We start from the raw sequence: 57671 nt of genomic DNA, 5'->3' as shown, positions 1-57671 counted from the left end.
GCCCGGACCGCCGACGTGCGAGAAGGGCTGCGTGCGCCAGTCGAGGCCCTGGGGGAGCGTCAGGAGCAGCGCGGTGTCCTGCTCCTGGACGCCCAGGACGTCGTCGGCGGGGCGGGCCGCGGAGGCCGGGAGGCCCGTGCCCGGGCAGACCGTCAGGACGAAGGGGTTCCACTTCGTCGGGCAGAGGGCGTGCTCCGGCAGCGCGTCCTCGTCCGCGAGCAGCCCGATGGGCTGCACGCACTCCGGGCAGACGACCCGGAACATCTCAAAGGTGTCGTACGCGTCGAGCTCGTCGGACGTGTCGACCGAATCAACAGGCTCCTGCATTGGGAATCTCCCCCTCGGCTTGGTCGGCCGGATCTGTGCGGCCTCGACCACAGCAAGCACTTCCCATGCGGAACTCCGCATAACCGTGAGGCGAGACTTCGGGCACGGCGCAAACCTGTGGCGTTCGTCACATGCCTGTCGCAGGTGCCCCGTGACAGCCCATAGCGCCCTATATGGGCCGCCCCCGGCCGTGCCCGATTCCCTCCGGGGTCATAGGGTCACCGCATGGAGGAGCTGGATCGTCAGATCGTGGAGTTGCTCGTCAAGGACGGGCGCATGAGCTACACCGACCTGGGCAAGGCCACCGGCCTGTCCACGTCGGCGGTGCATCAGCGCGTCCGCCGCCTGGAGCAGCGCGGTGTCATCCGCGGCTATGCCGCCGTCGTCGACCCGGAGGCCGTGGGTCTGCCGCTCACCGCGTTCATCTCGGTCAAACCCTTCGATCCCAGCGCCCCGGACGACACCCCCGACCGGCTCGCCGACATCCCGGAGATCGAGGCCTGCCACAGCGTCGCGGGCGAAGAGAACTACATCCTCAAGGTCCGCGTCGCCACCCCGCTGGAACTGGAGCACCTGCTCACCCGCATCCGCTCCCAGGCGGGCGTCTCCAGCCGCACGACCGTCGTCCTGTCGACACCGTACGAGGCCAGGCCACCGCGCATCTGAGTGCGGGTCGGAACCGCCGAGGGGGACCTGCCGGACAAACCGGGTCCCGGCAGGTCCTAGGGGGTGTTTCGGGAGTCCCGCACAGCACCCCCTAGCCTGGTGGGCATGAGTGAGACCATGTCCTCCGGCGAACACCGCACCGTGCTGCTGCGCGGTGGAGAAGTCCACAGCCCCGCCGATCCCTTCGCCACCGCCATGGTGGTGGAGCGCGGGCACGTCGCCTGGGTGGGTTCGGAGGGCGCGGCCGACGCCTTCGCGTCCGGCGTGGACGAGGTCGTCGACCTGGAGGGCGCGCTCGTCACCCCGGCGTTCGTCGACGCGCACGTGCACACCACCGCGACCGGCTTCGCCCTCACCGGGCTCGACCTGTCCTCCGCCGCCTCGCTCGCGGAGGCCGCGGAGCTGATCCGGGCCCACGCCGCCGCCCGCCCCGAGGACCGCATCCTCATCGGCCACGGCTGGGACGCCTCCCGCTGGCCCGAGCGCCGCCCGCTCACCCGCGCCGAGCTCGACGAGCTCACCGGCGGCCGCCCGCTCTACCTGACCCGGATCGACGTCCACTCGGCCGTCGTCACCACCGCCCTCCTCGACCTCGTGCCCGGCGTCCGCGACCTCGACGGCTTCCACGACGGGCAGCGGCCGCTCACCGGCGACGCCCACCACGCCGTGCGCGCGGCCGCCTTCGCCGCCGTGTCGCCGCAGCAGCGCACCGAGGCCCAGCGCGCCGCCCGGCTCAAGGCCGCCTCCCTCGGCATCGGCACCCTCCACGAGTGCGGCGGACCGCAGATCTCCTCCGAGGAGGACTTCACCGGCCTCCTGGACCTCGCGCGCGAGGAGGCCGGACCCCGGGTCGTCGGCTACTGGGCCGACCTCGACGTCGAGCGGGCGCGGGCCCTGGGCGCCCTCGGCGCGGCCGGCGACCTCTTCGCCGACGGCTCGCTCGGCTCCCACACCGCCTGCCTCCACGAGCCGTACGCCGACCACACCGGGCACCGCGGCTCGGCCCACCTGGACGCGGCCACCATCGCCCTGCACGTCGTCGCCTGCACCGAGGCGGGCCTCCAGGCCGGTTTCCACGCCATCGGCGACGCCGCCGTGACCGCCGTCGTCGAGGGCGTCAGGGCCGCCGCCGACAAGCTGGGCCTGGCCCGCGTCCGGGCCGCCCGGCACCGTGTCGAGCACGTCGAGATGCTCACCCCCGAGACGATCGCCGCCTTCGCCGAGCTGGGCCTCACCGCCTCCGTCCAGCCCGCCTTCGACGCCCTCTGGGGCGGCGAGGTGGGCATGTACGCCGACCGGCTCGGCGCCGAGCGGGCCCGCACCCTCAACCCGTACGCGGCGCTCCTGCGCGCCGGTGTGCCGCTGGCCTTCGGCTCCGACAGCCCGGTCACCCCGCTCGACCCCTGGGGCACCGTCCGGGCCGCCGCCTTCCACCGGACCCCCGAGCACCGGATCTCCGCCCGCGCCGCCTTCACCGCCCACACCCGGGGCGGCTGGCGGGCCGTGGGCCGGGACGGCGCGGGGACGCTGGTCCCCGGCGCCCCCGCCGACTACGCGGTCTGGCGCACCGAGGAGCTCGTCGTCCAGGCGCCCGACGACCGGGTCGCCCGCTGGTCCACCGACCCCCGGTCCGGAACGCCCGGTCTACCCGATCTGTCGCCCGGCGTCGAACTCCCCGTCTGTCTGCGCACGGTGGTGTACGGGCAGACGGTGTTCGTGCGGCCGAACGAGTGATGTGGGGACTTTCCGTCCCCCGGACCGCGGTCCCGCACGTTTGTCCCCGACCTGCGGATCTTCCCCTCCGGCCTGGGCTTTTGGGAAGTCTTTCCAGGTCAAGCGGGTGTTGACAGTCGCCCGTCGGGGACGGGTAGGTTCACGGCGTCCACCACAGGACGTCCGACCGGACCGCACCCCCACGCCGTAGCCGAACGCCGCCCGCGCCCCGGCCGCGAGGGAAGGTTTCTCCGGCGGAAGGTGCGACCCGGGTGGGGCCCGGACGTTCAGTAGACAACGGCTCTCGGTCGACCCGCAGCCAGCGGATCCCAGGTCGGACCGAAGGACGCCGGGCCCCGCACCGCACGTCACCCGTGGAGCGCGCCCCGCGGGACCCGCCACCGCACCCGTCCCACCCGACCCGCCGCGCCGGAGCACTCCGGGGACCTCGCTATGGTGGGGGCCTGCGTATGTATCCGAAGGGGCAGTAGTGAACGACGGTGGCCAGAGGCGTTACGGCCCGCTCGGCAAGGCCTTGGTGATCATTCCGACCTACAACGAGGCGGAGAACATCAAGCCGATCGTCGCGCGGGTGCGGGAAGCCGTACCCGAGGCGCACATTCTCGTCGCCGACGACAACAGCCCTGACGGCACGGGCAAGTTCGCGGACGAGATCGCGTCCGAGGACGACCATGTGCACGTCCTGCACCGCAAGGGCAAGGAGGGGCTCGGCGCCGCCTACCTCGCCGGCTTCCAGTGGGGCATCGAGCAGGGCTACGGCGTCCTCGTCGAGATGGACGCCGACGGCTCCCACCAGCCCGAGGAGCTCCCGCGGCTGCTCACCGCCCTCAAGGGCGCGGACCTGGTCCTCGGCTCCCGCTGGGTGCCGGGCGGCCGGATCGTGAACTGGCCGAAGTCCCGCGAGTTCATCTCCCGGGGCGGCAGCCTCTACTCGCGCGTGATGCTCGACGTGCCGATCCGTGACGTCACCGGCGGCTACCGGGCCTTCCGCAAGGAGACCCTGGAGGGCCTGGGCCTGGAGGACGTGGCCTCGGCCGGCTACTGCTTCCAGGTCGACCTGGCGCGCCGCGCGGTCGCCGCCGGCTTCCACGTCGTCGAGGTCCCGATCACCTTCGTCGAGCGCGAGATCGGCGACTCGAAGATGAGCCGCAACATCGTCGTCGAGGCGCTGTGGCGGGTCACCGGCTGGGGCCTGACGGCGCGCGCGGAGAAGGTCGGCAAGCTGCTCGGCCGCAAGTCCTCCTGACCTCGCGTACTGATCCTTCCTTTACGACGTTCCGGCGGGGCGCCAGGCACACTGGGGACCATGACGACCGGCGCACCGCCTCCCCTCGCCCCGAAGCGCTCACGCGCGCGTACGTACCTTCCGCTCGGCGTCGCCGCCTGGCTGGTCCTGGAGATCTGGCTGCTCACGGTGGTGGCGAACGCGGCGGGTGGACTGACCGTCCTCGCCCTGCTCGTCGGCGGCGCCGTGCTCGGCGCCGCTGTCGTCAAGCGGGCGGGCCGCCGTGCCTTCCGCAACCTCACCTCGACCTTCCAGCAGGCCCAGGCGGCCGCGCAGAGCGGCGTGGCGCCCTCGCCCGCCGACCGGGCCGGCGCGGACGACCGCAACGGCTTCCTGATGCTCGGCGGCCTGCTCCTGATGATCCCCGGCCTCCTCTCGGACGCGGCCGGCCTGCTCCTGCTGATCCCGCAGGTCCGCTCGTTCCTCGGGCGGTACGCGGAGAAGGCCGTCGAGCGCCGGATGAGCGCCGCGCCTGCCGGCAGCCTCCAGGACGCCTTCCAGCAGGCCCGTATCCACCGGCCGGACGGAAAGGTGGTCCAGGGTGAGGTCATCCGCGAGGACACGCCCCAGGGCCCGCGCCGGGCCGACGAGCCGCGGCCGCCCCTGATGCCCTGACCTCACACGTGCCCCGGAGCTTTCCCAGGAAGGCTCCGGGGCAGCTGTGTCCCGCTTCGCGGGAAAAGCTCCGGGCGCGCGGGGCACGGAAACGCCGCGGGGCCCGGTACACGATGTGTGTACCGGGCCCCGCGGCGTTGTGCTCGTGCGGCGGACCGCTAGGCCGACTTGCGGCTGTCGCGCGGATGCACGGCGATGTTCATGGCGCCGGAGCGCAGGACGGCCAGCCTCTCGGCGAGGACCTCCTCCAGCTCCTCGCGGGTGCGCCGCTCCATGAGCATGTCCCAGTGCGTACGCGCAGGCTTGCCCTTCTTCTCCTCAGGTCCGTCCCCGTCCACCAGGAGTGCCTGGATTCCGCAGACCTTGCACTCCCACTCCGGCGGAATCTCCGCCTCGACCGAGAAGGGCATCTCAAATCGATGTCCCTTCTCGCATGCGTACTCCACCGCCTGGCGCGGGGCCAGATCGATGCCGCGGTCGGTCTCGTAGCTCGTCACCACGAGGCGCGTGCCGCGAAGAGCTCGCTCACTCATGAATCGTGCCTCCCGGGCTTGTCGCCCACAGGACAGGTGTCGCTGTCGTCGTTATCCGGTCAACGTCCGGTCGGCGGTAAAGATTCCCGTGCCGGGTCATGCGTCGCCCGTCGTGCCGCCCCTTGTTGTACCCACCAGTGCCCGTTTTGTCACATCTGACGGCAGATGTGACCCAGTGTCTTCACCAAAGCAGCACGCAGTAACGGTCCGCCTGGCAGGCCAAACGCGTACACTACCGCCCTTTCACCGCCACGTCTAAATACGGTCGGGTATCGGGTTCCCCGCGGCCTCCACCGCACGCCGGACCGGGACCCGGGCGAGCAGCGCGAAACCGACGGCGAAGAAGATCACCAGGGAGATGATGGCATCCCGATAGCTTCCGGTCAGCTGATACGCGAGACCGAACACGAGCGGACCCAGCCAGCTGAGCCCCCGGTCGCTCATCTCGTACGCCGAGAAGTACTCCGCCTCCTTGCCGCGCGGCACCAGATGCGAGAACAGCGAGCGCGACAGGGCCTGGCTGCCGCCCAGGACGAGGCCGATCGCGGCCGCCAGGCAGAAGAAGAACACCGGCGAGCCGGCCGGCAGGAAGTAGCCCGCCGCCAGGATCAGCGTCCAGACCGCCAGCGAGGCCAGAATCGTCTGCTTGGCGCCGTACACCCGGGCGAGTCGCCCCATCCCGAGGGCCCCCGCCACCGCGAGCACCTGGACGAGGAGGACGGCTGTGATCAGCGTCGTCTGGTCCAGGCCCAGCTCCTCGGAGCCGTACACGGAGGCCTGGGAGATCACCGTCTGCACGCCGTCGTTGTAGATCAGGTAGGCGAGGAGGAAGGAGAGCGTCAGCGGGTGCCGGCGCATGTCCTTCAGCGTCGCCCGCAGCTGGCGCCAGCCACTTCCCACCGCGCCCTCGCCGGCCTGCCCGACCCCTTCCGGGCGGACCTGCCGGTCGCGCAGCCGGCGCAGCGGCACGAGCGTGAAGGCGCCCCACCACACACCGGCCGAGGCCAGGCAGATCCGGACCGCCTCGCCCTCCGTGAGGCCGAAGGACTCGTGGCCCGAGTACAGGACCAGGTTCAGGACGAGTACCAGCGCCCCGGACGTGTAGCCGAAGGCCCAGCCGCGCGAGGACACCGCGTCCCGCTCGTCGGGCTCCGCGATCTGCGGGAGATAGGCGTTGTAGAGCACCATCGAGACCGACAGCGAGGCGTTCGCCACGATCAGCAGGAAGGCGCCGAGGAGATAGCGCTCGCCCGCGAGGAAGAACATCCCCGTCGTGGCCGCCGCCCCCACGTACGCCGCCGCCGCGAGCAGCGGCTTCTTCCGGCCCGTACGGTCCGCCACGGCGCCCACCAGGGGCATCACCAGGACCGCGACCACGATCGACACGGACACGGCGTACGCGAAGAGCGAGCCCGCCCGCACCGGGATCCCCAGCGGGTGCACGAAGCCCTCGGCGTCCGCCGCCGCCCGCGCCACCGAGGTCAGGTACGGCCCCAGGAACACGGTCAGCACGCTCGTCGAGTACACCGAGCACGCGAAGTCGTAGAAGTACCAGCCCCGCTGCTCGCGTTTCCGCTCGGCAGGGCCGGTGGCGTACTCCTCCGGCTCGGTGGTGTCAGCGGTCACGGCCGCGCCCTCCTCGTTCGTCCCCGTGGCCGGGACGCGGCTCAGATCCACGCTCCCCGATCGGTGAGCACGCCGCGCAGCGTCTCCAGGTGATCGGTCATGATGCCATCGACACCCAGGTCGAGGAGAGAGTTCATCCGGGCGGGATCGTTCACGGTCCACACGTGGACCTGGAGCCCGCGCGCGTGCGCCTCCCGCACGAACCGGCGGTCGACCACGGGGATCCCCGCCTGGCGCTCCGGCACCTGCGCCGCCACGGCTCCGGCCCGCAGCGCCGCCGGGATCCCCCAGGAGCGCAGCCGCAGCCCGGCCACCCCGCGCACCCCGTACGAGGTGGCGAGCCGCGGACCGGCCAGACGCTGCGCCCGCGCCACCCGGGACTCGGTGAAGGAGCCCACGCAGACCCGGTCCCAGGCGCCGGTCCTGCGGATCAGGTCGACCAGCGGGGCGAGGGCCGACTCGGTCTTGAGATCCACGTTCCAGCGGGCCTCGGGGAACTCCTCCAGGAGGTCCTCGAAGAGCGGCAGGGGCTCCTTGCCGGCCACTCGGGCCTCCCGTACCGCCGCCCAAGGGAGGTCGCGGATCCGGCCCGAGGTGTCCGTCACCCGGTCGAGGGTCGCGTCGTGGAAGGCGACGAGCACGCCGTCGGAGGTCGTGTGCACATCGGTCTCGAAATAGCGGTAGCCCGCCGCGGTGGCCCGGCGGAAGGCGGCCGCGGTGTTCTCCAGGCCGTTCGCCGTGCCGCCGCGATGGGCGAACGCGAGAGGGGAGGGATGGTCGAGGTAGGGGTGGCGTACGCGAGTCACGGCCGCAGTATGGCGCCTTCCGGTGTCTCCGTGGCGACCTCGGAGGGGACGGGGTCCGGATCCGGGACGGCGAACCAGCGCAGGAAGAACTGGGCGAGCGGTCCGATCGCGAGGGCGTAGAGGACCGTGCCGACGCCGACCGAGCCGCCGAGCAGGAAGCCGGTGGCGACCACCACCACCTCGATCGCCGTCCGCACCAGCCGGATGGACCGGCCGGTGAGCCGGTGCAGACCGGTCATCAGGCCGTCACGCGGGCCGGGTCCGAACCGCGCCGCGATGTACAGACCGGTCGCGACCCCGTTGAGGACGATGCCGAGCAGGAGCACCGGCACCTGCTCGACCAGACCGTCGACGTCCGGGACGAGCGCCAGGGTGCCGTCCATCGCCAGTCCGATCACGAACACGTTGGAGACCGTGCCGAGCCCGGGCCGCTGCCGGATCGGGACCCACAGGAGCAGCACCATCGCACCGACGATGATCGACACCACGCCGATGGTCAGCCCGGTCTTCTCGGCGAGTCCCTGGTGGAGGACGCCCCAGGGCTCCAGGCCGAGGCCGCTGCGCACCAGCAGCGCCGAGCTGACCCCGTACAGCGTCAGTCCGGCGTACAGCTGGACGAGCCGACGGGTGAGGTGCCGGCCATGGAGGCCGGAGGCGATGGACAAGGAACTGCCCCCCAAGGTGGTGGTAGTGGACTGGCTCATGACACTCTGTGGCGGGGGATCGGATGTCGCCCATGGCCAATTCGAGGAAGGTGGACTGATTTCCATGGCTCAGTGGACTTCGGCGGTGGGACCGGCTCAGCTCGCCCGGCAGCTCCAGGCGCAGCAGCCGCGGCCCGCCGGACCCGGCGCCCGCAAGCCGCCCGCCTACCGCGCCCTGGCCGACGGCATCCGGCTGCTCGTCCTGGAGGGCCGCGTCCCGGTCGCCGCCCGCCTGCCCGCCGAGCGGGAACTCGCCCTCGCGCTCACCGTCAGCCGCACCACCGTCGCCGCGGCCTACGAGGCGCTGCGCACCGAGGGCTTCCTGGAGTCACGACGCGGCGCCGGCAGCTGGACCGCCGTGCCCGCCGGGAACCCGCTGCCCGCGCGCGGCCTCGAACCCCTGCCGCCCGAGTCCCTCGGCTCGATGATCGACCTCGGCTGCGCGGCGCTGCCCGCACCCGAGCCCTGGCTCACCCGGGGCGTCCAGGGCGCGCTGGAGGAACTGCCGCCCTACGCCCACACGCACGGGGACTACCCGGCCGGGCTGCCCGCGCTGCGGCAGATGCTCGCCGACCGGTACACCGCGCGCGGGATCCCCACCATGCCCGAGCAGATCATGGTCACGACCGGCGCCATGGGCGCCATCGACGCCATCTGCCACCTCTTCGCGGGCCGCGGCGAGCGGATCGCCGTCGAGTCGCCCTCGTACGCCAACATCCTCCAGCTGATGCGCTCGGCCGGCGCCCGGCTGGTGCCCGTCGCCATGGCCGAGGGCCTCGGCAGCTGGGACCTGCCCCGCTGGCGGCAGGTGCTGCGGGACGCGGCGCCCCGCCTCGCGTACGTCGTCGCCGACTTCCACAACCCGACCGGCGCGCTCGCCGACGAGGACCAGCGGCGCCAGCTGGTCGAGGCGGCCCGCTCGGCCGGCACGGTCCTCGTCGTCGACGAGACCATGGCCGAGCTGCACCTGGACGAGGACCTGGAGATGCCCCGGCCGGTCTGCGCCTTCGACCCGGCGGGCGCCACCGTCCTCACGGTCGGCTCGGCCAGCAAGGCCTTCTGGGCGGGCATGCGGATCGGCTGGGTCCGGGCCGCGCCCGACGTCATCCGTTCCCTGGTGGCCGCGCGCGCGTACGCCGACCTGGGCACCCCCGTCCTGGAGCAGCTCGGCGTGAACTGGCTGATGCGGACGGGCGGCTGGGAGGAGGCCGTGAGCCTCCGCCGCGAGCAGGCCAAGGAGAACCGGGACGCGCTCGTCGCCGCCGTCCGCCGGGAGCTCCCGGAGTGGGAGTTCGCGGTCCCGCGCGGCGGTCTGACCCTCTGGGTCCGCACCGGCGGCCTGTCCGGTTCACGGCTCGCGGAGGCGGGTGAGCGGGTCGGCGTCCGCGTCCCCTCCGGTCCCCGCTTCGGCGTCGACGGCGCCTTCGAGGGCTTCGTCCGGCTGCCCTTCACGGTCGGCGGCCCGGTCGCCGACGAGGCGGCCGTCCGGCTGGCCGCCGCGGCCCGCCTGGTCGAGTCGGGCGTCGGCAGCGGGGGAACGGAACCGCCGCGGTCGTTCGTGGCGTAACGGGTCACGCGGACATGTACGAAGGGTCCCCACGCGCGTGCGTGGGGACCCTTCGTCCGTCCGTCCGGTCTCAGCCCTCGGCGGGGACCGGGGTGTGGAACGGGGCGGGGCCGGAGTCCGGTTCGGTGCGGGGCGCCGGGGCCGGTTCGGGGGCCGAGCCGGGGACCGTCTCCACCGCGGCGGCCGAGATCGTGACCGTGTCCGAGGCCGTGACGGCGGGCGGGGCGGTGACGGCCGGCGGGGCGGTGGGTGCGGGCGGGGCCTTGACCAGGACGGCGGGCGCGGCCGGGGCCGTGATCGCGCGGCGCTCCGGGAGAAGGTCCAGGACCGCCTGGCGGTGCGTCTCGCTCGTCGCGTCGTCGTACGGGTCGGGCGTCGCCGGCACCTGGAGCCGCAGGACCGGGCCGGTGCCCAGGCGCGCGTAGCCACGGCCCGCGGGGACCTCGGGCGTCGGCGTGGTGTGCGGCCGGGCGCCGAGCACGGCCCCGATCTGCTCCGGGGTGGCGGGGCCGAGGACGATCCGGGCCCTGGTGTGGGTCCGTACCGACTCGCTCAGCGTGTCCGTGGAGTCGAACTGCTCGGCCACCACGACCGTGACCTGCGCCGCGCGCCCGTGCCGCAGCGGCACCTGGAGGAGCTCCTGGGGGTCGGGGCGGCCGTCGGCGGCGGCCAGGTGGCCGAGGATGCTCGGCCGGTCGAGCAGGATCCACAGCGGGCGGCGGGTGTCCTCGGGCGCCGGCTGCCCGGCCTGCCGGGCGCGGTTGGCGGCGATCAGCCGCCGCTCCGTCTCGTGCGCCGCCCACTCCAGGGCGGCGAGGGCGCCGGAGAGCCCGCACTCGACCGCGAGGACGCCGTCGCGGCCGGTCAGGCACGCGTACTCGCCGGTGCCGCCGCCCTCGACGATCAGCACGTCGCCGTGGGGGAGGGCCTGGAGGGCGATCGAACGCAGCAGGGAGGTGGTGCCGCTGCCGGGCTGGCCGACGGCGAGCAGGTGCGGCTCGGTGGAGCGGGGGCCGGTGCGCCAGACGACGGCGGGCGCGTCCTCCGTGCCGTCCGCCGAGACGACGGGCACGGTCCGCTGCACGGCGTCGGCGTCGGTGAAGCCGAGGACCGTCTCGCCCGGCACCGTGACGAAGCGCTGGGCGGCGATGGTGGTGGGCAGAGCGGGCAGCACGCTCATGACGAGCCGGTTGCCCTCCTCGTCCCAGTCGAAGCGGTACTCGCGGCCGCGCCCCGACTTGGCGTGCAGCAGCTGCTCGATGCGGGCGCGGGCGGCGGGTTCGCCGTCGGTGAAGTACGGGGGGTACGCGATGCGCAGCCGGGTGAGCCGCCCGTCCTCGTCGAAGGCGTGGTCCGCGAAGGCGCCGCTCCACTCCCCGTCGTGGGCGAAGAGCGGCGAGGGGTCCTCGGGGACGGAGAAGTACGGCACGAGGGCCTCGTACAGGCCCTTGAGACGGGCGATCTCCGCCTCGTCGGGCCCGGTCTTCACGACCGGGCGCTCACGGCCCTTCCAGGCGGCCGCGGCCATGAGCACCACGAGCGCGAGGAGCGGCCCGTACGGCATGAGGGCGACGACCAGGACGCAGGCCGCGACCAGGAGCAGCGTGGGACCACGCCGCTCCTTGGGGGTCGCGGCCCACTTGGCGCGCGCGGTCGCGGCCAGTTTCCGCAGACCACGGGAGACCGTGATCAGTGGATGGAGCACGTCGGTGGCGCTGTCGGCGGCCGAGCGCGCGATCTCTCGACTACGAGCGATCTGTGCGCTGCCGCTGCTCAGAATGCGGGGGAGTGGTCGCCGGGCCACGAAGTACTCCTGAATCGCTGGAAGGGACTGGAGGGCGTCAGAACTTGATCCCGCCCAGGAGGCCGGCGAGGCTCTGCCCACCCGCCGTGATGCTCGGGGCGATGGCGGTGCCCGCGAGGTAGAAGCCGAACAGCGCGCTGACGAGGGCGTGCGAGGCCTTCATCCCGTCCTTCTTGAAGAACAGGAAGCAGATGATGCCGAGCAGGACCACGCCTGAGATGGACAGGATCATTGGTTGTTCTCCTGGTTGAGGGGACAGTCACCATGAGTCCTTCCAGGTTCACAGCAAGTATCTATGTGACTAAAGGTGCATTAGAGTGAAAAACGGTCGATTTCACTTGACCGGCGGACGTCGAACGCGCTGCCGGGTGGCGAAACACCCGGGGCCCGCCTAGGGGCGGAATGACGTGATCTTTGCCTCGGTCGGGCGCGGTCATGTCGCCGGACGGGCAGTACCCTGTCGATTCACTCGTACGGCCGCGCTTGCCGTGCACAGGCCGACAACGCAGGAGAGAGGCGGTCCCACCCGATGAGCGAGACTCCGGACCCCGAGGTCATCGAGCTGGCGTCCAAGGTCTTCGACCTCGCACGCACGGGTGACACCGACGCCCTCGCCGCGTACCTCGACGCGGGCGTCCCCGCGAACCTCACCAACGACAAGGGCGACACCCTCGTCATGCTCGCCGCCTACCACGGCCACGCCGCCGCGGTCACCGCCCTCCTGGAGCGGGGCGCCGAGGCAGACCGCGCCAACGACCGCGGCCAGACCCCGCTCGCCGGCGCCGTCTTCAAGGGCGAGGACGCCGTCGTCCGCGCCCTCCTCGCCGGCGGCGCAAATCCGGAGGCAGGGACTCCGTCCGCGCTCGACACCGCCCGCATGTTCGGCAAGACCGAACTCCTGGAGCTCTTCGGAGCCAGGTGAACGGCGGCTGAACCCCAGGTGGGAGCGGCGTCGTAAATGTGGTCGCGGTGGCGAAATGGGTGGGTCATCATGACGTCGGGCCCGGCAAAACGGGCCACCGACGAGAGGCTGAGGAAGATGGTCACTGGCAGGCGAATGACGACGACGGGCGGCCCCGAGTGTTGCCGCACGGCCTAGGCGTACGGGCGATGTACCGCCCGACCGGGTTGCCCCCGGTATCCCCCGGTCGTGTCGACAGCTGATGTGAGGCGTCTTCCCATGTTCGATCCAGTCATAGCGCCGAGCGGCACCCTGCTCGGCCTGCTGCAGCGGGGCCGCGGCGACGGCACCCTGCACGCGCTCGCCGCGCCACGTGCCGAGGCCCTCGCGGCCCTCAACCACTGCGTTCTCGACGACCCCCGCCACGACTGGCAGGTCGAGAACCGCTCCCTTTACTACGCCCGGCTCTACCTGGACCTCCACGGAGGCCTGGACGAGGTCGAGGCGCACCTCTTCGATGCCGAGGACCACCTCGACACCGAGGAGTCCCGGACCGGGCTCGCGCTCGCCGTCCTCGGGCACCTCGCCTCCTACGGACGCCAGGACGCCCTGCTGCTGCTCCGGCGGTACGCGGCGACCGGCGCCAACTGGGCCTGGGCCCTCGACGAGCTCGCCCTCCGCGACGACGACACCGGACTCCGCGCGCTCGCCCTGTCCGTCCTCGCCCGCTTCCCGGCCGACGCGGAAGGCGACGCCGAGCTGGCCCGCACCGTCCGCGACGCCTTCGAGCCCCGGCCCTGGCGGCTGTGGGCCGAGGACCCGCGCGAGTCCGTCGGCGCCCGCATCAGGGCTGCCCGCGACCAGGGCTCCTTCGACCGCTGGCAGCGCCAGATGCGCCCCGCCGGGCCCCGCCCCGGCTGGAGCGTCAAGGCCGTCCTCGACTGGGCGCAGGAGGGGTACGAGCGCGGTGCCGTGCTCCACGGCCCCGCCGCCCGCTGCCTGACCGCCGTCGCCGGGCCCGAGGACCGTCCCGAGCTGCTCGCCGCCGCCCGGTACGGCGCGGCCGGAGCCCGCGGCGCCGCCCTCCACCACCTCGCCGAGTCACGGGACCCCGCCGTCCTCGACCTCGTCGAGGCCGCGGCCGACGGCGACTCCCGCGAGATCGCCGACGCCGCCGTCGCCGCCTACCGGCGGATGTGCGGCGACGACGCCGTCGCCCGCGCCCGCGCGTGGGTCCGGCGCACCGACGCCCTCGGGACCGCCGCCGCCGAGGTCCTCGCCTGCCGAGGCACCGCCCAGGACACCTCCCTCGTCCTCGGTGCCCTGCGCGGCACCGTGCGCTCCGCGGGCCCCGACGCCCCCGAGCTCGCCTGCCTCGTCGACGGCGCCGGACGCCTCGGCATCGCCTGCGCGGCACCCGTGCTGCGCCACGTCTACCGCGAGACGACCTCCTCCCAGCTGCGCGGCCGCGTGGCCCGCGCCCTCGCCGCCACCGACACCACCTTCGCGACCGGCTTCGCCGTCGAATGCCTGTGGGACTGCGAGGAGACCACCCGCGAGGTCGCGGCCCAGCACGCCGAGACCGGTGACGTCCGCGTCGCCGAACGATTGCGCAGGCTCGCCGCGGATCCGGCCGAAGAGGTCGAGGTCCAGACGGCGGTACGCAACCGGATAGGGCCGGACCTCCAGGTCTGACCCCGGCTCCGGGGCAGCGACAGGTCCGACCACCCCCTCCCGGCCCGACCTGCCGCCCCCGAGCCACCCGCCACCCGGCCCCCGGGGCGGCGCGGCCCGCGGCGGACGACCCGCCGAGCGTGGCCCCGCCCCGGGGGCCGGGGTGCCTTCACCGGCCTCCGGTGTTCGCTTTCTCCGGCCCTTGGCGTTCGTCTTCTCCGGTCCCTGGCGTTCGTCTTCTCCGGCGCCCGGCGTTCGCCTTCTTCGGCCCCTGGCGTGCGTCTTCACCGGCCCCTGGCGTTCGTCTTTTTCGGCCTCCGGTGTTCGTCTTCACAGGCCCCGGCTTTCGTCTTCTCCGGCCCCCGCTGCGCCCAGGGGAAAAGCTCATGGGACGTTCCCTCCCCGTCAAGATCCACGTTGGCGGGGACACGCCGAGCGCGACGACAACACCCGTATGCGTGTCGTCATCGTCACCGAATCCTTCCCTCCCGACGTCAACGGTGTGGCGCACTGCGCCCTGCAGACCGCGCGCCACCTCGTCCGGCGGGGCCACACCCCGCTCGTCATCGCCCCCGCCGTCGCCGACCCGGCCGCGGACGCCGACGCCCCCTGCGCCGTCGTCCGGGTGCCCTCTCTCCCCCTGCCCGGCTATCCGCAGGTACGGGTCGCCCTGCCCAGCCGCCGGGTCGCCGCCGCCATCGCCGCCCACCGCGCCGACCTCGTCCACCTCGCCGGACCGTTCGTCCTCGGCGTCCGGGGCATGACCGTCGCCGCCCGGCTCGGGATACCCGCCGTCGCCGTCTACCAGACCGACCTCGCCGGCTACGCGCGCACGTACGTCGGGACCGGCGAGGGCGCCGCCTGGCGCCGCCTCCGCGCCGTGCACGGCGCCGCCGACCGCACCCTCGCCCCGTCCTCCGCCGCCGCGCGCGACCTGGAGGAACACGGCATCGTCCGCATTCGGCTCTGGGGGCGTGGAGTGGACACCGTCCGCTTCCGCCCCGAACTGCGCGACACGGCCCTCCGTCGGGAGCTCGCCCCCGACGGGGAGCTCCTCGTCGGCTACGTGGGCCGGCTCGCCCCCGAGAAGCGGGTGGACCTGCTCGCGGGGGCCTGCGCGCTCCCCGGCGTCCGGGTCGTGGTCGTCGGGGACGGGCCGAGCGAACCGGCCCTCCGCGCCGCACTGCCGGCCGCCCGGTTCCTCGGCCGCCGCACCGGCGCCGACCTCGCCCGGATCTTCGCCTCGCTCGACGTCTTCGCCCACACCGGCCCGCACGAGACCTTCTGCCAGACCGTCCAGGAGGCCATGGCGAGCGGGGTTCCGGTCGTCGCCCCGGCCGCCGGCGGCCCCCTGGACCTGGTCGACCACGGCCGCACCGGACTCCTCGTACCCCCGGGCGACCCGGACGCGCTGCGCGAGGCTGTCGCCGCGCTCGCCGCCGCGCCCGGGACGCGCGCCGCGTACGGCGCGGCCGGGCGGGCCGCCGTCGAGGGGCGCACCTGGGAGGCGCTCGGCGACGAGCTGATCGGCCACTACCTGGAGGTGCTGCGCGAGCGGACGGCGGTGGCGGCATGAGCGGCGCCGCGAAGGGGAGAGCCTCCGGGCTCCGGATCGTGCGGCTCGCGAACTTCGTGACCCCCATCTCGGGCGGCCTCCGCACCGCCCTCGACCAGCTCGGCCGCGGCTACCTGGCCGCCGGCCACGAACCCGTCCTCGTCGTCCCCGGCGACGTCGCGAGCGACCATCACACCGAGCAGGGCCGGGTCGTCACCCTTCCCGGCCCCGTCCTGCCCGGCACCGGCGGCTACCGGGTCCTGGCCGACCGGAGCCGCGTCCGTCGGCTCCTCGACGAACTCGCTCCCGACCGGATCGAGGTCTCCGACCGCACCACCCTGCGGTGGACGGGGGAGTGGGCGCGACGCGCCCGCGTACCGTCGGTCATGGTCTCTCACGAGACCGCCGACGGGGTGCTGCGCACCTGGGGCGTGCCGCCCGCGCTCGCCGCCCGGGCAGCGGACCGGCTCAACCGGCGCACGGCGTGGGCCTTCGCACGGATCGTGTGCACGACGGAGTGGGCGGAGCGCGAGTTCGTACGGATCGGGGCGCGCAATGTCGTACGGGCGCCGCTCGGCGTGGACCTGGAGCGATGCCGGCCCGGCCGTCGCAGCACCGCGCTGCGGGCCCGGTACGCCGACGGGGAACGGGTGCTGCTCGTGCTGTGCTCCCGGCTCTCGGTCGAGAAGCGGCCGGGCACGGCCCTGGACGCCCTGGAGGAGCTGCGCGGCCTGGGGATCGCGGCGGCGCTCGTGGTCGCGGGGGACGGGCCGCTGAGAGGCTCCCTGGAGCGGCGGGCGCGCGAGCGGCGCCTCCCGGTGCGGTTCCTCGGACACGTGGCCGACCGGGAGGCCCTGGCGGACCTCCAGGCGGCGGCCGACGTGTGCCTGGCCCCGGGGCCCGCCGAGACCTTCGGCCTCTCCGCCCTGGAGGCCCTCGCCTGCGGGACTCCCGTCGTGGTCAGCGCCTCCTCCGCCCTGCCGGAGGTCGTGGGCACGGCGGGAGCGTCCGCCGCCGACACACCGAGGGCCTTCGCCGAGGGGGTACGGGGTCTCCTCGCGGCCCCGGAGAGCGCCCGCCGCCGCGCCGCACGCGCGCGTGCGGAGGTCTTCTCCTGGGACCGCGCCGTCACCGCCTTCCTCCACGCCCACGACGCCCTCCCGGTGACCCGGTCGCTCGTCCCCGAGGAGGCCCGCCGATGACACGGGAAACGGCGGGGGTGGGGGTGGGCGCGGCAGCGCCCGGGATTCCGCCCGCGCGTGCCGGTGCCCCCGGCGAGGCCGGGCCCCTTCGGTTCGCCGTGCTCGGGGACTCGTTCAGCGAGGGCGTCGGGGACCGGGTCGGCGGGGCCTGGCGGGGGTGGGCGGCGCTGCTCTCCGAGGGGCTCGCGGCCGAGGGGCTCGCGGCCGAAGGGCTCTCGGTCGAGGGGCTCTCGATCGAAAGGCTCTCGGCCGAGGGGCTCCTGGCCGACGAGAGGGGGACGGAGGGGCCGGGAACGCCGGGGCGGGGGACGGCAGGGCCGGGAACGTCGGGGCAGGGGACGGCAGGACCGGGAGCGCCGGGGCGAGGGACGGTCTTTCTCAACCTCGCCGTCAGCGGGGCGCTCAGCTCCGACGTCGTCGAGCAGCAGGCCCCCCGCGCCCTCGCGTTCCGGCCCCACCTCGCCTCCGTCGTCGTCGGCGTGAACGACACCCTCCGCCGGACCTTCGACATCGCGCTCCTCGCCCGCCGCCTGGACCGGGTCTGCGCCGACCTCGACGCCCTCGGAGCCGTACTCCTGACGGCCTGCCTGCCCGATCCGGGCCGGATGCTCGGTCTTCCCCCGCCCCTGGCGCGCCCCCTCGCCCGCCGCCAGCGCTCCGTCAACGCGGTCGTGCACGCGCTTTCCGCCCGGTACGGGGCCGTCCATCTGCACCTCGCCGACCCCGCCTGGACCGAGGACCGCGCCCTGTGGAGCGCGGACCGGCTGCACCCCGGCGAGCGCGGCCACCGGGCCGTCGCCGCCGGCTTCCACGGGCTCCTCGCCGCCCGGGGACTCGCCCACGGCGCACCGCCCTCGACGGAGCCCGCCCAGCCGCCGCCGACCCGCACCGAGGCGCTGCTCTGGCTCGCCACCGCCGGCACCGGCTGGGTGCTGCGCCGCAGTCGCGACCTGCTCCCGCAGCTGCTTCTGCTCGCCGGCGCCGAGCTGCGTCACTGGGCCGACGGCACCGGCACGGCACCGCTCGACGCGCGCGCGGACGACGCCCTCGCGGCGGCGCTCGCGGCCACAATGGGGGGATGACCGGGCGCTGGGAGTTCTGGATCGACCGCGGCGGCACCTTCACCGACGTCGTCGGGCGACGGCCCGACGGCCGGCTCGTCACCCGCAAGGTGCTCTCCCACGATCCCGCCCGCCATCGGGACGCGGCCGTGTCCGGCATCCGTCTGCTGCTCGGCCTGGGCCCGGACGACCCCGTCCCCGCCGAACGGATCGCCGTCGTCAAGATGGGCACCACCGTCGCCACGAACGCCCTCCTGGAGCGGCGCGGCGAGCCGACCGTGCTCCTGATCACCGAGGGCTTCCGCGACGCGCTCCGCATCGCCTACCAGAACCGGCCCCGGCTCTTCGACCGACGCATCGTGCTGCCCGAGGCGGTGTACGCGCGCGTGATCGAGGTTCCCGAGCGGGTCGACGCCCACGGCGGCCTCGTCCGTCCGCTGGACGAGGCCGCCGTCGCCGAAGCGCTCGCCGCCGCGCACCGCGACGGCTTCCGCTCCGCCGCCGTCGTCCTCCTCCACGGCTACCGCCACCCCGAGCACGAGACCAGGGTCGCGGCGGCGGCCCGCGCCGCGGGCTTCACGCAGGTCAGCTGCTCGCACGAGGTCAGCCCCCTCATCAAGCTGGTCCCGCGGGGGGACACCACCGTCGTCGACGCCTATCTCTCGCCGATCCTGCGCCGGTACGTCGACGAGGTCGCCCGCGAACTCGCCGGCATCCGTCTCATGTTCATGCAGTCCAACGGAGGACTCCGCGAGGCGGCCCACTTCCGCGGCAAGGACGCCGTCCTGTCGGGACCGGCCGGCGGCGTCGTCGGCATGGCTCGCACCTCGGCGCAGGCGGGACACGACCGTGTCATCGGCTTCGACATGGGCGGCACCTCCACCGATGTGTCGCACTACGCGGGCACCTTCGAGCGTGAACTCGGTACACAGGTCGCCGGGGTGCGGATGCGGGCGCCCATGATGAGCATCCACACGGTCGCGGCGGGCGGCGGCTCCGTCCTCCACTACGACGGGCGCCGCTACCGCGTCGGCCCCGACTCGGCCGGCGCCGTCCCCGGGCCCGCCTGCTACCGACGCGGCGGCCCCCTGACGGTCACCGACGCCAACGTCATGCTCGGGCGCGTCCAGCCCGACCACTTTCCCGCCGTCTTCGGCGAGACCGGCGACCTTCCCCTCGACGCCGAGGTCGTACGGGAGCGGTTCACCGCCCTCGCCGAGGAGGTCGGCGGCGGCCGCACCCCCGAGGAGGTCGCCGCGGGCTTCCTGGAGATCGCCGTCCTCAACATGGCCAACGCCGTCAAGAAGATCTCCGTGGAGCGCGGCCACGACATCACCCGGTACGCCCTCACCAGCTTCGGCGGCGCCGGCGGTCAGCACGCCTGCGCCGTCGCCGACGCCCTGGGTGTCGACACCGTTCTCGTACCCCCGCTGGCCGGGGTGCTCTCGGCGTACGGGATCGGGCTCGCCGACGCCACCGCCATGCGGGAGCGGTCCGTCGAGGCCGAACTCGACGCCGCCGGCACCCACGAGCGCGTGACGGCCCTCTGCGCCGAACTCGCCGACCGCACCCGCGAGGAGCTGCGCGCCGACGGACTGCCCGACGAGGCCATCGCCACGCACGCGCGTGTGCTCCTGCGGTACGCGGGCACGGACGCGAGCCTTCCCGTCGACCTCGCACCAGCCGACGAGCTGAAAACCGGGTTCACGGACCTTCACCGCGCGCGGTACGCCTTCACCCTGGACCGGCCGCTCGTCGTCGAGGCCGTCACCGTCGAGGCCGTCGGCACCGCCGGACCGCACGGCCCGGTCCTCGTGGACACAGGAGAACGGACCGGTGCCCTCGCCCCCGCGGCCACCGTCCGCATGCACAGTGCAGGGGCGTCCCACGATGCCCCGCTCCACCGGCGCGAGGACCTGCGGCCCGGCGACAGCGTCGACGGGCCCGCCATCCTCGCCGAGGCCGACGCCACGACCGTCGTCGACACCGGCTGGCGGGCCACCGCGACCGACGAAGGCCACCTCCTGCTGCACCGCGTCGTCCCCCGCCCCCCGCGCGTGGCCGCCGGCACGGACGTGGACCCCGTCCTCCTGGAGGTCTTCAACAACCTCTTCATGTCCATCGCCGAGCAGATGGGCGTCCGCCTGGAGAACACCGCCCAGTCCGTCAACATCAAGGAACGCCTCGACTTCTCCTGCGCGCTCTTCGACGCCGAGGGCAACCTGATCGCCAACGCCCCCCACATCCCCGTCCACCTCGGTTCCATGGGGGAGTCCATCAAAGAGGTGCTGCGCCGGCGCGGGGACGACCTGCGCCCCGGCGACGTGTACGCGATCAACGACCCGTACCACGGCGGCACGCACCTCCCCGACGTCACCGTCGTGACCCCGGTGTTCGGCGACGCGGGAAGCGACAGCGGCGACGAACTCCGCTTCCTCGTCGCCTCGCGAGGCCACCACGCCGAGATCGGCGGCATCACCCCCGGCTCCATGCCCGCCTTCAGCCGGACCGTCGACGAGGAGGGCGTCCTCTTCGACAACTGGCTGCTCGTCCGCGACGGACAGCTGCGCGAGGCCGAGACCCGGGCCCTGCTCACCGGAGCCCGCCACCCCTCCCGCGACCCGGACACCAACCTCGCCGACCTGCGCGCCCAGATCGCCGCCAACGAGAAGGGCATCGAGGAACTGCGCCGCACGGTCGAGGAGTTCGGGCTCGACGTCGTCCAGGCCTACATGCGGCACGTCCGCGCCAACGCCGAGGAGTCCGTGCGCCGCATCGTCGCGCGCCTCGACGACGGCGCGTACCGCTACGAGACCGACGGGGGAGCGGTGATCCAGGTCGCCGTCCGGGTCGACCGCGAACGGCGCTCCGCCGTCCTCGACTTCACCGGCACCTCCCCCCAGCTGCCCGGGAACGCCAACGCGCCCACCGCCGTCGTCATGGCCGCCGTCCTGTACGTCTTCCGCACCCTCGTCGACGAGGACATCCCGCTCAACAGCGGCTGCCTGGAGCCCCTGGAGGTCCGCGTCCCGCCCGGCTCCATGCTCACCCCCGTCCACCCCGCGGCCACCGTCGCCGGGAACGTCGAGACCTCCCAGGCCGTCACGGGCGCCCTCTACGCGGCCCTCGGCGTCCAGGCCGAGGGCTCCGGCACCATGAACAACGTCACCTTCGGCAACGCGCGCGTGCAGTACTACGAGACCGTCGCCAGCGGCTCGGGCGCGGGCGACGGCTTCGACGGCGCCGACGCCGTCCAGACCCACATGACCAACTCCCGGCTCACGGACCCCGAGATCCTGGAGTGGCGCCACCCGGTCCGGGTCGACGCCTTCGCGGTACGGGAGGACAGCGGCGGGCGCGGGCGATGGCACGGCGGCCACGGCGTGGAGCGGCGGCTGCGCTTCCTGGAGCCGATGACGGTGGCCCTGCTCACCGGACACCGCAGGGTCCCGCCCTACGGGATGGCGGGCGGCGAGCCCGGCGCCCTCGGCGAGAACCTCGTGGAACGCGCCGACGGCACCGTCGAACACCTCGAAGGGGCCGCCACCACGGAGGTGGGCACCGACGACGTCCTCGTCCTGCGCACCCCGGGCGGCGGGGGATACGGCCCGCCGGCCCTCTGAGCCGTCGGCCCGCCACCTCTCCGAGCCCTCACCGCACCGGCACGAACCGCACCGGCGTCCCCGGGACCGCCTGCGCGGCCGCGCCCAGATCGGCCTCCCGCACCACCGCGACCACGGGATAGCCCCCGGTCGTCGGATGATCCGCGAGGAACACCACCGGGCGCCCGTCCGGCGGCACCTGCACCGCGCCCAGGACCATGCCCTCGCTCGCCAGCTCGCCCGGCACGGCCCGCTCCAGGGCCGGGCCCTCGAGACGCAGCCCGATCCGGTTGCTCGCCGGCGACACCCGGTACGCGCGCGTGGTGAAGGCGCGCACCGCCGCAGCGGTGAACCAGTCGTCCCGGGGACCCGGCCGGACCCGCAGGACGAGTTCGTCCGGCGGACCCGGCCAGGGGGGAGCGTCGACCGACCCCCATACGGCCGTGGCCGCTCCCAGCGGCAGCACCGCCCCCTCCGCCAGCGGCGCCGGGCCGAGGCCCGACAGCAGGTCGGTGGAGCGGCTGCCGAGCACCGGCGCGACGGCGATCCCGCCGCCGAACGCCACGTACGAGCGCAGCCCGCGCACGGCCGCGCCGACCTCGAGGACGGAGCCCGCCCCGACCCGGAGCGTCGTCCCCCAGGCCGCCGGGCGGCCGTCCACCCGGACCGGGCACGGCGCGCCGCCGACCGCCACGGTCACCGCGCACCGGGGCCGCAGCGCGCACCCGCTGACGGTGGTCTCCAGGACCGCCGCGCCCTCCGCGTTGCCGACGAGCCGGTTGACGAGGCGCCCGGCCGCCGGGTCGAGGGCGCCCGAGCGGGGCACGCCGAGGTGCGCGTACCCCGCGCGCCCCAGGTCCTGCACGGTGGTCAGCGCCCCGGCCCGGACCACGGCGACGGCCCGGTCGCTCATCGTCCGCCGCCTGTCGTGAACCGGACCCGGGTGCCGGGCGTGAGCAGCGCGGCCGGGTCCCGCCCGGCGTCCCACAGCACCGCGTCCGTGGTGCCGATCAGCTGCCAGCCGCCGGGAGAGGAGCGCGGGTACACACCCGTGTACGTCCCGGCCAGGCCGACCGACCCGGCCGGGACCGCGGTGCGCGGCGTGGCCCGGCGCGGCACCTCGTACCGCTCGCCGAGCCCCGTCAGATAGCCGAAGCCGGGCGCGAACCCGCAGAAGGCGACCCGGAACTCGGTCGCCGTGTGGATCCGAACCGCCGCCTCCACGGACACCCCCCAGAGCGCGGCGACCTCCGCCAGGTCGGGCCCGTCGTAGCGGACCGGCACCTCGACGGCCTCGCCCACGCGCGCGTGGAGCGGCGGCGGCTCCCAGCCGGCCAGCTCGGCCGCGAGGCGCTCCGGGTCGTCCACTCCGTCGAGGAGCACGGTCCGCGCCGCCGGCACGATCTCCCGTACGGCGGGCAGCGCGCCGGCCGCCCGCCGCCGCAGCAGCTCGGCGTGGAAGGCCTCGGCCGCCCCGCCGCCGTCCAGTTCCACCAGGAGGGCCCGGTCGCCCACCCTCAGCACCCTCACGCGAAGGCCTCCACGCGCACGCCGGAGGCTTCCAGCTGCTCCCGGACCCGCCGGGCGAGGCCAACCGCGCCCGGGGTGTCGCCGTGCAGGCAGAGCGACCGGGCCCGGACGGCGACGGAGCTCCCGCAGTGCGCCGTGACGACCCCGAACCGGGCCATGGACACGGACCGTTCGACGACCTCGTCCGGGTCCGTGACGACGGCCCCCTCCTGCCCCCGTGGCAGCAGGGAGCCGTCGGCCCGGTAGGCCCGGTCGCCGAAGGCCTCGGCGACGACCGGGAGCCCGGCAGCCGCGGCGGCCTCGTGCAGCCGGGACCCCGGCAGCCCGAGGACCGGCAGCGTCCGGTCCGCGAGCAGCACGCCGTCCACGACCGCGGCCGCCTGCTCCGCGTCCCGGACCACCCGGTTGTAGAGCGCCCCGTGCGGCTTCACGTACGAGACCCGGGAGCCCGCGGCCCGGGCGAAGACCTCCAGGGCGCCGATCTGGTACGCCACCTCGGCGGCCAGCTCCGCGGCCGGCACGTCCATCGCGCGCCGCCCGAAGCCGGCCAGGTCGCGGTAGGACACCTGGGCCCCGATCCGTACCCCGCGCGCCGCCGCGAGCTCGCAGACCCGCCGCATGGTGGCCGCGTCCCCGGCGTGGAAGCCGCAGGCCACGTTGGCGCTGGTGACGACGGACAGGAGCCGCTCGTCGTCGGTCAGCGTCCAGCGGCCGAAGCCCTCGCCGAGGTCGGCGTTGAGATCGATCGGGACCCAGGTCATGTGGTGCTTCCTCTCCCACCTGGTGGTGCGGTGGTGCTCAGGGCTTGTGTCGTACGGTTCAGACGGAGATCCGGTAGTGCTCGTCCCGGACGTCGGTGACGAACATCCGGCCCGGGGCGTGGGTGATCGCGAACGGCGGGCGCGAGGCCATCACGGCCGCCTGCGGGGTGACCCCGCAGGCCCAGAACACCGGCACGTCCCCCGGCTCGGCCTCGACCGCGTCCCCGAAGTCGGGCCGGTCCAGGTCCCGGATGCCGAGCGCCGCCGGATCGCCCGCGTGCACCGGGGCCCCGTGGACGGCGGGCAGCAGACCGCTGATCCGCCGCGCCACCGGGACGAGTTCCGTCGGGACCGGCCGCATAGACACCACCATCGGCACCGGACACGGCCGCGGGTTGCGGGTGCAGAACAGCAGCACGTCGTACGCCCAGTCCGCGGGCACCGTGATCAGATTGGCCTGCGCGTGGCCCGGCGCCCAGCCGGCCGTCGGCCCCGCCGTCCCGGCCCGGGCACGCGCGCGTGCCTCGCGCGGATCGAGAACCACCGTCCCGCTCATACGAGTTCCCTCCCGCGCGTCTCGGGCAGCCCGAACAGGGCCAGCACGGCCAGGCCGTAGCCGACGGCACCGAAGACCAGCGCCCCGCCCACGCCCCAGCTCTCGGCGAGGAAGCCGACGAGGGTCGGGAAGACGGCGCCGACCGCGCGCCCCGTGTTGTACGTGAGCCCCTGCCCCGTGCCGCGTACCGCCGTCGGGTACAGCTCCGCGAGGAAGGAGCCGAAGCCGCTGAAGATGGCCGACATGCAGAAGCCGAGCGGGAATCCCAGCAGCAGGAGCAGGGTGTTCGCCCCGGCGGGGATGTGGGTGTACGCGAGGACGGACACCGCGGACAGCACGGCGAAGAGGGCGATGTTCCTCTTCCTGCCGAGCCGGTCGGTGAGGTAACCCCCGGTCAGATAGCCGGTGAAGGCCCCCGAGATCAGCAGGGTCAGATACCCGCCGGTGCCGACCACGGTCAGGCCCCGCTCGGTCTTCAGGAAGGTCGGGACCCAGGTGGCGAGCGTGTAGTAGCCGCCCTGGACGCCGGTCGAGAGCAGGATCGCGAAGAGCGTGGTGCGCAGCAGGCCGGGACGGAACACGGCCCGGAACGAGCCGCGCCCGGCGCCGGACCGGCGGGCCTCGGTCGCCTGCGGGGCGTCCTCGACGTTCCGCCGTACGTAGACGACGAGGAGCGCGGGCAGCGCGCCCGTCCAGAAGAGGATCCGCCAGGCGAGGTCCGCGTCGGCCCACTGGAACACCAGCGTGTACACGAGCACCGCGAGCGCCCAGCCGGCCGCCCAGGCGCTCTGGACGGCGCCGAGCGTCCGGCCCCGGTGCTTCGCGGAGGCGTACTCGGCGACCAGGATCGCGCCGACGGCCCACTCGCCGCCGAAGCCCAGGCCCTGGAGCGCCCGGAAGACCAGCAGGGTCTCGTAGGTGGGCGCGAAGCCGCAGAGGACGGTGAAGAGCGCGTACGTGACGACCGTGATCATCAGGGCCTTCACCCGGCCGACGCGGTCGGCGAGGACGCCGGCGAGCGCGCCCCCGAGGGCCGAGACGACGAGGGTGACGGTGGTCAGGAGGCCGGTCTGGCCCTTGTCGAGGCCGAAGTAGGCGGCGATCGCCACCATCGACAGGGGCAGGGTGAAGAAGTCGTAGGAATCCAGGGCGTATCCGCCGAAAGCGCCACCGAAGGCGCGCCGGCCGCGCGGCCCGAGGCCGCGCAGCCAGGCGAACGCGCCCGTGTCGTCAGGTCGTTCGCCCTGGGAGTACTGCCGGGTCTGTGTCGTGCTCATCTGCACCTCGCAGGAGTGGGAGGCGTGCCTGAGAGACGTACTGAGGAACCGTGCGGTGCCGTCAAGGTAGAGGATTGTTCAACGATCCGACAAGAGGTGTGTTGTCGCTTCCCCGTTTCTGCGGTTGACTCGGCCGCGGACGACGGAAGGGGCGAGGCGCAGTGGACCTGAGTGGGGCCGGAGGACTGACGGACGACCGCGTGCTGCTCGGACGCACGAGTACGGCGGAGCGGGTCGCGGACATCCTGCGCACCCGGATCGCCGAGGGCTACTTCCCGCCCGGCGTGCGGCTCTCCGAGGAGAGCATCGGCGGCGCCCTCGGTGTGTCACGCAACACACTCCGCGAGGCCTTCAGGCTCCTCACCCACGAGCGCCTGCTCGTCCACGAGCTCAACCGGGGCGTCTTCGTCCGCGTCCTCGCGGTGGGTGACGTGGACGACATCTACCGCACGCGCCGGCTCGTCGAATGCGCCGTCGTACGGGGCCTGGGGCAGCCGCCGTTCGCCGTCGACGCCCTCGCCGCCGCCGTCGCCGAGGGCGAGGCCGCGGCCCGCGCCGACGACTGGACGGGCGTCTCCACCGCCAACATCCACTTCCACCGCGAACTCGTCGCCCTCGCGGGCAGCGCGCGCACCGACGAACTGATGCGCGGTGTCCTCGCCGAACTCCGCCTCGCCTTCCACGTCGTCGACGACCCACGCGCGCTCCACGAGCCCTATCTCCGGCGAAACCGGGAGATTCTGGACGCCCTGCGCACCGGTGAACGGGCCTCGGCGGAGCGACTCCTCGCCCGCTACCTCGACGACTCCCGCACCCGGGTCGCCGCCGCCTACGCCCAGGCCGTCGACGATCCGGCGGGCTCCGCGGGCTGAGCGCACAGGCCGGACGAGGCTACCGGGCGGGCCGGTCGCATCTGCGCCGTTTCGACCGTTGTCATGGTGAGGACCTAATCTGTGCACCGTGACTTCGCCTGCCTCGACGGACCTCGCTCCGCCCCAGCTCAGCGCGGGGCCGCGCCCCGCGCAGGGCCCGGCCGCCGACGAAGGGCTCGCGCGGCGCCTCCGCGCGCTCGCGTGCACCGCCCCGCTGCACGACCTCGACGCGCGCAAGGCGAACCTGGCCGGCGAGTACACGGTCTACGCGATGGCCGAGGTGGCCCTCGCCGCGATCGACCTCATCACGCTGAACATGGACTTCGACACCGGCGCCGACCACGAGCAGATCGTCGCCCGCCTGCTGCCCCGCGTCGCCGCCCAGGCCCCCGGCCGCCCCGCGGCCGAGCACGAGCGCGTGGCCCGCTGGGTCCTGGAGAACCTGATCAACGTCGGCAGCGTCGACCGCGGCTTCCGCGCCGTCTACGGCACCTTCGGCACCGACGGGGTCTACATCCGCCGCGACTACGACTTCAAGCTCATCGAAGAGGTCCCGGGATACGGCGGCGGGGTCTACCTCCGCACCACCGACGAAGCGGTCAACGTCCTCGTCGGAGCCCTCGACACCGACGTCACCAGCGCCCAGATCGCCGCCGAGGTGAAGCTGGAGGTCCTGATCAACCGGGGCCGCCTCGCCGACGCCCAGCTCGCCGCCGAGCAGGCGCGCTACCGGACCGTGCAGTACGCCGAGACCCTCCGCAAGACCCTGGAGGCCACCCGGCGCAACGTCCGGGCCGTCGACTGGCTCCAGACGGTCCCCGACATGATCGCCGAGGCGCTCGACCACGTGGCCGACCGCTACCGCCACGAGAACGCGATCCTCACCAACATCCGCAAGGCCCGCGACGAGGCCGAGGCCACGACCGACGCGAAGACGGCGGAGCACAAGCGGCGCGCCGCCGAGCTCGTCGACATAGTGAAGGACTGCATCCGGCGCCACACCCAGCTCCAGTCCCGCCTCCTGGAGGCCGGTCCGCTCTTCCGCGCCGAGCAGGACCGGCAGGCCTTCGCCGCCCCCACCGCGTACACCGGACTCGACCTGTACGGGCAGCTGGTCGCCCCCGTCCTGCCGCTCCCCGTCGAGCAGGCCACCCGCGTCACCGACGCCTTCTTCGCCCACGGCACCGGACTGCGCACCCCGGCCTCCGTCCGCCTCGGCGACCTCGTCGACCTGCTCCTCACCCCGCCCGTCGAGCGCGAGCACCTCGGCGCGGAGATGCCCGAGCCCGACCTGATCGCCACCCCCGACGACTCCCGCTTCAGCGAGGAGCAGCTCGCGAGCGCCATGCGCCTGCTCGACCTGGAGCACGACGCCCCGCGCCGCCTCTCCGGGCTGCTCGCCGAGGCCCGGCGGCTCGACGCCGACCTTCCGTACCTCGTCGCCCTCCTCGCCGTCCACGCGGCGAGCCCCCCGGTCGGCACCGCCTACCGCCAGGGCGAGGAGCGCCTCCTCTTCGCCGTCGACGACGGCACCCCGCTCGACGACCCCGAGTTCGGCGGCGCCGACCTGATCGTCGGTACGGCGCTGCTCGACGCGGCGGGCATGGCCGCGGACCGCACGGAGGCCACGTGACCCTCGTCCCCCAGTCCCGAACGAGCGCCGACCTCGCACTCGCGACGTCCCAGGCAACCGCCGAGGCGCCGGCCACCGAGCCTGCAGGCGTCTCCGCGCCCGCACCCGTCTCCGCGCCCGCACCCGAGCCGGAGCCCGTACCCGCACCTGAGCCCGAGCCGACGCCCGCGCCCGCGCCCGGGTCCGAGCCGACGCCGGCGCCCGACCAGGAGGCGCCCGTGCCGGGCGCCGAGGCAGTGCCCGAGCTGTCGGCCGCGCGCGTAGCCGAGCCCGCATCGGAGCCCGAGTCGACGCCCGTGCCCGAGTCCGAGGCGGCGCCCGTGCCCGACCAGGAGGCGCCCGTGCCGGACGCCGAGGCCGTGCCCGAGCTGCCGCCCGCGCGCGCAGCCGAGCCCGCACCCGAGGCCGAGCCGACGCCCGTACCCGAGGCCGACCGCGAGGTCCCCGCCCCCGTCGGTCGGCCTCGGTTCGGGACCGTGTCCGTGCCCGAGCCGGTTCGTACCCCGCCCGCGCGGCGCCGGGGCCTTCCGGCCGTGCGGGCCGTGCGGCTCACCGACGAGCCGCCCGCGCCCGTGGACCGGCCCGGCGGGGCCGGCTCCGCCGCCGTCACCCCCGTCCCGCTGCCCGTACCCCGTGCCGTACCGACCGAGAGCCGTACCGAGGAGCCCCAGCCGTGAGCGAAACCCACGCCGAGTACGCCGACGCGTGGAGCGAGCAGGAGCCCCCGCAGCCCCCGGCCGCCACCTCCGCCTCCGCCGTCACCCCCGCGGACGCCGCCGACGCGGCCCGGCTCGTGTCCTTCGGGCTCCAGCCCAAGCTGCTCCCGGCCCGCGACGCCGAGTACACCGAGCTCCTGCGCCGCTACCGCGAGGACCCCGCCTTCGCGCGCCTCGCCGACGCCGTCGCCACCGGCCTCGGACTCGTCGTCCTGGAGGTGTCCCCGCGCGCGGGGATGGCCGTCACCGCGGGCGAGGACTCCGTCTTCGCCGTCCGCATGGGCGACTACGCCCGCCGCGCCTCCACGGACTCCGCCGACCGGTTCCTGCACGGCCTGGCCCACCTCGCGGTCGCCGCCATGGCCTTCCCCCGGCCCGAGGACCTCGCCGACGACGCGTACATCGGCCGGCTCACGGTCAACGGCGTCGACGCCTTCGTACGCCAGGCCTGTCTGCGTCTGGAGCAGCGCGCCGAGGAGCAGGGCGAGAACACCGACCCGGCCTCCGACGCCCCCGGCCTGGAGGCCGCCTGGCGGATCTACGCGCGCCGCAGCGCCACCGGAGCCACCAAGGACGCCCGCCGGCTCGCCGGTTCCACCACCGGCATCGTCGGCAAGGCGGCCGCGTTCCTCACCGACTCCGGCTTCCTCCAGCGCACCGGCGACGAGGGCGGCGGCTCCTACCGCACCACCGCTCGCTACCAGCTCCAGGTCCGCGACATGGCCGGCTCAGCCGCCATGGCCGAGCTCCTCGAACTCGGCGTCGTCCCCGTCAGCGACGGCTCCGCGACCCTCCTCCCGCCGCCCGAGGGCGACGACCTGGAACTCGCCGCCGACGCGGGCCTGCCCTTCCACGCCTGATCACGCCTGATCACGAACGAGACGACGAGAGTCCGCCGCATGTACGAGCTGTCCCGGGTCCGCCTCTACTCCATCGGTCCCGCCGGTGCGCGCTACGCCGACACCGTCCTGGACCTGCGCGGAGTCGGCGCGCCTGTGCCCCACCCCGCCCCCACCCAGGCGGAGTTCTTCGAGGAGGAGCCGGTCGGCCCGCCGCGCCGCCCGGCCCCCGCGGGCGTGCTCTTCCTGGAGAACGGCGGCGGCAAGTCCGTCCTCCTCAAGCTGATCTTCTCGGTCATGCTCCCCGGCCACCGCAACACCCTCGGCGGCGCCAGCTCCGGCGTGCTGCGCAAGTTCCTCCTCGCCGACGACTGCGGCCACGTGGCCCTGGAGTGGCAGCACACCCTGACCGGCGAGCTCGTCGTCGTCGGCAAGGCCAGCGAGTGGCGCGGCCGCCAGGTCTCCAACGACCCGCGGAAGTTCGCCGAGGCCTGGTACTCCTTCCGTCCCGGCCCCGGACTCAGCCTGGACAACCTGCCCGTGGCCGAGGCGACCTCCGTCCGCCCGCCCGTCGAGGGCGCCTCCGGCGCGAGCGGCCGCCGCCGCACCATGAAGGGCTTCCGCGACGCGCTCACCGAGGCCGGGAAGGCCTATCCGCACCTGGAGGTGGTCTGGGAGGAGATCCACGACCGCTGGAACGAGCACCTCGGCGACCTCGGCCTCGACCCCGAACTCTTCCGCTACCAGCGCGAGATGAACGCCGACGAGGGCGAGGCCGCCGGCCTCTTCGCGGTCAAGAAGGACTCCGACTTCACCGACCTGCTGCTGCGCGCCGTCACCGACACCCGTGACACCGACGGCCTCGCCGACCTCGTCGGCGGCTTCGGCAACAAGCTGGGCCGCCGTGCCGAACTGACCGCCGAGCGCGACTTCACCGCTGGTTCCGTGGACCTCCTCGGCCGGATCGTCGAGGCCGCCGGGACCCGTGCGCACGCGCGCGAGGTCCACGCGGGCGCCGAGCGCCGCACCCGTACGCTCGCCCGCCGGCTCTCCGCCCGCGCCGCCGAGGAGCGCGGCCGCGCCGCCGAACTCGCCCAGCAGGTCACCTCGGCCGGACACGCCGTCGCCGAGGCCGAGACGGCCCGCAGCCGCAGCTCCCTGATCGCCGCCGAACTCGCCTACCGGCACGCCTCCCTGGCGCTGACCGCCGCCGAGAAGGGCGCCGCGGCCCAGCGCCGCGAACTCACCGACGCCCGCACCCTGCACTCCGCCTGGCAGGCGGCCGAGGCGGTGCTGCGCCACCGGGCCGCGGGCGACCGCTCCGCGCGCGTGGCCGCCGCCATCCGCGAGGCCGAGCGCGACGCCGCCCCCGCCCTGGCCGCCCGCGCCAAGGCCGCCGCCGATCTCGTACGGGCGCTCGCCGCCGCCGCCGAGGAGGGCGAGCGCCACGCGGCGGAGGAGGAGGAACGCTCCACCGCCCTCCAGGACGCGAGCGAGACCGCCCACCGCGACGCCACCGCCGCCGCCACCGAGGCCCAGCGGGCCCGCAGCGAGGCCGGCCACCTGCGGCAGCGGCTCGCCGAGGTCGAGCAGGAGACCGCCGAGGCCGTACGGGCCGGCTGGCTCGACGACACCGCCCCCGACGCCGACCCGGCCCGCGCCGCGCTCGCCGCGAGCGACGCCGAGAAGACCACGGTCGCCACCTGGGACACGGCACGCGAGGCCGCCCGCACCGCGGCCGAGCGCGCGCGTGAGGCCGCCGGCGCCGAGTCCCGCGCCGAACTCGCCGCCGCCCGCGCCGCCGACGCCGCCGAGGCCGCCGGGAACGCCTACGACGCGGAGCGCCGTGCCGCCGAGTCCCTGGCCTCCGAGGAGCGCCTGGCGGAACTCCTGAGCCTGCCGTTCTCCGGCTCCCCGCTCCCGGGCCAGCGCGCCGCCACCGCCTCCGACGCCGAACCCGAGGAGGACGCCGGTCCCGGTCCGGAGCCCCAGGGCCCGCTCACCGTCACCGAGTTCGACCGGTACGCCGACGAGCTGCGCGGCCTGCTCGACCAGGCCGTCGCCTCCGCCGAGCGCCAGCTCTTCGAACTGCGTACCGCCGCCGCCGACGACTCCCGCATCCTCGGTGCCCTCGGCGACGGCGGCCTGCTGCCGCCCGGCCCCGACGTCCTCGCCACCGTCGAGTACCTCGGCGAGCACGGCATCCCCGCCCTCCCCGGCTGGCGCTACCTCGCCCAGGCGGTGGACCCCGCCGACCACGCCCGGGTCCTGGCCGCCCGCCCCGAGCTCGTCGACGGCGTGGTGATCACCGACCCCGTCTCGTACGGACGCGCCCGCGAGGTTCTCGGCAGCGCCGCCCTGCTGCCCCGCTCCGCCGTCGCCGTCGGCACGGCCGCCGCCCTCCTCGCCCCCGTACCCGCCCGGGAGACGGCCGAGGACACGGGGGTCTTCCTCGTGCCGCCGAACCCGGCCATGCACGACGAGCACGCGGCCGACGAGGAGCGGCACGCGCTGCGCGCCCGCGCGACCGCCCGCGACGAGGAGATCCGCACCCTCGCCGCCCGCCTCGCCGGCGACCGCGCCCTCGCGTCCCGGATCGGCGCCTGGCGCGCCGACTGCCCGTTCGGGATGCTCGCCGAACTCGCGTCCGTCGCCACGACCGCCCGCGAGACCGCCGAGGCCGCCGCCGCCACCCTGGAGGAGGCCCGCACGGTTCGTACGGAGGCCGACGAGACCGCCACCGAGGCCGCCCGGCTGCGGGACGAGCGCCAGGAGGCCGCCCAGCGCGCCCGCCGGGTCGCCGACGCCCTCGCGGGCCTGGCGTTCCGGCTGCGCGAGCGGTCCGCCTGGCAGGCCAAGCTCCGGGAACTCGCCGACGACGCCACCGAGTCCGAGGCCCGTGCCCAGACCTGCCTGGAGCGCGCCCGCGCCGCCGACGAGGACCGCCGCGCGGCCCAGCGCGCCGCCGACGACGCCCACCGCACCGCCCGCGCCCTGCGGGCCGAGCGCGCCGAGATCGCCGGCGCCCCCGACACCCTCCCCGAGGAGGACCCGGACGCGCCCCGCACCGCGCTCCCCACCCTCCGCGAGGCCTACCGGGCGGCCTCCCAGGTGTACGAGAAGGTCGGTGTCGGCGCCGACCTGCGCGCCGAGCAGGCCCGCGCCGAGAGCGACGAGTCCGCCGCCCTCGCCGAGCTCGACCGCCTCACCAACAAGGTCCGCACCCGCGCCGAACAGCTCCTGGAGTCCACGGACGGCGCCGACGGCCCGTCCCGGCAGGCCGCAGCCGCCCGCGCCGAGGCCCTGGTCCAGATGCTGGAGACCCGCGCCTCCGAGGCGAGCGAGAAGCTCGGCCGGCTCCGCGGCGAGGCCGAGCGCCTGGCCCCCGAGGACGGCGAGGCGCACACCGAGCTGCCCGAGGAGCTGGTGCCCGCCGACGCCGAGCGGGCCCAGGCCCTGCTCCGTACCGCCACCGGCGAACTCGCCTCCCGCACCGACGCCCTGGACGCGGCGCGCGCCGCCCACGCCGGACTCCTCCGGGACCACCGGGCCGCCGAGGACGCGGCCGGCGGCTTCGACGAGACGGCGGCCCTGCTGCGGGACCTGCTCCGCGACCACGCGGACGAGGAGCGGGAGGAGACCGAGCCGTACCCGGGCAGCCTTGAGGAGGCCCGTACGGTGGCGGCCGAGGCGCGGCGCGCGCTGCGCGGCTGCACCGCCGAGCTGTCCGCCGCCGACGCCGCCGTGCGCGAGGCGAGCGACATCCTCGTCCGGCACGCCAACTCCACCCGCTACGAGCAGGTCCGCACCCCCGCCCGCCAGCAGATCCGCGAGCTGCCCGCGTCCGCGCTGCCCGAGCACGCCGCCAAGTGGGCCGAGGCCTTCGCGCCCCGACTGCGGGTCCTCACCGACGAGCTGGAGCAGCTGGAGCGCAACCGGGACTCGATCGTCGACCGGCTGCGCGGCCTCGTGGAGTCCTCGCTCGCGACGCTCCGCTCCGCCCAGCGCCTCTCCCGGCTCCCCGAGGGCCTCGGCGAGTGGTCGGGCCAGGAGTTCCTCCGGATCCGCTTCGAGGAGCCCGACCAGGCCACGCTCGCGGAGCGGCTCGGCGAGGTCGTCGACGAGGCGACCCGCGCCGCCGTCAAGAAGAACTCCGACCTGCGGCGCGACGGCATGTCCCTGCTCCTCAGGGGCGTCCAGGCCGCCCTCGAACCCAAGGGCGTCTCGGTCGAGATCCTCAAGCCGGACGCGGTGCTGCGTGCCGAGCGGGTCCCCGTCGGGCAGATGGGCGACGTCTTCTCCGGCGGCCAGCTGCTCACCGCGGCCATCGCCCTGTACTGCACGATGGCGGCGCTCCGCTCCAACGACCGGGGCCGTGACAAGCACCGGCACGCGGGCACGCTGTTCCTCGACAACCCCATCGGCCGCGCCAACGCCACGTACCTCCTGGAGCTCCAGCGGGCCGTGTCGGACGCGCTGGGCGTCCAGCTCCTCTACACCACGGGCCTGTTCGACACGACCGCGCTCGCCGAGTTCCCGCTGGTGATCCGGCTGCGCAACGACGCGGACCTGCGCGCGGGGCTGAAGTACATCAGCGTGGAGGAGCACCTGCGCCCCGGGCTTCCGCAGCCCGGCGCGGAGGGGGAGACGATCCACGGCGAGATCACGGCGACGCGGATGTTCCGCCGCCACCAGTCGGACGACCCGGCGCCGGCGGGCGACGCGTAGTCCGGCCGTACGGACGCGAAGTCCCCGGTCGTACGACGGTGAGCGGCCCGGCCCCCTTTCGGGGACCGGGCCGCTCGTCGTCGTTGCTCAGGCTGCCCGAGAGGCGATCACGCGGCCTCGGACAGCGGCGTCGTCTCCGCCCGGTTCTCCTCGCGCCGCGCCCGGATCGACGGGCGCGCCGTGCTGCTCGGCTCCGACACCACGCCGTTGCGCTGACGCCACACCTGGCGGGTGATCCACACGTCGAGGATGCTCCAGGTGGCCACGACGGTCGAGGCCACCGCGGTGATGGTCATCGGGAACGCCAGCCACGCGCCCGCGACCGACGTGTAGAAGGCCACCACGGCCTGGATGAGTGTCACCGACGTGATCATCACGGCCCGTACGGCGGCGTTGCGCACCGGATCGGGCATCCGCCGTCGGCCCCGCTCCTCCTCCACCCACAACTGCCGCGCCGACCGCGCCTCGTGTTCCATTGTCCTGTCACTCCCCACCACTGAACGACTTCAGGGGTGACTGCCCGTCTTGAGCGCCTTTACGCGGACAGAACCCTCCCCGTACTTATTGACGCACGAGAGAGGGAAAAGGTTTCGTCCGGGTGGGGGCGAAGGTGGCCCAAGTCCCTGCGGAACGAACAGTTCCAGCCATCCGTGCAGGCCGGAGAAATGGCACACCATCAGGTGTCCTACGCCACACTGGCCAATCCCAACTCCCGTAATACCAGGACATCTCATGATCAAGACTCACTCGACAGGCTGAAAATAGCTCGGACACGCCTTCGGGATGGCCGTGATGCAGTAGTAGGCTCGCGCCGCCGTTTGTTGAAATTCAAGGTTGACGCCGCGTGTTGACGCCGGACGTCACGAATGTGAAGGACCCTCGTCGCGCACGGGGGCCGAGCTGGGGGAGGCCATGCGCTTTCGCGGGAAGTCCATCCGCAGGAAGATCGTGGCGTTGCTGCTCGTACCGCTCGTCTCCCTCACCGGACTGTGGGGTTTCGCCACGGTCCTGACGGGCCGCGAGGCCGACCAGCTCCTCGACGTCGGCTACATCGTCGAGAAGGTCGGCTACCCGCTGGAGGACACCGCCCGGGTCATCCAGATCGAGCGCCGCCAGTCGCTCATCTACCTCGCCGACCCCCGGGGCTCCGACGCTCTCGCCTCCCTGCGCGAGACCCGCCGCGCCACCGACCGGCAGATCGCCCGCATCCGCGCCAACGCCGCCGACCCCGGCGTGCGCGACGAGATGCGGCCCGTCACGACCCAGCGGCTCAACTCCCTCCTCGACGCGCTCGACGGCCTCGCCTCGCTGCGCCGCTCCGTCGAGAACCGCGGCATCGGCCGCATGCAGGCCCTCGAGTTCTACAACCGGCTCGTCGACCCCTGCTACAGCTTCCTCATGACCCTCCACGCCCTCGAGAACGTGGAGATGGACAAGCAGGGCCGCGCCCTCGTCGGCATCACGCGCGCCCGTGAACTGCTCTCCCGGGAGGACGCCCTCGTCCTCTCCGCGCTCGTCGCGGACCGCGTCACCGCCGAGGAGATCCGCGCGGTGTCCGACCTCGTCGCCAACCGCGAGCAGTTCTACGAGGTCAACCTCGAACTCCTGCCCGCCGCCGAGCGCGAGCACTTCGAGAAGTACTGGCGCAGCCCCAAGACCCAGCCGTTGCGCACCGCCGAGAACGCGATCGTCGAAGCCGGCCCCACCGACAGCCCGCGCGCCATCACCGCCGAGCGCTGGCAGGACCAGGCGAGCCCCGTCCTCGACGACCTGGCCCGCGAGAACACCGCCGCCGGCGACCGCTACCAGGAACGCGTCAAGCCCGCCGCCTACAGCGTCCTCCTCAAGGTCGGCATCGCCGGCGTCCTCGGCTTCCTCGCCCTCATCGCCTCGATCGTCATCTCCCTCCGCATCGGCCGCGGACTCATCCGCGACCTGCGCCGCCTGCAGAAGGAGGCCCAGGAGGTCTCCGGCGTCCGGCTGCCCAGCGTCATGCGCCGCCTCGCCGCCGGCGAGCAGGTCGACGTCGGCACCGAGGTGCCCCACCTGCGGTACGGGGAGGACGAGGTCGGCGAGGTCGGCCAGGCCCTCAACACCCTCCAGCGCGCCGCCGTCGAGGCCGCCGTCAAGCAGGCCGAACTGCGCCGCGGCGTCTCCGAGGTGTTCGTCAACCTTGCCCGCCGCAACCAGGTCCTGCTCCACCGCCAGCTGACCCTCCTCGACACCATGGAGCGGCGCACGGAGGACACCGACGAGCTGGCCGACCTCTTCCGCCTCGACCACCTCACCACCCGTATGCGCCGGCACGCCGAGGGCCTCGTCATCCTGTCCGGCGCCGCCCCCTCCCGCCAGTGGCGCAAGCCCGTCCAGCTCATGGACGTGGTCCGCGCCGCCGTCGCCGAGGTCGAGGACTACGAGCGGATCGAGGTGCGCCGACTGCCCCGCCTCGGCGTGGGCGGCCCCGCCGTCGCGGACCTCACCCACCTCATCGCCGAACTCCTCGAGAACGCCACGGTGTACTCGCCCCCGCACACCGCCGTCCAGGTGCTCGGCGAGCGGGTGGCCAACGGCTTCACCCTGGAGATCCACGACCGCGGCCTCGGCATGAACCCCGACGCCCTGCTCGACGCCAACCTCCGGCTCGCCGAGACCCCCGAGTTCGAGCTCTCGGACACCGACCGCCTCGGCCTCTTCGTGGTCAGCCGGCTCGCCCAGCGCCAGAACGTCCGGGTCTCGCTCCAGACCTCCCCGTACGGAGGGACCACCGCGGTCGTCTTCATCCCGGCCGCGCTGCTCACCGACGCGCCCGAGACCCAGGGCGCCGGATTCCGGCTCGACCGCAAGACCCTGGAGCGCCCCGCGCGGACCGACGACGCCTCCGCCGACGGCGGCGCCCTGCCCACCCGCAGGCCCGCCCTCACGAAGGTCCCCGACGTGACCGAGGTACCCGGACCGCTGGACGGCCCCGTCGAGCTGGAGTCGCCGCTCGGCACCGAGGACTTCGACGTCCTCCTCGACCGCTCGGCGGACCTCCTCGACAGCGACAGCGAGCGCGGCGGCCTCTTCCGGCCCCGCGACCGGCGCCGCACCGGCCTCGCGCCGGCCGGCGAGCAGCACGAGCAGGCCCGGGACCGCACGACGGGCCAGGACGCCCCCGCCGACGGGACGCGCCTCAGCCCCGTGCCGCTGCCGCGCCGCCGCACCCCGACGCTCGTCGTGGACCACGGCCGCCGCCTCGACGAGGCGGACGGCGCCCAGGCGCAGCCGGACCGCGCGCACCCGCAGGACGACCCGTGGGGAGACCGCCGGGACCTCCCGCCGGGCATGGGCCCCACGCTCGTCCCCGTACGGCCGGAGAGCTCCGCGGGGCCGGAGGCGCCCGTACGCCCCGGCACTCCCGGACGACCCGAGGATCACGTACCGCCGGAGATCCCGGACCCGTTCGGCGGCCTGCCCCGCCGCGTCCGCCAGGCCAGCCTCGCGCCCCAGCTGCGCGAGACCGAGGGCAAGGCCGGCCGTACGGGAACCCGCTCCGACGCCCGTGCGGGCACCGGGGCGCCGTCCGACGGACCCGACTCCTTCGAGCGCGACGCCGAGGAGGTACGCGCGCGCATGGCCGCCATGCAGCGTGGCTGGCAGCGCGGCCGGCGGGACACCACAGAGCCGGACGACACGACAGCACCAGGAACGACACCCGAGGGGGACGGTCGATGACCGCACCGAACGCCGCAGCACCCAGCACGACCGGACACGGACACGGAAACGGCGAGCTGAACTGGCTCCTCGACGAGCTCGTCCAGCGCGTCGGGTCCATCCGGAAGGCCCTGGTGCTCTCCAGCGACGGACTCCCCACCGGCGCCTCCCAGGAGCTGACCCGGGAGGACGGCGAGCACCTCGCAGCCGTGGCCTCCGGCTTCCACAGCCTCGCCAAGGGCGTCGGCCGTCACTTCGAGGCGGGCAAGGTCCGCCAGACGGTCGTCGAGCTGGAGGACGCCTTCCTGTTCGTCACGGCCGCCGGCGACGGCAGCTGCCTGGCGGTGCTTGCGGACGCCGACTCGGACGTCGGCCAGGTCGCCTACGAGATGACGCTGATGGTGAAGCGGGTCGGGGCCCACCTCACGACGGCTCCCCGGACCGGCCTGCCCTCGGGAGGGTGAGTGGGACCGCATGAGTGACGAAGCCGAGCGGAACCAGCGGATGAGGGACCAGACCCCCGGCCGCCACCACTGGTTCGACGACGAGGCCGGGCCGGTGGTCCGTCCGTACGCGATGACCCGCGGCCGGACGAGCGCCGCCACCCGCCACCGGCTCGACCTGATCGCGGTGGTCGTTCCCGAGCCCGCCGCCGACGACCCCGGCCGGGACCAGACGCTCTCCCCGGAACACGTGGAGATCGTCGAGCGCTGCTCCGAGCAGCCCCAGTCGATCGCCGAGCTCGCCGCCGGACTCGATCTCCCCGTCGGGGTGGTACGGGTCCTCGTCGGCGACCTCGTCGAGGACGAACTCGTCCATGTGACCCGCCCCGTTCCGCCGGCCGAGCTGCCGGACGTGAGCATCCTTCGCGAGGTGATCAATGGCCTTCGGGCGCTCTAGCCGCACCAAGCCCTACGTCGAGCCGGTGACCCTGAAGATCCTCGTCGCGGGCGGGTTCGGGGTCGGCAAGACGACGCTGGTGGGCGCGGTCAGCGAGATCCGGCCCCTGCGGACGGAGGAGATCCTCAGCGAGGCGGGGCGGCCCGTCGACGACCTGCACGGCGTCGAGACCAAGACGACCACCACGGTCGCCATGGACTTCGGCCGGATCACGCTCCGCGAAGACCTCGTCCTCTACCTCTTCGGCACCCCGGGGCAGGACCGCTTCTGGTTCCTGTGGGACGAGCTGGCCCAGGGCGCCCTGGGCGCGATCGTCCTCGCGGACACCCGCCGCCTGGAGGACAGCTTCGCCGCCATCGACTACTTCGAGCGGCGCGGCATCCCGTTCACGGTGGCCGTCAACTGCTTCGAGGGCGCCCGGCGGTTCCCGGCGGAGAGCGTGCGCGGCGCGCTCGACCTGGACCCCGAGGTGGAGCTGCTGATGTGCGACGCCCGGGACCGCGAGTCCGTGAAGAACGTCCTCGTGGCGGTCGTCCAGCACGCCCTCGTCCTCGCGGACCGGGCCCCGTCCGCCGTCACGACCTGACGGGGCGGGTGGTCAGCCCGACGGGGCCGGCGGTCAGTGGTGGTCAGCGCACCGCGACCACCGCCGAACCGTGCCCGAACAGGCCCTGGTTCGCGGTGATCCCGACCCGGGCCCCCGGCACCTGCCGGTCGCCCGCCGTGCCGCGCAGCTGCCAGGTCAGCTCGCAGACCTGGGCGATCGCCTGGGCGGGCACCGCCTCCCCGAAGGAGCCGAGGCCTCCGCTGGTGTTGACCGGCAGGCGCCCGCCGAGGGCCGTCGCGCCGTCCCGCAGCAGCTTGGCGCCCTCGCCCGGCGCGCAGAGCCCGATGTCCTCGTACCACTCCAGCTCCAGGGCCGTGGACAGGTCGTACACCTCCGCGAGGGACAGGTCCTCGGGCCCGAGCCCCGCCTCCTCGTAGGCGGCACGGGCGATCGAGGCGCGGAAGGTGTGCGGGGCGGGGGAGACGGCCGCCGCCGAGTCCGTAGCGATGTCGGGGAGGTCGAGCACCGCCTTGGGGTACGTGGGGGAGACGGTGGAGACCGCCCGGACCCGGACCGGATCGGGGTGCCCGTGGCGGCGCGCGAACTCCATGCTGGACAGCACCAGCGCGGCGCCCCCGTCCGAGGTGGCGCAGATGTCGAGGAGCCGCAGCGGATCGGCGACGACGGCGGAGGCCGCGACCTCCTCGGCCGTCACGCGCGCGCGGTAGCGCGCCAGCGGATTGAGCGCGCCGGCCGCCGCGTTCTTCACCTTCACCTGGGCGAAGTCCTCGGCCGTGTCGCCGTACAGCGCCATCCTGCGGCGCGCGTAGAGCGCGAAGTACGCCGGGTTGGTCGCCCCGAGCACCCGGAACCGCAGCCAGTCCGGGTCGCCGGGCCGCTCGCCGCCGGCCGGGGCGAGGAAACCCTTCGGCGTCGAGTCCGCGCCGACGACCAGGACCACGTCGGCGAGACCCGCGAGGATCTGGGCCCGGGCGGTCCCGATGGCCTGGGCGCCCGAGGCGCAGGCGGCGTACACGCTGGTGACCCGCGCGCCCTGCCAGCCCAGCGCCTGGGCGAAGGTCGCCCCCGCCACGTATCCGGGGTATCCGCAGCGCATGGTGTCGGCGCCGACGACCGAGCCGACGTCGGACCACTCCAGACCGGCGTCGGCGAGCGCGGCGCGGGCGGCGGCCGTCCCGTACGAGACGAAGCTCCGTCCCCATTTGCCCCAGGGGTGCATTCCGGCCCCGAGCACGGCGATGTCGTTCACGACCGCTCCTCCCGCTCGGCCGGCGCCACCGGCCGCCAGTTCCAGGTGGTCCAGGTGTGCTCTGCGTCCTCGTTCAGGACGCCGGGCACCACCTCGACCTCCGTCCCGACGGCGAGGTCGGCCGTCGTCACGCCGGGCGCCGCCTGCCCGAGCACCACCATCGCCTCGGCCGCGAGCTCGACCGCGACGAGGGTGTACGGCTCCCAGGGCGTGTCCGGGTCGGAGACGTACGGGGCGGGCGGGCGGTACCGGCCGTCGGTGTACGACCAGACCCGGCCGCGTGGCGAGAGCGGGACCTCGGTCAGCTCGCCCCCGCCCGGGCAGCCGGGATTGCGGCACCAGTCGTCCTCGCGGGGGAAGAAGACCGACGCGCAGGCCGTGCAGCGGGTGCCGAGCAGCCGGAACTCCGCCTCGGGCACGGTGTCGTCGGTGAACCACCCGGCCACCACCGGTCTGCGCGTCCGTGCCATCGGGACCTCCCGTGATCTGACGAAGCGTCAGAAGTGTGCCATGGGAGGCCGGTGCTGAGAAGGGCTCAGTGGCCGGCCACCGACCTCCGCGCCACCGGGAAGTCGAAGAAGGTCGACGGGAACGGCTCCGGCTTGAACGTGAAGTGCCACCACTCCTCGGGCAGGTTCACGAACCCCTGCTCGGTCAGCGCCCCCCTGAGCAGATCGCGGTTGGCCCGCTGCTCGCCCCCGATCCGCGGATCGTCGGTGTGCGAGAGGGTGTCGAAGCAGTCGAAGCCGGTGCCCATGTCCACGGAGTTGTCCGGAAAACGCTCCTCCTGCGGCGCCGTGCACTCCACGAGCTCCTCGCCCGGCACGTACGCGCGCGTGGGTGCCGCCGGGAGCCGCACGATCGTCAGATCCACCGTCGAACCCCGGCTGTGCCCGGACTTCTCCGCGATGTAACCGTCCGCGAACAGCCTCGACTTGTCGACGAGCGGATAGAACTCCTCCTTCATCCGCTCGTCCTCCAGGTCCTTCGCCCAGCGCACGAAGTGGTCCACGGCCCGCTGCGGCCGGTAGCAGTCGTACACCTTCAGCGTGTACCCCCGTGCGAGCAGCCGGAGTTGCGCCCGGTGCAGCGCCTCGGCCGCCGGGCGGGTCAGGATGCACAGCGGCTGCCGGTAGCCGTCCACCGGCTCGCCGAGGAAGTCGTGCTCGGTCGTGTAGCGCATCTCCTGCAGGATCGTCGGGTCCACGGAGCCCAGGGCCACGAACTCCCGCGGCGCCTTGGGCTCCGCAGCGGCCGAGGCCGGGGGAGCGGGCGCGGCGACGGCGCCGGTGACGGCGAGGAGTCCGGCCGCGGCCGCGACGGCGAGGGTGCGGAAAGCGGTTGCGAGTCCAGTCATGCGCACCGTCTATCAGTTCCGGCAGCGCCGGGAAAGGGTGATCGCATACGGTCGGGTCGTGAAGGACTCCCACTGCTCCTCCTGCGGCGAGGCCTACCCGGCCGACGCCGGCTGGCCCCGCACCTGCCCGGCCTGCGGTCACACCGCCTACCGCAACCCGCTGCCCGTCGCCGTCGCCCTCCTTCCGGTCACCGACGCGACGGGGACCGGCCTCGTGGTCATCACCCGCACCATCGAACCCGCGCGGGGCGGGGTCGCCCTGCCCGGCGGCTTCATCGACCACGGCGAGGACTGGCGCACCGCCGTCGCCCGCGAACTCCGCGAGGAGACCGGCATCCCTGCCTCGGCCGAGGAGGTCCGGCTCGCCGACGCGCTGAGCTCCCCGGCCGGCCACCTCCTCCTCTTCGGCCTCCTCCCGCCCCGCCCGGCCGCCGAACTCCCGCCGTCCACCCCGACGGACGAGACGAGCGGCCACCACGTCCTCAGGGCACCGGCGGACCTGGCCTTCCCGCTCCACACGGAGGCGGTACGGAAGTGGTTCGGGGGCGCTTACGGGTGACCGGCGCTCGGGGCGCTGGATCCAATCTCCAATATCTGGATACCGGATCCAATATCTGAATACCGGATATTGGATCCGACCATTGGATCCGACCATTGGATCCGACTACTGGATCCGACTACTGGATCCGACTACTGGATCCGACTACTGGATCCTGGATCCGCCTACTGAATTCACTTCCCTCACAGCCCCCGCACCACCACCGGCAGCCCCGCCTCCTCCACCCCGTCGTCCGTGACGCACTCCACCACCACCCGGCCGTCCACGAGCCGCGACTGGTACCGCTCGATCACGGCCGGCTCCCAGCCGTCACCGGTGTCCCGCACGACGAGCCCGCCACCGGTCCGCCCCGCGGCCGGCGCCCACACCTCCAGGACGAGCTCGTCCCCCTCGCCCCACACGGGGAGCACGGCCCCCGCCCGGGCCAGGACCGGCACCCGGGAGAGCGGCGCGTCGAGCAGGATCTGCCCCGGACCCTCGTACGCCCGCCCCGTCGCCGTGTCGTACCACCGGCCGCGCGGCAGCCGCACCGCCCGCCGGTCCGCGCCCCGCGTCAGGACCGGCGCCACGAGCAGCGCGTCGCCCAGTAGGAACGCGTCCTCGCAGTCGCGCAGCACCCGGTCCTCGGGCGTCCCCCACCACACCGGACGGACATACGGCGCGCCCGTCATCCGCGCGAGCCGGGCAAGGGTCGTGAAGTACGGCCGCAGCCGCTCCCGCTCGGCCAGCGCCACGCGCGCGTGCTCCAGGACCTCGGGCCCGAACTCCCACGGCTCGCGCCGCCCCGCGTCGATCGCCGCGTGCGTACGGAAGAGGGGAAGCCACGCGCCCAGCTGGTACCAGCGCAGGAACAGCTCCGGAGACGGACTGCCGTCGAAACCGCCCACGTCCGGCCCCGAGTACGGCACCCCGCACAGGCCCAGACCCAGGACGAGGGCGAGCGAGGCCCGCAGCCCCGGCCACCCCGTCGACACGTCGCCGGACCAGGTGCCTCCGTACCGCTGCATGCCCGCCCAGCCGGAGCGGGAGAACAGGAACGGCCGTTCGTCGGGCCGCAGCCGGCACAGCCCCTCGTACCCGGCCCGGGCCATCGCGAGCGCGTACACGTTGTGCGCCTCCCGGTGGTCGCCGCCCCGGCCCTCCAGCGCGTGCCGTGCCGAACGGGGCAGGGTCGGGTCACCGAAGGGGACGAAGGACACCGGCTCGTTCATGTCGTGCCACACCCCGGCGAAGCCCTGCCCCAGCCGCTCCTCGTACAGACCGCCCCACCACTCCCGCACAGCCGGATCGGTGAAGTCCGGGTAGGCGCACTCGCCGGGCCACACCACCCCGCGCACCTCCTCGCCCCGTGCGTCCTTCACGAAGACGTCCGCCGCCGACCCGCCGTCGTACACCGGGTCGCCCGGCTCCGCCTTCACCGCCGGGTCCACGATCGACACCAGGCGCACGCCCTGCTCCCGCAGCTCCTCCGCGAGCCCGGGCAGATCGGGGAACCGCTCCCGGTCGACCGTGAACACCCGGTGCCCGTCGTAGTGGTCGATGTCCAGATGCACGGCGGACAGCGGGAGCCCCCGCTCCCGGTACCCGGCCACCACCCGGCGCACCTCCCGCGCGCTGCCGAAGCCCCAGCGCGCGTGCTGCGGCCCGAGCGCCCAGGACGGCGGCAGCGCGGGCGCGCCCGTCAGGGCCGCCCAGCCGTGCAGTACGCGCGCGGGGGTGCCGACGACCACCCAGCAGCGCAGCGGCCCGCCCGACATCCGCACCTCGCTGGTCCCCGGCCGGTCGTGCCCCGACCCGGCCCCCTCCTCGCCCTCGGCCAGGGTGACCTGCCCGTCCCAGGTGTTGTCGTGGAAGGCGAGATGCGTCCCGGCGTCCGAGACCACGAACTGGACGGGCATGGTGATGTAGAGCGGATCGTCCCCGGGGTCGAAGCCGCCCTTGGGGTCGGTGTTCCACAGCCGGTACGAGCCGTCCCGCAGGCGCGGCCCCGCCGCCCGCCCGCCGAGCCCGAAGAACCGCGCGTCGGCCGGCACCTCACTGCGCTGCACCCAGCGCGCGGCCCCCGAGGCCACACCCCCGGCCCCGTCGCCCGGGCTCGCCACCGGCTCCCACCAGCGCGGCGGCAGGTCCCGGCGGAGCAGTACCCCGCCCGGGGTCCGCAGCTCCACCGCCCCGTGCCGGGAGACGGTCACCGTCACCCGCTCCGACACGATCCGCCAGCCGCCGTCGGTGTCCGGTTCGAGGGAGGCGCGGGGGTCCGCGTCGGGAGCCTCGCCGGCCAGGGCGTACGAGGGGAGCGGCTCGGCCCCGTCCCACCCCCAGAACGCCGTGCCGCCCGACGACACCCGGATCCGGAGCGAGGACCGGGCGAACCGGACGGTTCCTCCGCCCGGAGCCGCCTCCGCCTCCACCGCGAGTCCCGGCACCCTGGCCCGCTCCGCCCCCCGGGGCGGCAGCCCCCACGCGTCCGTACGACGCTGCCGCCACGCCGACCGCACCACCCGCAAGCCCTGCACCGAACCGAACACCTTCATCGAACGCAGCAGTTCCCGACCGTCCATGCAGCTCACCCTGCCACCCGCCGGAGGCGGAACCAGTTCCGTTCAGCTGCCGTTCACCCATGGTGGGAGCACATGTTCAACTGCCCGACCATGGGCCGGCAGACCTGGTGCGAAAGACGATCACATGGCATCGTCCTGTCAGCCGCGTCACGCGCACACCCCAGCACGTGCGCGCGACACACGCAGACCCGCGTACAGCCAGGGAGCAGCCCCAATGACATCAGCAGCGCCGATCGAGCCCCTCTGGCAGCCGGACGAGGAACGCATCGCCACGGCCGCCGTCACCCGCTTCCAGGCCTGGGCCGCCGAGCACCACGGCGCCCCCGCCGAGGGCGGGTACCCGGCGCTTCACCGCTGGTCGGTCGAGGAACTCGAAGCCTTCTGGCAGGCCGTCGTCGAATGGTTCGACCTCCGCTTCTCGACCCCGTACGAGCGGGTCCTCGGCGACCGCTCCATGCCCGGCGCCGACTGGTTCCCCGGAGCCACCCTCAACTACGCCGAGCACGCCCTGCGCGCCGCCGACGAGCGCCCCCACGACACGGCCCTGCTCCATGTGGACGAGACACATGAGCCGACGCCGACCACCTGGGGCGAGCTCCGCCGCCAGGTCGGCTCCCTCGCCGCCGAGCTGCGCGCCCTCGGCGTCAATCCGGGCGACCGCGTCAGCGGCTACCTGCCCAATGTCCCGCAGTCCGTCGTCGCGCTGCTCGCCACCGCGGCGGTCGGCGCCGTGTGGACCTCCTGCGCCCCGGACTTCGGCGCCCGCAGCGTCCTCGACCGCTTCCAGCAGGTCGAGCCGGTCGTCCTCTTCACCGTCGACGGCTACCGCTACGGCGGCAAGGAGCACGACCGCCGCGACACCGTCGCCGAACTGCGCGCCGAGCTCCCCACCCTCCGCGCCGTCGTCCACATCCCGCTCCTCGGCACCCCGGCCCCCGAAGGCACCCTCGCCTGGTCCGACCTGGTCGCCGCCGACGTCGAGCCGGTCTACGAGCAGGTGCCGTTCGCACACCCGCTGTGGGTCCTGTACTCCTCCGGCACGACCGGCCTGCCGAAGGCGATCGTCCAGTCCCAGGGCGGCATCCTCGTCGAGCACGTCAAGCAGCTGGGCCTGCACTGCGACCTCGGCCCCGAGGACGTGTTCTTCTGGTACACCTCCACCGGCTGGATGATGTGGAACTTCCTCGTCTCCGGCCTCCTCACCGGCACGACCGTCGTCCTGTACGACGGCAGCCCCGGCTACCCGGACACCGCCGCCCAGTGGCGGGTCGCCGAGCGCACCGGCGCCACCCTCTACGGCACCTCCGCCGCGTACGTGATGGCCTGCGCCAAGGCGGACGTCCACCCCGGCCGGGACTTCGACCTCTCCGCCGTGAAGTGCGTCGCCACCACCGGCTCCCCGCTGCCTCCCGACGGCTTCCGCTGGCTCCACGACGAGGTCCGCGAGAACCTGTGGATCGCCTCCGTCAGCGGCGGCACGGACGTCTGCTCCTGCTTCGCGGGCGCCGTCCCCACGCTCCCCGTCCACATCGGCGAGCTCCAGGCGGCGGGCCTCGGCACCGACCTCCAGTCCTGGGACCCCTCAGGGAAGCCCCTGATCGGCGAGGTCGGCGAACTCGTCGTCACCAACCCCATGCCGTCCATGCCGATCCACTTCTGGAACGACCCCGACGGCAGCCGCTACCGCGACAGCTACTTCGAGATGTTCCCGGGCGTCTGGCGCCACGGGGACTGGATCACCATCACGGACCACGGCTCGGTCGTCATCCACGGCCGCTCCGACTCCACCCTGAACCGCCAGGGCGTCCGGATGGGGAGCGCCGATATCTATGAGGCCGTCGAACGCCTCCCCGAGATCCGCGAGTCCCTGGTCATCGGCCTGGAGGAGCCGGACGGCGGATACTGGATGCCGCTCTTCGTGCACCTCGTGGAGGGCGTCACCCTGGACGACGAGCTGATCGACCGCATCAAGCGGACGATCCGCAGCGAGCTCTCCCCGCGCCACGTCCCCGACGAGATCATCGAGGTCCCGGGCGTCCCGCACACCCTCACGGGCAAGCGCATCGAGGTCCCGGTCAAGCGCCTCCTCCAGGGCACCCCCCTGGCCAAGGCCGTCAACGCCGGCTCGGTCGACGACCTCGGCCTGCTCCACTTCTACGAGAGCCTGGCGGCCAACCGCCGCGGCTAGCACCCGTCACGACAGGGGCCCCGCCGATCCGACCGGATCGGCGGGGCCCCTGGTGCTTCGGGTCAGCCCTTCGGCAGCTCACCGGCCGCCGGGGCGGCCGCCTTGGCGAGCACCGCGGAGACCCCGAGGACCGTCCCTGCCCGGCCGGCCGAGGTGGTCTCGGTGAGGACGGTGCGCTCACCGAGGAACGCCGACGTCGTGCGGTCGAAGATCCACTGGGTCTGCTCGCCGTGGGCGGTACGGGCCACGGCGACGCCCTCGCGCCCCGCCGCGTCCTTCGCGGACGGCAGGACGGCCACCCCCGGGATCCGCGCCGCCGCCTCGTACAGCGCGGCGGTGACCTTCGGCGGGGCCCAGGTCTCGGCGAGCAGGGTCCCGATCGCGGTGAACGCCCGCTGATCGGCGTCGCCCTCGCCCGCGCGCGTCTGCTCCCGGATCAGGCGCAGCAGCGCGTCAGGATCCGTGGGGAGGGCCGCCACGTACGCGTGGGTCGGGTTCGTGACGGAGGGCGGCGCCGCCTCCAGGGTGGTCTTCCGCGGCGTGGCCCCGGGACCGTCCAGCTCGTACACGGGCGCCTCGGCGCCGAGTTCCGTGTCGGCGGCACCGGGCTCGCGCAGCAGCCCCGGCCGGCTGCCGTCGACGGAGAGCCACACCTCGCGCTGGTGCGCGGGCGGCAGCGTGGCGGGACCGCCGGCCGCACTCCGCCCCGCGTGGGCGACGAGGCTCTTGACGTACACGTAACCGCCGGGCCGGGCGTCCGGCGCGGGAGCGGCGGCCGCGGCGAGCGCGGCACCGGACAGGATCCGCACGGCCTCGGGCGATGCCTGCTGTCCGACCGAGGTGCCGCCGTCCCGGGGCGCGAGTACGGCGACACCGGCGACGATCGCGCAGGCGGCCATCGGGGCGGCGATCCAGCCGAGCCGGAGCCCCTGGCGGGGCCGGCGCGTGCGCACCGGGCGGGCGGTCGAGCCGTCACCGGCGGCGAGGGCGGTCCGCAGGACGGTGTGCCTGAGGTGCTGGTCGCGCTCCGTCGTCAGGTCGGGCACCGGAGGCGGGGGCAGCAGCTCGGCGAGCTCGGCACGCAGAAGCTCGTCCGCGTCGGCGTGCGGGCGGGGGGCGAAGGCGTTCATGCCTGGTTCTCCGGGGTGGGTCGGGGCGCGAGGGCCGGGCGGACGTTCGAACGGACGGAGGGGGAGCCGGGTACGGAGACGGGTTCGGGCGCGACGCCCGCCGTCTCGCCGCCGGGAGCGGTCCGCCCGCCCGAGCGGACGGTGGCAGCGGCGGCGCGTTCCCGGCGCCGCCCCGCGCGCAGTTCGGCCTCGGCGAGCTTCCGGAGGCGTTCACGGGCCCGGGACAGCCGGGAGCGGACGGTGCCGACCGGGATGCCCAGTGCCTCCCCGGCCGCCGCGTAGTCCAGACCGGCCCACACGACGAGCGTGAAGACCTCGCGTTCACGCCGCCTGAGCTTGCCGAGCGCCACGCGGGCGGCCCGGATCTGCTCCCCGTCCGTCATCCGGGCGAGGACGTCGTCGGCGAAGTCCGGCAGTACGCCGCGCTCGGGGATCCTGGCGAGCGCCGCGTCCCGCCGGCGCGCCTCACGGGCCGCGCCGCGCAGGATGTTGGTCGCGATGCCCAGCAGCCACGGGCGCAGGCTGCCGCCGTCGGCGTGCACCTTCCCGCGACAGCGCCAGGCCTCCAGGAACGCGGCGGACACGACGTCCTCCGCGGCCGCCCGGTCCCCGCACACCCGGTAGGCGTAGTGGTACAGCACGCGAGCGTGCTCGTCGTACGCCTCTCCGAGCGCCGCGGGGTCCCCGGCGCGGAAACGATCTCTCATAGGTGATTCCACATCTGGCACTGGGCGTTGGTTCGGCAGGGTTCCCGTGACCTGGACCACACGCCCCACCGGGCGCCTGGCGGATGTGGCCCAGGTCACGGGAACGCCCCGCACGCCACGAGCAGTGCTGGGCATGAACGATTCCTCGACACCCCGCAGCACGCCCCGCAGCACCGACGCCCGGACCACCGAAGCCCGGACCGTGGGCCCCCGCACCCCCGGCCGCCGCACCGTCCTGCGCACCCTGGCCCTCGCCGGAGTCCTCGCCGGCACGACCTTCTTCGCCCTGCCCCCGACCGCCGCGGCGGCGTCCGGCACCCCCGAGACGTACACCCTGACGATCCGGCACCTCGACCGCGCGGGCGCCGCCACCGGCGGCTACAGCACCCACGTCACCGGCATCTCGGGCCCCGGGGCGCAGGAGGAGGCCACGCCCTACGACGAGTCCGGCACGGTCACCGTCCGCCTGCCCCAGGGGCGCTACCTGCTCGACTCCACGCTGTACGGCTCCGATCCGGCCACCGGCACCGACTGGGTCGTCCAGCCCCGCCTGGACCTGAACGGCGACACGACTGTCACCGTCGACGCCCGCACGACCGCCCCGGTGGACGTCCGACCGCCGGAGTCGGGCGCGCGCTACCTGAACAGCATCGGGTTCGTCGAGGTCACCCACGAGGGAACCACCCGCTCCGCGAACATCATGACGGCCCGCGAGGGCCTGCGCGTCGCCCACCTCGGCCCGGCCTCCGAAGCGGGTTCGGTCAAGGAGTGGTTCGACACCTACTGGTCCGGCGCGCGCGCCGACTACGGGCTCGGCTACCTCTTCACCTCGGACCGCGCCCTGACCGGCCTGGTCCGCCACCCTGCGGCCGACAAGCTGGCCACTCTCAAGATCCGCGGAGCCGCCCCCGAGGGCGCGACCGGGACGGGGTTCGTCTCCGTCCAGCCCAGCGCGGGCCCCACGGTCGGTCTCGCCCAGTCCCTCGACCTCCCTGCCACCGCGACCGTCATGGTCAATCCGGAGCGGGGCCGCTGGGACGTCGAATACACCGGCCCGGCCGCCCCCGAGACACCGCCCAACCGCTACCTCGCGAACGGAATCGCGGTCCACGCGGGCGCGACCACCACGCACACCTTCGACAACGCCGTCTTCGGCCCCGCACTCGACACCTCGCCCGGCGCCCGGCCGGCCGGCGTCCGCGACGGCGACCGGATCGCGCTCGACATCCCGCTCCTCGCCGACGGGGACGGCCACGCCCCCAGCGCACCGCGCTTCCACAGCGCGACCACCACGCTCCATCGCGACGGCGTCCTGATCGGCACGCGCCGGGGCGAGCCTGGCCGCGCCGAGTTCACCACCACCCCCGGAGCGGCCTCGTACCGGCTGACCGCCTCGGCGACCCGAGGCGACGGCTCGGCGTCGAGCGGGCGCGTCACCGCCTCCTGGACCTTCACCTCGGCCGCCGCCGCCCGCCCGGCGGCCCTTCCCCTCAGCACCGTCCGCTTCACCCCGGACCTGGCCCTCGACGGCACCGCCCCGGCGGCCACGCTGCTGCGCGTACCGGTCACCGTCCAGGGCGCGGCCGCCCGGACCGGCGTCCGGTCCCTGAGCGTGTCGATGTCCGCCGACAACGGCGCCACCTGGACCCGTGTTCCCGTCGTCGACGGCCAGGTGGCCTTCCGCACCCCGGCCCCCGGCCGGACCGTCTCGCTGCGCGCCGAACTCACCGACACGCAGGGCAACACGCTCACCCAGACCCAGCGCAACGCCTTCCGCACCCGCTGAACCACCCCGTCGGACGCTCCGGGACAGGCCCGTGCCTGCCCGGAGCGCCCGCGTGTCACCCGCCGTACGTCGCCTGCGCGTCCCCCAGGACCTCGGCGAAGTCGGCCGCGAGCCGCAGGGCGTCCCCGGGCGCGAGCCTCGCCGTGGTGATCCGTACCGCCGGCGGGGACGCCACACGGAACCGCGCCCCGGCAGCGACCCACCAGCCCTGCGTCCGCAGGCCGTTGACCACCGCCGACTCGTCCCGCACGGGCACCCACACATTGAGACCGCTCGCGCCGACCGATCGGATCCCGTGCGTGCCGAGTGCGCCGATCAGCGCCGTGCGCCGCTCCGCGTACGCCTCCTCGCCCGCCGCCACCAGGTCCCGTACCGCCCCGTCGGCGAACAGGCCGGTCACCGTCTCCTGCAGGACGTGACTGACCCAGCCGGAGGTCATCACCATCCGCCGGTCGTGCCGCGCCAGCGTCACCGCGTCGCACGCGACCCCGGCCCAGCGCAGGTCGATGCCGAGGTGCTTCGACACGGTCCGCACCTGTGCCCACCGGTCGAGCCCCGCCGCCGCGAGCGTGTACGCCGCGGCCCCGCCGACCTCCGCGTTGTGATCGTCCTCGACGACGAGGACCTCGGGGAAGTCCCGGAGCACCGCCACCAGTTCGTCCCTCCGCGCGCGCGTGAAGAACGCCCCCGTCGGACACTGCCCGCGCGGGCTGCACACCACCGCGCGCACCCCGCCCCGCAGTGCGGCCCGCAGTGAATCCGGTACGAGCCCCTCGCCGTCCACGGCCACCGGGACCGCCCGCAGCCCCAACGCGGGCACCAGGTCGAGGACATGGTGGAACCCGGGATCCTCCACCGCCACGGCGTCCCCGGGCCGCAGCTCCGTCGACAGGAGCCGCGCGATGCAGTCCAGGGCGCCGTGCGCGAACGTCACGTGCTCCGCCGACACCCCGTCCCGCTCGAACCAGGCCCTGGTCAGGGCCTCCAGACGCGCGAGCCGGGGCGCGGCGCGATGGGAGCCGTACACCGGGTCGACGGCCGCCGGGGGCCGCAGCACGGGGAGGAAGGTCGGGTCCGGAAACCCGGCGGACAGGTCCACGAGGCCGGCGGGCACGCGCGGCGGACGCCGTGAGGCCACCGAGGGCACCTCGGCCACCACGGTCCCGCCACGCCCGCGCGTGACGATCAGCCCCCGCTGCCGCAACTCCTTGTAGGCCGTCGCGACGGTCCCCGGACTCACCCCCAACTCGTCGGCGAGACGCCGCACCGGCGGCAGGGCGTCACCCGGGGCGAGCCCGCCCTCGGACACGCCCCGCTCCACGGACGCGGCAATCCCCTTGGCCGTCGCCCCTTCGATCGCATATTGTGCTGCCACGTAATCAATTATGTATCAATACAAAGAAGTTGGCAAGGGGGACCCATGAGCCGCAGCACCGTCCGATCCGACCGCCCACCCCTCAAGGACCGCATCCCCGGCGGCACCGACGGCCGCCGCATGCTCGTCATCGGCTTCATCGACAAGTGCGGCACCGGACTCTGGTCCACGGCCATGGCCCTCTACTTCACCTACGTCACCGGCCTCGGCCTCGGCCAGGTCGGCCTCCTCATCGCCCTCTCCGGCGCCGCGGGCATCGCCGGCGCCCCCCTCGGCGGCCGCCTCGCCGACCGCTTCCCCCTCGTCCGCGTCATCATCTGCACCCAACTCCTCCGCGCCGCCGCCCTCCTCGCCCTCCTCACCACCGACAACTACCTGCTGCTCGTCCTCTTCTCCGCCGCCGGCGCCCTCCCCGACCGCGCCACCAACGTCCTCACCAAGCTCTACGCGGCCCGCATCGCCGGCCCCGACCGCGTCCGCTATCAGGCCATCAACCGCACCACCTCCAACCTCGGCTGGACCCTCGGCGGCCTCGGCGCCGCCGCCGCGCTCGCCATCGGCTCCACCACCGCCTTCCACCTCCTGCTCGTCGGCGACGCCCTGTCCTACCTCGTGATGGCCGCCCTCACCCTCCGCTGCGCCGAACCCCCCGCCCCCGCCGCCTCCCGCATCGCCGCCGCCTCCACCGACCCGGCCCCCACGACCAAGCCCTCCAACCCCTGGCGCGACCGCGGCTTCCTCGCCTTCACCGCCGGCGAGGCCGTCTTCTTCCTCCACGACTCGATCCTCCAGGTCGCCCTGCCCCTCTGGATCGTCCACGCCACCGAAGCCCCCGTCGGCCTCGCGCCGCTCCTGATGGTGATCAACAGCGCCCTCGTCGTGCTCTTCCAGGTCCCCCTCTCCCGCTTCGGCGCCACCACCGACGCCGCCCGCCGCCTCCTCGGCCCCCTGGCCGGACTCTTCGCCGCCGGCACGCTCGCCCTCGCCGTCTCCGCCCTCGGCGGCCGCACCCTCGCGATCACCTCCCTGATCACCGCCGCCGTCGTCCTCACCTTCGCCGAGATGATCCACACCATCGCCTCCTGGGAGATCTCCGTCGCCCTCGCCCCCGACGACGCCCAGGGCGCCTATCTCGGAGTCCACGGCCTCGCCCAGTCCACCCAGCGCTTCGCCGGCCCCCTCCTCATGACCGGCCTCGTCTCCGCCGGCCCCCTCGCCTGGCCCCTCCTCGGCGCCGCCCTGGTCGCCACCACCGCCGCACAGAACCGCCTCGTCCGCCGACGCCTCACCGAACCGTCACTGTCAGTGCCGAAGGTTACGGTGAGTGAGCACTGATCGGAGCGTCACCAGGGGGAGACATGAACCGCACCGGCACCACCACCGCACAGCTTCGCCGCGCCCTGCGCCGCGAGGTCCCCAGCACCGTCGGACTCCTCGCCGACGAGCAGGACTTCGCCGCCATGCGCCAGTACCGGACCTTCGCCTTCGACGACCACGCCACCTACCTGCGGCAGATCGAGGACCTCCTCAGGACCCTCGCCACCCAGGGCGGCCACACCACCGTCACCCTCTTCGACCCCGAGGAGTACGCGGCCTGGTGCGCCGAGACCGGCATCGACCCGGACCATCCCACGAGCCGCAGCCGCTTCACCGCCCACCTGGCCACCACCGGCGCCCGCGTCACCTACACCGGCCAGCCCCTCACCACCCTCCTCCCCGAGCTCGTCGACACCGCCGTCCGACAGGCCACCTGGGAGTACGCCACCACCGTCCTCGCCACCGCCGGCGACTGCGCCGACTGCGGCAAGGACATCGGCAAAGCCGCGTACGAGCGGGCGGGCCGACTTCTCCTACGACTCCTGAAAGCCGCGGGACCCGGCAGCCACCACCTCGTCTGCAGCGTCCAGGCCGCCGACGACCAACTCCTCGCCGTCCTCCACGCCCACGGCACCACACCCCCCGAGGACGCCACAGGACCGGAGTTCACCGCCGTACTCGCCGCCGGCATCGCCCTCGCGGCACCCGGCGGCATCGTCCTGCGCACCACCACCCCCGGCGCCCCCGACCGACTCCACGGCTGGCGCCTCACGGACAGCACCCTGATCCCCCTCACCGAGGCCGAGGTCTTCGCCGCCTACTGCACCGACGCCCGCACCGGCGAACCCCTCTCCCCGGAACCGGGCGTCGAATACCGCGCCGGCCACCCCCTCGCCCTCGACCCCCACGACGACTGGACCACCCACCACTGACCCCGCACATGACGAAGGGGCTCCCCGCCACCACGTGACGGAAAGCCCCTTCGTCGAGCACCTCAGCGGATCACTCCCCGGACAGCACCGCCTGCGCGGCCATCCGCGCGTCGTGCGCCGTGTCCGCGGCCCGCGCCGCGGCCGCCGCACGCTCGCACTGCGCCAGCGTGTACTTCGCGAGCGTCGCCCGCACATACGGAATCGACGCCGCACCCATGGAAAGGGAGGTGACACCCAGACCCGTCAGCACACACGCCAGCAGCGGATCCGAAGCGGCCTCGCCACAGACACCACAGCTCTTGCCCTCGGCCTTGGCCGCCTCGGCGGACAGCGCCACCAGGTCCAGCAGCGCCGGCTGCCACGGGTCCTGGAGCCGCGACACCGCACCGACCTGACGGTCGGCCGCGAAGGTGTACTGCGCCAGGTCGTTGGTGCCCAGCGACAGGAACTCGACCTCCTGAAGGATCGAGCGCGCCCGCAGCGCCGCCGAGGGAATCTCGACCATCGCACCGAACTTCGCCCGCAGCCCCGCCTCACGGCACGCGTCGGCGAAGGCCTTCGCGTCCGTACGGTCGGCCACCATCGGAGCCATGACCTCGAGGTACACCGGCAGCCCCTCGGCCGCCTTCGCCAGCGCGGTCAGCTGAGTCCGCAGCACCTCAGGATGGTCGAGCAGCGACCGCAGACCCCGCACACCGAGCGCCGGGTTCGGCTCGTCCACCGGCGTCAGGAAGTCCAGCGGCTTGTCGGCGCCCGCGTCGAGCACCCGCACGACCACACGGCCCTCGGGGAACGCCTCGAGAACCTTGCGGTAAGCCTCGACCTGCTTCTCCTCGGACGGTGCCTTCTTGCTGTCGTCCAGGAAGAGGAACTCGGTACGGAAGAGACCGACACCCTCGGCACCGGCCTCCACCGCCGCCGGCACGTCCGCAGGACCACCGACGTTGGCGAGCAGCGGCACCTTGTGACCGTCGGAGGTCGCGCCCGGACCGCTCGACGTCGCCAGCGCCGCCTTGCGCTCGGCGGCGGCCTTCGTCAGCGCCGCCTTCTTCTCCTCGCTCGGGTCCACGAAGAGCTCACCGGTGGAACCGTCGACCGCGATGAGCGTGCCCTCGGCCAGCTCACCCGCGCCCGGCAGCGCCACGATGGCCGGCACGCCCAGCGCCCGCGCGAGGATCGCGCTGTGGCTGGTCGGACCGCCCTCCTCCGTCACGAACCCGAGCACGAGCGCCGGGTCGAGCAGCGCCGTGTCGGCCGGCGCCAGGTCCCGCGCGATCAGCACGTACGGCTCGTCGCTGTCCGGCACGCCGGGCATCGGCACACCGAGCAGCCGCGCGACGATCCGGTTCCGCACGTCGTCCAGGTCCGCGACCCGGCCCGCCATGTACTCGCCGGCACCCGCGAGCAGCTCGCGGTAGTGCGAGAAGGCGTCGTAGATACCGCGCTCGGCCGTGCTGCCGACCGCGATCCGGCGGTCGACGTCGGCGATGAGCTCCGGGTCCTGGGCGATCATCGCCTGGGCCTCCAGCACCGCCTGGGCCTCACCACCGGCCAGATTGCCCCGGGCAATCAGGTCCGCGGCCACAGCCTCCACGGCCTGACGGGCGCGCCCCTGTTCGCGCTCCGCCTCGTCCGCGGGGATCTGCTTGGCCGGCGGCTCCAGGACCGCGGTACCCATGTGCCGGACCTCGCCGATCGCCACTCCGTGGCTGACGCCGACGCCTCGCAGCGTTGTCTCCATCTCACCCGTCTCCGATTGAGCGACGGCCCCGGCCGTCGCGTTGAATGTCGAACTCGCGGTCGTCACGAGGACGGACCGGCTCAGCTCCAGCCGAAGAGCACGTCGTCGGCCTTCACATCGCCGTCCTCGACGACATCGGAGAGCGAGTCCGCGGTGGCCTCCAGGGCCACGATGGGACAGATGGGGGACTTGCCGGCGGCCTCGACCTCGGCGGGGTTCCAACGGACGACGGCCTGCCCGCGCGTCACCCGGTCACCCTTGTTGACGAGCAGCTCGAAGCCCTGCCCGTTGAGCTGAACGGTGTCGATACCGAGGTGGGTCAGCACACCGTGTCCCTCGTCGTCCACGACGACGAAGGCGTGCGGGTGCATGGAGACGATGACCCCGTCGAGCGGAGAGACCGCCTCCGAAGGCTCACGTACGGGATCGATGGCGGTACCGGGACCGACCATCGCACCGGAGAAGACCGGGTCGGGAACTGCGGCGAGACCGATGGCGCGTCCAGCAAGCGGCGACGTCACGGTTGTCATGGGAAGCCTCCCAGGGGCGGAGATGGTGTGGCGCCGTCACTACCTGTCCTGGACGGCGTACTGTTCCGAAGCGTATGTCATAGGAAGTCCCGGTTCCGCACGAGACGTACCTATTGTGCGGAGCTAGGGACTACCGGAAGGATTTGCCTCTACTGACGGTGGGATGTACTGTCGTACTCCTGCCTGACCCCAACGCGGCCTTGAGTCGCGGGTCGGCAGCACCTATCAAGCCAGATCCTAACCCCAGTGGTCTACACCTCTGCATGCTCGCAGGGGATGTGGTCGGGGGGACCGAGAAAGCCTGGTAATGTTCAACCCCGCCGGGAACGGAAAACGCGAAAGCGAATTCCAATCCCAGCAGCCCGCTCCAGCGGGTGGCAGAAACGGAAATCGGATCTGCTAAGCTGGAAAACGAAGGAAGCGCCCGGAGGGCCTGGAAACAGGAACGAAGGAAGCGTCCGCACCTTGAGAACTCAACAGCGTGCCAAAAATCAACGCCAGATT

The 57671-nt window shown here is 74.0% G+C and carries 47 protein-coding genes (1 of these 47 running past the window's edge); 25 read left to right on the top strand and 22 right to left on the bottom strand.

Annotation, left to right across the window (positions count from 1 at the left end; translation table 11 throughout):
- Window positions 1-327, bottom strand: partial view of a hypothetical protein gene (locus tag AC07AW_RS20725; RefSeq protein ID WP_478816951.1) — the 5' portion only. It extends 42 nt beyond the left edge of the window; the window shows 327 of its 369 coding nt (coding positions 1-327); it begins with the start codon at window positions 325-327; its stop codon lies beyond the left edge, outside the window.
- 225 nt (window positions 328-552) lie between these two features.
- On the opposite strand from AC07AW_RS20725, the gene AC07AW_RS20720 reads away from it, so the two are divergent.
- The 4 genes from AC07AW_RS20720 (at window position 553) to fxsA (ending at window position 4627) form a co-directional block, all read left to right on the top strand.
- Window positions 553-993: an Lrp/AsnC family transcriptional regulator gene (locus tag AC07AW_RS20720; RefSeq protein WP_123450256.1), complete on the top strand. Its 441-nt coding sequence runs from the start codon at window positions 553-555 to the stop codon at window positions 991-993.
- A gap of 105 nt (window positions 994-1098) precedes the next feature.
- Window positions 1099-2727, top strand: coding sequence for an amidohydrolase (locus tag AC07AW_RS20715; protein ID WP_478816950.1), 1629 nt, complete (start codon window positions 1099-1101; stop codon window positions 2725-2727).
- A 469-nt stretch (window positions 2728-3196) separates the two neighbouring features.
- Entirely contained in the window at window positions 3197-3973 is a 777-nt protein-coding gene (locus tag AC07AW_RS20710; RefSeq protein WP_478816949.1) for a polyprenol monophosphomannose synthase, read from the top strand.
- A gap of 60 nt (window positions 3974-4033) precedes the next feature.
- Window positions 4034-4627 (top strand): FxsA family membrane protein, encoded by a 594-nt coding sequence (fxsA, locus tag AC07AW_RS20705; RefSeq protein WP_478816948.1) that lies wholly within the window; start codon window positions 4034-4036, stop codon window positions 4625-4627.
- 158 nt (window positions 4628-4785) lie between these two features.
- On the opposite strand, the gene AC07AW_RS20700 is transcribed toward fxsA, so the two are convergent.
- The 4 genes from AC07AW_RS20700 to yczE form a co-directional block, all read right to left on the bottom strand.
- Window positions 4786-5160: an RNA polymerase-binding protein RbpA gene (locus AC07AW_RS20700; RefSeq protein ID WP_015032218.1), complete on the bottom strand. Its 375-nt coding sequence runs from the start codon at window positions 5158-5160 to the stop codon at window positions 4786-4788.
- 255 nt (window positions 5161-5415) lie between these two features.
- A complete protein-coding gene (locus AC07AW_RS20695; protein WP_478816947.1) occupies window positions 5416-6786 on the bottom strand; it encodes an MFS transporter in 1371 nt (456 codons plus the stop codon).
- 41 nt (window positions 6787-6827) lie between these two features.
- Window positions 6828-7592, bottom strand: coding sequence for a glycerophosphodiester phosphodiesterase family protein (locus AC07AW_RS20690; RefSeq protein WP_478816946.1), 765 nt, complete (start codon window positions 7590-7592; stop codon window positions 6828-6830).
- On the bottom strand, window positions 7589-8257 hold the full coding sequence (gene yczE / locus AC07AW_RS20685; protein WP_478816945.1) for a membrane protein YczE: 669 nt from the start codon (window positions 8255-8257) through the stop codon (window positions 7589-7591). The genes AC07AW_RS20690 and yczE overlap by 4 nt, the downstream gene beginning before the upstream one ends.
- Window positions 8258-8360: 103 nt before the next feature.
- Between yczE and AC07AW_RS20680 the strand changes: the two genes are divergently transcribed.
- The gene (locus tag AC07AW_RS20680) at window positions 8361-9863 is read left to right on the top strand and encodes an SCO1417 family PLP biosynthesis transcription factor (RefSeq protein WP_478816944.1); all 1503 of its coding nucleotides are present in this window, start codon (window positions 8361-8363) and stop codon (window positions 9861-9863) included.
- 70 nt (window positions 9864-9933) lie between these two features.
- Here AC07AW_RS20680 and AC07AW_RS20675 read toward each other — a convergent pair whose 3' ends face one another.
- Both AC07AW_RS20675 and AC07AW_RS20670 read right to left on the bottom strand, forming a co-directional pair.
- On the bottom strand, window positions 9934-11667 hold the full coding sequence (locus AC07AW_RS20675) for a hypothetical protein (RefSeq protein ID WP_478816943.1): 1734 nt from the start codon (window positions 11665-11667) through the stop codon (window positions 9934-9936).
- A 37-nt stretch (window positions 11668-11704) separates the two neighbouring features.
- A complete protein-coding gene (locus AC07AW_RS20670; RefSeq protein WP_015032212.1) occupies window positions 11705-11899 on the bottom strand; it encodes a hypothetical protein in 195 nt (64 codons plus the stop codon).
- Between the two features lie 297 nt (window positions 11900-12196).
- On the opposite strand from AC07AW_RS20670, the gene AC07AW_RS20665 reads away from it, so the two are divergent.
- From AC07AW_RS20665 to AC07AW_RS20640, 6 genes are all read left to right on the top strand, one after another.
- Complete coding sequence (locus AC07AW_RS20665) at window positions 12197-12589, top strand: ankyrin repeat domain-containing protein (protein WP_478816942.1); 393 nt, start codon at window positions 12197-12199, stop codon at window positions 12587-12589.
- Window positions 12590-12847: 258 nt separating this feature from the next.
- On the top strand, window positions 12848-14263 hold the full coding sequence (locus AC07AW_RS20660) for a HEAT repeat domain-containing protein (protein WP_478816941.1): 1416 nt from the start codon (window positions 12848-12850) through the stop codon (window positions 14261-14263).
- Between the two features lie 433 nt (window positions 14264-14696).
- Window positions 14697-15818: a glycosyltransferase family 4 protein gene (locus tag AC07AW_RS20655; RefSeq protein WP_478816940.1), complete on the top strand. Its 1122-nt coding sequence runs from the start codon at window positions 14697-14699 to the stop codon at window positions 15816-15818.
- Window positions 15815-16999, top strand: a complete 1185-nt coding sequence (locus AC07AW_RS20650) for a glycosyltransferase (protein WP_478816939.1) — start codon at window positions 15815-15817, stop codon at window positions 16997-16999. The genes AC07AW_RS20655 and AC07AW_RS20650 overlap by 4 nt, the downstream gene beginning before the upstream one ends.
- Window positions 16996-18081: an SGNH/GDSL hydrolase family protein gene (locus tag AC07AW_RS20645; protein ID WP_478816938.1), complete on the top strand. Its 1086-nt coding sequence runs from the start codon at window positions 16996-16998 to the stop codon at window positions 18079-18081. Before AC07AW_RS20650 ends, AC07AW_RS20645 begins: the two co-directional genes overlap by 4 nt.
- Window positions 18078-21683: a hydantoinase B/oxoprolinase family protein gene (locus AC07AW_RS20640; protein WP_478816937.1), complete on the top strand. Its 3606-nt coding sequence runs from the start codon at window positions 18078-18080 to the stop codon at window positions 21681-21683. The genes AC07AW_RS20645 and AC07AW_RS20640 overlap by 4 nt, the downstream gene beginning before the upstream one ends.
- A 28-nt stretch (window positions 21684-21711) precedes the next feature.
- On the opposite strand, the gene AC07AW_RS20635 is transcribed toward AC07AW_RS20640, so the two are convergent.
- From AC07AW_RS20635 to AC07AW_RS20615, 5 genes are read right to left on the bottom strand one after another with little or no spacing between them, the layout of a single operon-like run.
- The gene (locus AC07AW_RS20635) at window positions 21712-22575 is read right to left on the bottom strand and encodes a 5-oxoprolinase subunit C family protein (protein ID WP_478816936.1); all 864 of its coding nucleotides are present in this window, start codon (window positions 22573-22575) and stop codon (window positions 21712-21714) included.
- On the bottom strand, window positions 22572-23192 hold the full coding sequence (gene pxpB, locus AC07AW_RS20630) for a 5-oxoprolinase subunit PxpB (protein ID WP_478816935.1): 621 nt from the start codon (window positions 23190-23192) through the stop codon (window positions 22572-22574). Before pxpB ends, AC07AW_RS20635 begins: the two co-directional genes overlap by 4 nt.
- Window positions 23189-23953, bottom strand: coding sequence for a LamB/YcsF family protein (locus tag AC07AW_RS20625; protein WP_392154868.1), 765 nt, complete (start codon window positions 23951-23953; stop codon window positions 23189-23191). The genes pxpB and AC07AW_RS20625 overlap by 4 nt, the downstream gene beginning before the upstream one ends.
- A 58-nt stretch (window positions 23954-24011) precedes the next feature.
- Window positions 24012-24509, bottom strand: a complete 498-nt coding sequence (locus AC07AW_RS20620) for a D-glutamate cyclase family protein (protein ID WP_478816934.1) — start codon at window positions 24507-24509, stop codon at window positions 24012-24014.
- Window positions 24506-25786 (bottom strand): MFS transporter, encoded by a 1281-nt coding sequence (locus AC07AW_RS20615; RefSeq protein WP_478816933.1) that lies wholly within the window; start codon window positions 25784-25786, stop codon window positions 24506-24508. Before AC07AW_RS20615 ends, AC07AW_RS20620 begins: the two co-directional genes overlap by 4 nt.
- Before the next feature lie 161 nt (window positions 25787-25947).
- On the opposite strand from AC07AW_RS20615, the gene AC07AW_RS20610 reads away from it, so the two are divergent.
- The 5 genes from AC07AW_RS20610 (at window position 25948) to AC07AW_RS20590 (ending at window position 34574) form a co-directional block, all read left to right on the top strand.
- Window positions 25948-26658, top strand: coding sequence for a GntR family transcriptional regulator (locus tag AC07AW_RS20610; protein WP_478816932.1), 711 nt, complete (start codon window positions 25948-25950; stop codon window positions 26656-26658).
- An 88-nt stretch (window positions 26659-26746) separates the two neighbouring features.
- The gene (locus AC07AW_RS20605; protein WP_478816931.1) at window positions 26747-28291 is read left to right on the top strand and encodes a hypothetical protein; all 1545 of its coding nucleotides are present in this window, start codon (window positions 26747-26749) and stop codon (window positions 28289-28291) included.
- Entirely contained in the window at window positions 28288-28968 is a 681-nt protein-coding gene (locus AC07AW_RS20600; RefSeq protein WP_478816930.1) for a hypothetical protein, read from the top strand. The genes AC07AW_RS20605 and AC07AW_RS20600 overlap by 4 nt, the downstream gene beginning before the upstream one ends.
- On the top strand, window positions 28965-29867 hold the full coding sequence (locus AC07AW_RS20595) for a hypothetical protein (protein WP_392154877.1): 903 nt from the start codon (window positions 28965-28967) through the stop codon (window positions 29865-29867). The genes AC07AW_RS20600 and AC07AW_RS20595 overlap by 4 nt, the downstream gene beginning before the upstream one ends.
- Before the next feature lie 39 nt (window positions 29868-29906).
- Window positions 29907-34574 carry a hypothetical protein gene (locus tag AC07AW_RS20590; RefSeq protein WP_478816929.1) on the top strand — a complete coding sequence of 1556 codons (4668 nt, stop codon included), beginning with the start codon at window positions 29907-29909 and terminating at the stop codon, window positions 34572-34574.
- Window positions 34575-34681: 107 nt separating this feature from the next.
- Here the strand turns inward: AC07AW_RS20590 and AC07AW_RS20585 are convergent, their stop codons facing one another.
- Window positions 34682-35050: a hypothetical protein gene (locus AC07AW_RS20585; protein WP_478816928.1), complete on the bottom strand. Its 369-nt coding sequence runs from the start codon at window positions 35048-35050 to the stop codon at window positions 34682-34684.
- Between the two features lie 436 nt (window positions 35051-35486).
- Here AC07AW_RS20585 and AC07AW_RS20580 point away from each other — a divergent pair, with 436 nt between their 5' ends.
- Genes AC07AW_RS20580 through AC07AW_RS20565 form a run of 4 tightly spaced genes read left to right on the top strand, consistent with a single transcriptional unit; the run spans window position 35487 to window position 39753 of the window.
- Window positions 35487-38288 carry a sensor histidine kinase gene (locus AC07AW_RS20580; RefSeq protein ID WP_478816927.1) on the top strand — a complete coding sequence of 934 codons (2802 nt, stop codon included), beginning with the start codon at window positions 35487-35489 and terminating at the stop codon, window positions 38286-38288.
- Window positions 38285-38731: a roadblock/LC7 domain-containing protein gene (locus AC07AW_RS20575; protein ID WP_351189285.1), complete on the top strand. Its 447-nt coding sequence runs from the start codon at window positions 38285-38287 to the stop codon at window positions 38729-38731. Before AC07AW_RS20580 ends, AC07AW_RS20575 begins: the two co-directional genes overlap by 4 nt.
- Before the next feature lie 10 nt (window positions 38732-38741).
- Complete coding sequence (locus tag AC07AW_RS20570) at window positions 38742-39167, top strand: DUF742 domain-containing protein (RefSeq protein ID WP_478816926.1); 426 nt, start codon at window positions 38742-38744, stop codon at window positions 39165-39167.
- Entirely contained in the window at window positions 39148-39753 is a 606-nt protein-coding gene (locus AC07AW_RS20565) for a GTP-binding protein (protein ID WP_478816925.1), read from the top strand. Before AC07AW_RS20570 ends, AC07AW_RS20565 begins: the two co-directional genes overlap by 20 nt.
- A 43-nt stretch (window positions 39754-39796) precedes the next feature.
- On the opposite strand, the gene AC07AW_RS20560 is transcribed toward AC07AW_RS20565, so the two are convergent.
- The 3 genes from AC07AW_RS20560 to AC07AW_RS20550 all read right to left on the bottom strand — a co-directional run bounded on the left by AC07AW_RS20560 (window position 39797) and on the right by AC07AW_RS20550 (window position 42341).
- Window positions 39797-40954 carry a lipid-transfer protein gene (locus tag AC07AW_RS20560; RefSeq protein WP_478817383.1) on the bottom strand — a complete coding sequence of 386 codons (1158 nt, stop codon included), beginning with the start codon at window positions 40952-40954 and terminating at the stop codon, window positions 39797-39799.
- 26 nt (window positions 40955-40980) lie between these two features.
- Window positions 40981-41454 carry a Zn-ribbon domain-containing OB-fold protein gene (locus tag AC07AW_RS20555; protein ID WP_478816924.1) on the bottom strand — a complete coding sequence of 158 codons (474 nt, stop codon included), beginning with the start codon at window positions 41452-41454 and terminating at the stop codon, window positions 40981-40983.
- A gap of 65 nt (window positions 41455-41519) precedes the next feature.
- Window positions 41520-42341 carry a M15 family metallopeptidase gene (locus AC07AW_RS20550; RefSeq protein ID WP_478816923.1) on the bottom strand — a complete coding sequence of 274 codons (822 nt, stop codon included), beginning with the start codon at window positions 42339-42341 and terminating at the stop codon, window positions 41520-41522.
- On the opposite strand from AC07AW_RS20550, the gene AC07AW_RS20545 reads away from it, so the two are divergent.
- Entirely contained in the window at window positions 42340-42900 is a 561-nt protein-coding gene (locus tag AC07AW_RS20545) for an NUDIX domain-containing protein (protein ID WP_478816922.1), read from the top strand. The two genes, AC07AW_RS20550 and AC07AW_RS20545, sit on opposite strands and share 2 nt — an antisense overlap.
- A 182-nt stretch (window positions 42901-43082) precedes the next feature.
- Here the strand turns inward: AC07AW_RS20545 and AC07AW_RS20540 are convergent, their stop codons facing one another.
- The gene (locus AC07AW_RS20540) at window positions 43083-45461 is read right to left on the bottom strand and encodes a glycoside hydrolase family 31 protein (RefSeq protein WP_478816921.1); all 2379 of its coding nucleotides are present in this window, start codon (window positions 45459-45461) and stop codon (window positions 43083-43085) included.
- 214 nt (window positions 45462-45675) lie between these two features.
- On the opposite strand from AC07AW_RS20540, the gene AC07AW_RS20535 reads away from it, so the two are divergent.
- Complete coding sequence (locus AC07AW_RS20535; RefSeq protein WP_478816920.1) at window positions 45676-47649, top strand: acetoacetate--CoA ligase; 1974 nt, start codon at window positions 45676-45678, stop codon at window positions 47647-47649.
- Between the two features lie 62 nt (window positions 47650-47711).
- On the opposite strand, the gene AC07AW_RS20530 is transcribed toward AC07AW_RS20535, so the two are convergent.
- The gene (locus AC07AW_RS20530; RefSeq protein ID WP_478816919.1) at window positions 47712-48779 is read right to left on the bottom strand and encodes a CU044_5270 family protein; all 1068 of its coding nucleotides are present in this window, start codon (window positions 48777-48779) and stop codon (window positions 47712-47714) included.
- Entirely contained in the window at window positions 48776-49486 is a 711-nt protein-coding gene (locus AC07AW_RS20525; RefSeq protein ID WP_478816918.1) for an RNA polymerase sigma factor, read from the bottom strand. Before AC07AW_RS20525 ends, AC07AW_RS20530 begins: the two co-directional genes overlap by 4 nt.
- 133 nt (window positions 49487-49619) lie before the next feature.
- On the opposite strand from AC07AW_RS20525, the gene AC07AW_RS20520 reads away from it, so the two are divergent.
- Window positions 49620-51272, top strand: a complete 1653-nt coding sequence (locus tag AC07AW_RS20520) for a serine protease (RefSeq protein WP_478816917.1) — start codon at window positions 49620-49622, stop codon at window positions 51270-51272.
- A gap of 55 nt (window positions 51273-51327) precedes the next feature.
- On the opposite strand, the gene AC07AW_RS20515 is transcribed toward AC07AW_RS20520, so the two are convergent.
- Entirely contained in the window at window positions 51328-52647 is a 1320-nt protein-coding gene (locus tag AC07AW_RS20515) for an aminotransferase class I/II-fold pyridoxal phosphate-dependent enzyme (RefSeq protein WP_478816916.1), read from the bottom strand.
- A 45-nt stretch (window positions 52648-52692) separates the two neighbouring features.
- On the opposite strand from AC07AW_RS20515, the gene AC07AW_RS20510 reads away from it, so the two are divergent.
- Complete coding sequence (locus tag AC07AW_RS20510; RefSeq protein WP_478816915.1) at window positions 52693-53982, top strand: MFS transporter; 1290 nt, start codon at window positions 52693-52695, stop codon at window positions 53980-53982.
- A 23-nt stretch (window positions 53983-54005) separates the two neighbouring features.
- Window positions 54006-54896: a hypothetical protein gene (locus AC07AW_RS20505; protein WP_478816914.1), complete on the top strand. Its 891-nt coding sequence runs from the start codon at window positions 54006-54008 to the stop codon at window positions 54894-54896.
- A gap of 70 nt (window positions 54897-54966) precedes the next feature.
- Here AC07AW_RS20505 and ptsP read toward each other — a convergent pair whose 3' ends face one another.
- Both ptsP and AC07AW_RS20495 read right to left on the bottom strand, forming a co-directional pair.
- Complete coding sequence (gene ptsP, locus AC07AW_RS20500) at window positions 54967-56637, bottom strand: phosphoenolpyruvate--protein phosphotransferase (protein WP_478816913.1); 1671 nt, start codon at window positions 56635-56637, stop codon at window positions 54967-54969.
- Between the two features lie 80 nt (window positions 56638-56717).
- On the bottom strand, window positions 56718-57167 hold the full coding sequence (locus AC07AW_RS20495; RefSeq protein ID WP_478816912.1) for a PTS sugar transporter subunit IIA: 450 nt from the start codon (window positions 57165-57167) through the stop codon (window positions 56718-56720).
- Window positions 57168-57671: the final 504 nt, after the last annotated feature.

The sequence above is a fragment of the Streptomyces sp. NPDC044003 genome, from assembly GCF_056435185.1.
This window is presented reverse-complemented; position numbering and strand designations above follow the sequence as displayed.

Coding starts and splice junctions, on each gene's coding strand:
- AC07AW_RS20585 (WP_478816928.1), bottom strand. CDS start 35,050: ATGGAACACGAGGCGCGGTCGGCGCGGCAGTTGTGGGTGGAGGAGGAG.
- AC07AW_RS20720 (WP_123450256.1), top strand. CDS start 553: ATGGAGGAGCTGGATCGTCAGATCGTGGAGTTGCTCGTCAAGGACGGG.
- AC07AW_RS20525 (WP_478816918.1), bottom strand. CDS start 49,486: ATGAGAGATCGTTTCCGCGCCGGGGACCCCGCGGCGCTCGGAGAGGCG.
- AC07AW_RS20680 (WP_478816944.1), top strand. CDS start 8,361: ATGGCTCAGTGGACTTCGGCGGTGGGACCGGCTCAGCTCGCCCGGCAG.
- AC07AW_RS20645 (WP_478816938.1), top strand. CDS start 16,996: ATGACACGGGAAACGGCGGGGGTGGGGGTGGGCGCGGCAGCGCCCGGG.
- AC07AW_RS20615 (WP_478816933.1), bottom strand. CDS start 25,786: ATGAGCACGACACAGACCCGGCAGTACTCCCAGGGCGAACGACCTGAC.
- AC07AW_RS20665 (WP_478816942.1), top strand. CDS start 12,197: ATGAGCGAGACTCCGGACCCCGAGGTCATCGAGCTGGCGTCCAAGGTC.
- AC07AW_RS20510 (WP_478816915.1), top strand. CDS start 52,693: ATGAGCCGCAGCACCGTCCGATCCGACCGCCCACCCCTCAAGGACCGC.
- AC07AW_RS20655 (WP_478816940.1), top strand. CDS start 14,697: ATGCGTGTCGTCATCGTCACCGAATCCTTCCCTCCCGACGTCAACGGT.
- AC07AW_RS20555 (WP_478816924.1), bottom strand. CDS start 41,454: ATGGCACGGACGCGCAGACCGGTGGTGGCCGGGTGGTTCACCGACGAC.
- AC07AW_RS20535 (WP_478816920.1), top strand. CDS start 45,676: ATGACATCAGCAGCGCCGATCGAGCCCCTCTGGCAGCCGGACGAGGAA.
- AC07AW_RS20540 (WP_478816921.1), bottom strand. CDS start 45,461: ATGGACGGTCGGGAACTGCTGCGTTCGATGAAGGTGTTCGGTTCGGTG.
- AC07AW_RS20560 (WP_478817383.1), bottom strand. CDS start 40,954: ATGCACCCCTGGGGCAAATGGGGACGGAGCTTCGTCTCGTACGGGACG.
- AC07AW_RS20575 (WP_351189285.1), top strand. CDS start 38,285: ATGACCGCACCGAACGCCGCAGCACCCAGCACGACCGGACACGGACAC.
- AC07AW_RS20550 (WP_478816923.1), bottom strand. CDS start 42,341: ATGACTGGACTCGCAACCGCTTTCCGCACCCTCGCCGTCGCGGCCGCG.
- AC07AW_RS20590 (WP_478816929.1), top strand. CDS start 29,907: ATGTACGAGCTGTCCCGGGTCCGCCTCTACTCCATCGGTCCCGCCGGT.
- AC07AW_RS20715 (WP_478816950.1), top strand. CDS start 1,099: ATGAGTGAGACCATGTCCTCCGGCGAACACCGCACCGTGCTGCTGCGC.
- AC07AW_RS20505 (WP_478816914.1), top strand. CDS start 54,006: ATGAACCGCACCGGCACCACCACCGCACAGCTTCGCCGCGCCCTGCGC.
- AC07AW_RS20635 (WP_478816936.1), bottom strand. CDS start 22,575: ATGAGCGACCGGGCCGTCGCCGTGGTCCGGGCCGGGGCGCTGACCACC.
- AC07AW_RS20640 (WP_478816937.1), top strand. CDS start 18,078: ATGACCGGGCGCTGGGAGTTCTGGATCGACCGCGGCGGCACCTTCACC.
- AC07AW_RS20545 (WP_478816922.1), top strand. CDS start 42,340: ATGCGCACCGTCTATCAGTTCCGGCAGCGCCGGGAAAGGGTGATCGCA.
- AC07AW_RS20650 (WP_478816939.1), top strand. CDS start 15,815: ATGAGCGGCGCCGCGAAGGGGAGAGCCTCCGGGCTCCGGATCGTGCGG.
- AC07AW_RS20670 (WP_015032212.1), bottom strand. CDS start 11,899: ATGATCCTGTCCATCTCAGGCGTGGTCCTGCTCGGCATCATCTGCTTC.
- AC07AW_RS20495 (WP_478816912.1), bottom strand. CDS start 57,167: ATGACAACCGTGACGTCGCCGCTTGCTGGACGCGCCATCGGTCTCGCC.
- ptsP (WP_478816913.1), bottom strand. CDS start 56,637: ATGGAGACAACGCTGCGAGGCGTCGGCGTCAGCCACGGAGTGGCGATC.
- AC07AW_RS20530 (WP_478816919.1), bottom strand. CDS start 48,779: ATGAACGCCTTCGCCCCCCGCCCGCACGCCGACGCGGACGAGCTTCTG.
- fxsA (WP_478816948.1), top strand. CDS start 4,034: ATGACGACCGGCGCACCGCCTCCCCTCGCCCCGAAGCGCTCACGCGCG.
- AC07AW_RS20700 (WP_015032218.1), bottom strand. CDS start 5,160: ATGAGTGAGCGAGCTCTTCGCGGCACGCGCCTCGTGGTGACGAGCTAC.
- AC07AW_RS20520 (WP_478816917.1), top strand. CDS start 49,620: ATGAACGATTCCTCGACACCCCGCAGCACGCCCCGCAGCACCGACGCC.
- AC07AW_RS20620 (WP_478816934.1), bottom strand. CDS start 24,509: ATGAGCGGGACGGTGGTTCTCGATCCGCGCGAGGCACGCGCGCGTGCC.
- AC07AW_RS20570 (WP_478816926.1), top strand. CDS start 38,742: ATGAGTGACGAAGCCGAGCGGAACCAGCGGATGAGGGACCAGACCCCC.
- AC07AW_RS20625 (WP_392154868.1), bottom strand. CDS start 23,953: ATGACCTGGGTCCCGATCGATCTCAACGCCGACCTCGGCGAGGGCTTC.
- AC07AW_RS20660 (WP_478816941.1), top strand. CDS start 12,848: ATGTTCGATCCAGTCATAGCGCCGAGCGGCACCCTGCTCGGCCTGCTG.
- AC07AW_RS20580 (WP_478816927.1), top strand. CDS start 35,487: ATGCGCTTTCGCGGGAAGTCCATCCGCAGGAAGATCGTGGCGTTGCTG.
- AC07AW_RS20565 (WP_478816925.1), top strand. CDS start 39,148: ATGGCCTTCGGGCGCTCTAGCCGCACCAAGCCCTACGTCGAGCCGGTG.